At 34.0% G+C, this 57,671-nt stretch carries 56 protein-coding genes and 1 other annotated feature (1 of these 57 running past the window's edge); of the genes, 55 read left to right on the top strand and 1 reads right to left on the bottom strand.

Translation table 11 applies throughout. The features are described 5' to 3' along the window. The 39 genes from dxs to EXD82_RS05340 form a co-directional block, all read left to right on the top strand. Positions 1 to 220: the end of a 1-deoxy-D-xylulose-5-phosphate synthase gene (gene dxs / locus EXD82_RS05525; protein WP_142535922.1), read on the top strand. It extends 1,652 nt beyond the left edge of the window; only the last 220 of its 1,872 coding nucleotides appear in the window; its start codon lies off the left edge, out of view; its stop codon occupies positions 218 to 220. A 40-nt stretch (positions 221 to 260) separates the two neighbouring features. Further along, entirely contained in the window at positions 261 to 1,073 is an 813-nt protein-coding gene (locus EXD82_RS05520; protein WP_142535921.1) for a TlyA family RNA methyltransferase, read from the top strand. A gap of 22 nt (positions 1,074 to 1,095) precedes the next feature. Continuing rightward, positions 1,096 to 2,775 (top strand): DNA repair protein RecN, encoded by a 1,680-nt coding sequence (gene recN, locus EXD82_RS05515; RefSeq protein WP_281282228.1) that lies wholly within the window; start codon positions 1,096 to 1,098, stop codon positions 2,773 to 2,775. Between the two features lie 238 nt (positions 2,776 to 3,013). Further along, complete coding sequence (steA, locus tag EXD82_RS05510) at positions 3,014 to 4,135, top strand: putative cytokinetic ring protein SteA (RefSeq protein ID WP_142535920.1); 1,122 nt, start codon at positions 3,014 to 3,016, stop codon at positions 4,133 to 4,135. A gap of 17 nt (positions 4,136 to 4,152) precedes the next feature. Continuing rightward, complete coding sequence (locus tag EXD82_RS05505) at positions 4,153 to 5,028, top strand: copper transporter (RefSeq protein WP_142535919.1); 876 nt, start codon at positions 4,153 to 4,155, stop codon at positions 5,026 to 5,028. 9 nt (positions 5,029 to 5,037) lie between these two features. Next, on the top strand, positions 5,038 to 5,736 hold the full coding sequence (locus EXD82_RS05500; protein ID WP_142535918.1) for a glycosyltransferase family 2 protein: 699 nt from the start codon (positions 5,038 to 5,040) through the stop codon (positions 5,734 to 5,736). Next, positions 5,736 to 6,584, top strand: coding sequence for a hypothetical protein (locus EXD82_RS05495; RefSeq protein WP_330573716.1), 849 nt, complete (start codon positions 5,736 to 5,738; stop codon positions 6,582 to 6,584). The genes EXD82_RS05500 and EXD82_RS05495 overlap by 1 nt, the downstream gene beginning before the upstream one ends. 5 nt (positions 6,585 to 6,589) lie before the next feature. After that, positions 6,590 to 7,666, top strand: coding sequence for a DUF3866 family protein (locus EXD82_RS05490; RefSeq protein WP_142535917.1), 1,077 nt, complete (start codon positions 6,590 to 6,592; stop codon positions 7,664 to 7,666). 45 nt (positions 7,667 to 7,711) lie between these two features. After that, the gene (locus EXD82_RS05485; protein ID WP_142535916.1) at positions 7,712 to 8,587 is read left to right on the top strand and encodes a tyrosine-type recombinase/integrase; all 876 of its coding nucleotides are present in this window, start codon (positions 7,712 to 7,714) and stop codon (positions 8,585 to 8,587) included. Positions 8,588 to 8,804: 217 nt separating this feature from the next. Beyond that, positions 8,805 to 9,860 carry an endolytic transglycosylase MltG gene (gene mltG, locus EXD82_RS05480; protein ID WP_142535915.1) on the top strand — a complete coding sequence of 352 codons (1,056 nt, stop codon included), beginning with the start codon at positions 8,805 to 8,807 and terminating at the stop codon, positions 9,858 to 9,860. A gap of 53 nt (positions 9,861 to 9,913) precedes the next feature. After that, positions 9,914 to 10,579 (top strand): O-methyltransferase, encoded by a 666-nt coding sequence (locus tag EXD82_RS05475; RefSeq protein ID WP_142535914.1) that lies wholly within the window; start codon positions 9,914 to 9,916, stop codon positions 10,577 to 10,579. Further along, complete coding sequence (locus EXD82_RS05470; RefSeq protein ID WP_142535913.1) at positions 10,569 to 11,819, top strand: peptidase U32 family protein; 1,251 nt, start codon at positions 10,569 to 10,571, stop codon at positions 11,817 to 11,819. Before EXD82_RS05475 ends, EXD82_RS05470 begins: the two co-directional genes overlap by 11 nt. A 384-nt stretch (positions 11,820 to 12,203) precedes the next feature. After that, positions 12,204 to 13,496 (top strand): phosphopyruvate hydratase, encoded by a 1,293-nt coding sequence (gene eno / locus EXD82_RS05465; protein ID WP_142535912.1) that lies wholly within the window; start codon positions 12,204 to 12,206, stop codon positions 13,494 to 13,496. 22 nt (positions 13,497 to 13,518) lie between these two features. Continuing rightward, positions 13,519 to 14,082, top strand: a complete 564-nt coding sequence (gene ahpC, locus EXD82_RS05460) for an alkyl hydroperoxide reductase subunit C (RefSeq protein WP_142535911.1) — start codon at positions 13,519 to 13,521, stop codon at positions 14,080 to 14,082. Positions 14,083 to 14,135: 53 nt separating this feature from the next. Next, positions 14,136 to 15,752, top strand: a complete 1,617-nt coding sequence (locus EXD82_RS05455) for an FAD-dependent oxidoreductase (protein WP_142535910.1) — start codon at positions 14,136 to 14,138, stop codon at positions 15,750 to 15,752. A 121-nt stretch (positions 15,753 to 15,873) separates the two neighbouring features. Next, a complete protein-coding gene (aroE, locus tag EXD82_RS05450; protein WP_142535909.1) occupies positions 15,874 to 16,749 on the top strand; it encodes a shikimate dehydrogenase in 876 nt (291 codons plus the stop codon). A 64-nt stretch (positions 16,750 to 16,813) separates the two neighbouring features. Next, positions 16,814 to 17,122 (top strand): hypothetical protein, encoded by a 309-nt coding sequence (locus tag EXD82_RS05445; RefSeq protein ID WP_142535908.1) that lies wholly within the window; start codon positions 16,814 to 16,816, stop codon positions 17,120 to 17,122. Next, positions 17,103 to 17,747, top strand: a complete 645-nt coding sequence (locus tag EXD82_RS10305; RefSeq protein WP_174919171.1) for a hypothetical protein — start codon at positions 17,103 to 17,105, stop codon at positions 17,745 to 17,747. Before EXD82_RS05445 ends, EXD82_RS10305 begins: the two co-directional genes overlap by 20 nt. A 15-nt stretch (positions 17,748 to 17,762) precedes the next feature. Beyond that, positions 17,763 to 18,176 carry a hypothetical protein gene (locus EXD82_RS05440; protein WP_142535907.1) on the top strand — a complete coding sequence of 138 codons (414 nt, stop codon included), beginning with the start codon at positions 17,763 to 17,765 and terminating at the stop codon, positions 18,174 to 18,176. After that, entirely contained in the window at positions 18,176 to 18,709 is a 534-nt protein-coding gene (locus tag EXD82_RS05435; protein ID WP_142535906.1) for a hypothetical protein, read from the top strand. Before EXD82_RS05440 ends, EXD82_RS05435 begins: the two co-directional genes overlap by 1 nt. A 189-nt stretch (positions 18,710 to 18,898) precedes the next feature. Next, a complete protein-coding gene (efp, locus tag EXD82_RS05430) occupies positions 18,899 to 19,462 on the top strand; it encodes an elongation factor P (RefSeq protein ID WP_142535905.1) in 564 nt (187 codons plus the stop codon). Between the two features lie 70 nt (positions 19,463 to 19,532). Continuing rightward, positions 19,533 to 20,072: a CD1247 N-terminal domain-containing protein gene (locus EXD82_RS10300; protein WP_174919170.1), complete on the top strand. Its 540-nt coding sequence runs from the start codon at positions 19,533 to 19,535 to the stop codon at positions 20,070 to 20,072. A 124-nt stretch (positions 20,073 to 20,196) separates the two neighbouring features. After that, complete coding sequence (gene rnc / locus EXD82_RS05420; RefSeq protein WP_142535904.1) at positions 20,197 to 20,934, top strand: ribonuclease III; 738 nt, start codon at positions 20,197 to 20,199, stop codon at positions 20,932 to 20,934. Further along, positions 20,934 to 22,001, top strand: coding sequence for an elongator complex protein 3 (locus EXD82_RS05415; protein ID WP_142535903.1), 1,068 nt, complete (start codon positions 20,934 to 20,936; stop codon positions 21,999 to 22,001). The genes rnc and EXD82_RS05415 overlap by 1 nt, the downstream gene beginning before the upstream one ends. A gap of 23 nt (positions 22,002 to 22,024) precedes the next feature. After that, on the top strand, positions 22,025 to 25,576 hold the full coding sequence (smc, locus tag EXD82_RS05410) for a chromosome segregation protein SMC (protein WP_142535902.1): 3,552 nt from the start codon (positions 22,025 to 22,027) through the stop codon (positions 25,574 to 25,576). A gap of 11 nt (positions 25,577 to 25,587) precedes the next feature. Further along, positions 25,588 to 26,880: a signal recognition particle-docking protein FtsY gene (gene ftsY / locus EXD82_RS05405; protein WP_142535901.1), complete on the top strand. Its 1,293-nt coding sequence runs from the start codon at positions 25,588 to 25,590 to the stop codon at positions 26,878 to 26,880. Positions 26,881 to 27,000: 120 nt separating this feature from the next. Further along, on the top strand, positions 27,001 to 27,369 hold the full coding sequence (ylxM, locus tag EXD82_RS05400; protein ID WP_142535900.1) for a YlxM family DNA-binding protein: 369 nt from the start codon (positions 27,001 to 27,003) through the stop codon (positions 27,367 to 27,369). Then, a complete protein-coding gene (gene ffh / locus EXD82_RS05395) occupies positions 27,366 to 28,724 on the top strand; it encodes a signal recognition particle protein (RefSeq protein WP_142535899.1) in 1,359 nt (452 codons plus the stop codon). The genes ylxM and ffh overlap by 4 nt, the downstream gene beginning before the upstream one ends. 39 nt (positions 28,725 to 28,763) lie before the next feature. Beyond that, positions 28,764 to 29,015, top strand: a complete 252-nt coding sequence (rpsP, locus tag EXD82_RS05390; protein ID WP_142535898.1) for a 30S ribosomal protein S16 — start codon at positions 28,764 to 28,766, stop codon at positions 29,013 to 29,015. A gap of 18 nt (positions 29,016 to 29,033) precedes the next feature. After that, entirely contained in the window at positions 29,034 to 29,261 is a 228-nt protein-coding gene (locus EXD82_RS05385) for a KH domain-containing protein (protein ID WP_142535972.1), read from the top strand. 90 nt (positions 29,262 to 29,351) lie between these two features. After that, positions 29,352 to 29,867, top strand: coding sequence for a ribosome maturation factor RimM (rimM, locus tag EXD82_RS05380; protein WP_246082014.1), 516 nt, complete (start codon positions 29,352 to 29,354; stop codon positions 29,865 to 29,867). A gap of 8 nt (positions 29,868 to 29,875) precedes the next feature. Then, positions 29,876 to 30,568, top strand: coding sequence for a tRNA (guanosine(37)-N1)-methyltransferase TrmD (trmD, locus tag EXD82_RS05375; protein ID WP_142535896.1), 693 nt, complete (start codon positions 29,876 to 29,878; stop codon positions 30,566 to 30,568). A gap of 97 nt (positions 30,569 to 30,665) precedes the next feature. Continuing rightward, the gene (rplS, locus tag EXD82_RS05370; RefSeq protein ID WP_142535895.1) at positions 30,666 to 31,019 is read left to right on the top strand and encodes a 50S ribosomal protein L19; all 354 of its coding nucleotides are present in this window, start codon (positions 30,666 to 30,668) and stop codon (positions 31,017 to 31,019) included. Between the two features lie 168 nt (positions 31,020 to 31,187). Further along, positions 31,188 to 32,081: a ribosome biogenesis GTPase YlqF gene (gene ylqF / locus EXD82_RS05365; protein WP_142535894.1), complete on the top strand. Its 894-nt coding sequence runs from the start codon at positions 31,188 to 31,190 to the stop codon at positions 32,079 to 32,081. Between the two features lie 364 nt (positions 32,082 to 32,445). After that, the gene (brnQ, locus tag EXD82_RS05360; protein ID WP_142535893.1) at positions 32,446 to 33,744 is read left to right on the top strand and encodes a branched-chain amino acid transport system II carrier protein; all 1,299 of its coding nucleotides are present in this window, start codon (positions 32,446 to 32,448) and stop codon (positions 33,742 to 33,744) included. Positions 33,745 to 34,254: 510 nt separating this feature from the next. Next, positions 34,255 to 35,529, top strand: coding sequence for a branched-chain amino acid transport system II carrier protein (brnQ, locus tag EXD82_RS05355; protein ID WP_142535892.1), 1,275 nt, complete (start codon positions 34,255 to 34,257; stop codon positions 35,527 to 35,529). 214 nt (positions 35,530 to 35,743) lie between these two features. Beyond that, positions 35,744 to 37,027 carry a branched-chain amino acid transport system II carrier protein gene (gene brnQ, locus EXD82_RS05350; RefSeq protein ID WP_142535891.1) on the top strand — a complete coding sequence of 428 codons (1,284 nt, stop codon included), beginning with the start codon at positions 35,744 to 35,746 and terminating at the stop codon, positions 37,025 to 37,027. Between the two features lie 134 nt (positions 37,028 to 37,161). Continuing rightward, entirely contained in the window at positions 37,162 to 37,935 is a 774-nt protein-coding gene (locus EXD82_RS05345) for a ribonuclease HII (RefSeq protein ID WP_142535890.1), read from the top strand. A gap of 42 nt (positions 37,936 to 37,977) precedes the next feature. Next, positions 37,978 to 38,997: an alpha-hydroxy-acid oxidizing protein gene (locus EXD82_RS05340; protein WP_142535889.1), complete on the top strand. Its 1,020-nt coding sequence runs from the start codon at positions 37,978 to 37,980 to the stop codon at positions 38,995 to 38,997. Positions 38,998 to 39,053: 56 nt separating this feature from the next. On the opposite strand, the gene EXD82_RS05335 is transcribed toward EXD82_RS05340, so the two are convergent. After that, the gene (locus EXD82_RS05335; RefSeq protein ID WP_142535888.1) at positions 39,054 to 39,560 is read right to left on the bottom strand and encodes a flavin reductase; all 507 of its coding nucleotides are present in this window, start codon (positions 39,558 to 39,560) and stop codon (positions 39,054 to 39,056) included. 143 nt (positions 39,561 to 39,703) lie between these two features. Between EXD82_RS05335 and EXD82_RS05330 the strand changes: the two genes are divergently transcribed. The 16 genes from EXD82_RS05330 to EXD82_RS05255 all read left to right on the top strand — a co-directional run bounded on the left by EXD82_RS05330 (position 39,704) and on the right by EXD82_RS05255 (position 57,586). Beyond that, entirely contained in the window at positions 39,704 to 40,048 is a 345-nt protein-coding gene (locus EXD82_RS05330; protein WP_142535887.1) for a YraN family protein, read from the top strand. Positions 40,049 to 40,063: 15 nt separating this feature from the next. Next, positions 40,064 to 41,605, top strand: a complete 1,542-nt coding sequence (locus EXD82_RS05325) for a YifB family Mg chelatase-like AAA ATPase (protein WP_142535886.1) — start codon at positions 40,064 to 40,066, stop codon at positions 41,603 to 41,605. A gap of 104 nt (positions 41,606 to 41,709) precedes the next feature. Continuing rightward, positions 41,710 to 42,816 (top strand): DNA-processing protein DprA, encoded by a 1,107-nt coding sequence (dprA, locus tag EXD82_RS05320; protein WP_142535885.1) that lies wholly within the window; start codon positions 41,710 to 41,712, stop codon positions 42,814 to 42,816. A gap of 21 nt (positions 42,817 to 42,837) precedes the next feature. Beyond that, entirely contained in the window at positions 42,838 to 44,922 is a 2,085-nt protein-coding gene (gene topA / locus EXD82_RS05315; protein WP_142535884.1) for a type I DNA topoisomerase, read from the top strand. A gap of 202 nt (positions 44,923 to 45,124) precedes the next feature. After that, positions 45,125 to 45,910, top strand: a complete 786-nt coding sequence (codY, locus tag EXD82_RS05310; RefSeq protein ID WP_142535883.1) for a GTP-sensing pleiotropic transcriptional regulator CodY — start codon at positions 45,125 to 45,127, stop codon at positions 45,908 to 45,910. Positions 45,911 to 45,974: 64 nt separating this feature from the next. Continuing rightward, positions 45,975 to 47,258 carry a replication-associated recombination protein A gene (locus tag EXD82_RS05305; RefSeq protein ID WP_142535882.1) on the top strand — a complete coding sequence of 428 codons (1,284 nt, stop codon included), beginning with the start codon at positions 45,975 to 45,977 and terminating at the stop codon, positions 47,256 to 47,258. 209 nt (positions 47,259 to 47,467) lie between these two features. Further along, complete coding sequence (locus tag EXD82_RS05300; protein WP_142535881.1) at positions 47,468 to 47,884, top strand: RrF2 family transcriptional regulator; 417 nt, start codon at positions 47,468 to 47,470, stop codon at positions 47,882 to 47,884. Between the two features lie 32 nt (positions 47,885 to 47,916). After that, complete coding sequence (nifS, locus tag EXD82_RS05295) at positions 47,917 to 49,104, top strand: cysteine desulfurase NifS (protein ID WP_142535880.1); 1,188 nt, start codon at positions 47,917 to 47,919, stop codon at positions 49,102 to 49,104. A gap of 69 nt (positions 49,105 to 49,173) precedes the next feature. Beyond that, the gene (gene nifU / locus EXD82_RS05290; RefSeq protein ID WP_142535879.1) at positions 49,174 to 49,611 is read left to right on the top strand and encodes a Fe-S cluster assembly scaffold protein NifU; all 438 of its coding nucleotides are present in this window, start codon (positions 49,174 to 49,176) and stop codon (positions 49,609 to 49,611) included. A gap of 2 nt (positions 49,612 to 49,613) precedes the next feature. Then, positions 49,614 to 50,696, top strand: coding sequence for a tRNA 2-thiouridine(34) synthase MnmA (gene mnmA / locus EXD82_RS05285; RefSeq protein ID WP_142535878.1), 1,083 nt, complete (start codon positions 49,614 to 49,616; stop codon positions 50,694 to 50,696). Between the two features lie 67 nt (positions 50,697 to 50,763). Beyond that, positions 50,764 to 50,978 (top strand) — a binding site (T-box leader). Positions 50,979 to 51,043: 65 nt separating this feature from the next. Continuing rightward, positions 51,044 to 53,680 (top strand): alanine--tRNA ligase, encoded by a 2,637-nt coding sequence (gene alaS, locus EXD82_RS05280; RefSeq protein WP_142535877.1) that lies wholly within the window; start codon positions 51,044 to 51,046, stop codon positions 53,678 to 53,680. Between the two features lie 43 nt (positions 53,681 to 53,723). Continuing rightward, on the top strand, positions 53,724 to 53,969 hold the full coding sequence (locus EXD82_RS05275; RefSeq protein ID WP_142535971.1) for an IreB family regulatory phosphoprotein: 246 nt from the start codon (positions 53,724 to 53,726) through the stop codon (positions 53,967 to 53,969). A gap of 9 nt (positions 53,970 to 53,978) precedes the next feature. Then, positions 53,979 to 56,183 carry a hypothetical protein gene (locus tag EXD82_RS05270; protein WP_142535876.1) on the top strand — a complete coding sequence of 735 codons (2,205 nt, stop codon included), beginning with the start codon at positions 53,979 to 53,981 and terminating at the stop codon, positions 56,181 to 56,183. Beyond that, entirely contained in the window at positions 56,176 to 56,598 is a 423-nt protein-coding gene (ruvX, locus tag EXD82_RS05265) for a Holliday junction resolvase RuvX (RefSeq protein WP_142535875.1), read from the top strand. Before EXD82_RS05270 ends, ruvX begins: the two co-directional genes overlap by 8 nt. A 79-nt stretch (positions 56,599 to 56,677) precedes the next feature. Continuing rightward, positions 56,678 to 56,959, top strand: a complete 282-nt coding sequence (locus EXD82_RS05260; protein WP_142535874.1) for a DUF1292 domain-containing protein — start codon at positions 56,678 to 56,680, stop codon at positions 56,957 to 56,959. Positions 56,960 to 57,136: 177 nt separating this feature from the next. Beyond that, a complete protein-coding gene (locus tag EXD82_RS05255) occupies positions 57,137 to 57,586 on the top strand; it encodes a Fur family transcriptional regulator (protein ID WP_142535873.1) in 450 nt (149 codons plus the stop codon). The last annotated feature ends 85 nt before the right edge of the window (positions 57,587 to 57,671 follow it).

Raw genomic sequence — 57,671 nt, 5'->3', positions numbered from 1 at the left:
TACTGTTGTGACTGTAGAAAATAATATAGTATCCGGTGGATTTGGAAATAGAATACTTCAGTATGCGTCTGAAAAAGGAATACAGAAAAGAATAGTAAATATAGGACTTCCAGAAGTTTTTATACATCAGGGAAGCTGTGATATACTTCAGAAAGTAGCTGGGATATCTTCTGATAAAATTGCTGAAAAAATATTGAGCATATTAAAAAAAGATAGATAGTATAATTGAATAAAAATAAATTTTGTGGAAAGGAATATATATGAAAAAGAGAATAGATGTCCTTCTTGTTGAAGAGGGCTATTTTGAAAGTAGAGAAAGAGCGAAGAAAGCCATAATGGCTGGACTTGTGTTTGTTGATAATCAGAGATGTGACAAGCCGGGAACAGAAATTAAGGATGGAGCATCTATAGAAGTAAAAGGAAATCCAATACCATATGTGAGTAGAGGTGGATTAAAGCTTGAAAAGGCGATGAAAAAATTTGATTTATCTCTTGAGAATGCAGTGTGTATGGATATAGGAGCATCAACAGGTGGATTTACTGACTGTATGCTTCAGAATGGTGCAAAAAAAGTATTTTCAATAGATGTAGGTTACGGGCAGCTTGCATGGAAGCTTAGAAGTGATGATAGAGTTGTATGTATGGAAAGAACAAATATAAGAAATGTAAAGCCGGAAGATCTGGGAGAAGAACCGGATTTTGCATCAATAGATGTATCTTTTATATCTCTTAAACTGGTTCTTCCGGTTGCAAAAAATCTTCTGAAAAACGGAGGAAATATTGTTGCACTTATAAAACCTCAGTTTGAGGCGGGAAGAGAAAAAGTAGGTAAAAAAGGTGTTGTAAGAGAACTTTCAACTCACATAGAAGTAATAGAAATGATTTCTGATTTTGCACTTGAAAACGGATTTGCTATAAGAAATCTTGATTTCTCACCTATAAAAGGACCAGAGGGAAATATCGAGTATCTTATACATCTTAATACATCAAATGAAGGATTTGAAATAGACAGAGAAGCATACTCTGAAGAAATAAGAAAAATAGTGGAAGAGTCTCATAAAATGAGCGTATAGATTTTAAAAAGGGGGATTTCAGGTGATTCTCGAACTTTATATGAAAAACTGTGCTCTTATCGATGAACTGAGAATCTCTCTTGAAAAAGGTTTAAATATACTTACAGGGGAAACCGGATCCGGTAAATCCATAATAATAGATGCTTTAGGATTGTGCCTTGGTAACAAGTATGATAAATCCTTTTTAAGGAGAGGAACTGAAAAAGGTGTTGTAGAGGCAGTGTTTTATTCAGAGGGAGACAGGCTGAAGTCTGTCCTTGATGAAAATGAAATAGAATATGATGATGGAAACATAGTAATAACAAGAATAATATATCGGGACGGAAAAAGTACAGCCAGAGTAAATGGAAGAACAATAAGACTCTCGCTTCTCAAAGAAATAGCATCTCTTCTTGTGGATGTACATGGACAGCACAGCAATCAGGCTATTTTCCGACCGGAAACACATCTGAGATTTGTAGATATGTCGGGTGATGTTGAAAAAGAGAAATCCGAGTATACCGATGTGTATAAAAAATATACCGAGGTCAGAAGAGAACTTCTGAAACTTGATGACAATAAAGATGAAATGGAGATACAGAGAGAGATAGATCTTCTGAAATTCCAGATAAATGAAATAGAAGCCGCATCACTTAAAGAAGGAGAGTATGACGAACTTGTAGCTAAGCGAGATATATTCAGAAACAGTGAAAAGATATATAACAGTCTTAGTGCGGCATACGGTGTACTTCATGAGGGTGATATAAATACAATAGATCTTGCAGGAAGAGCTGTAGCAGAAATATCTTCTGTAAGTCAGTACAGTGAAAAAATATCATCCATATATGAAAGAGCAGAAAGAATAATGTACGAACTTCAGGATATTTCCTCTGAAATAAGAAACTGCAGAGAAGAAACTGAATTTGAACCATATGAACTGGAACAGCTTGAAACAAGAGTAGATGAGATAAATAATCTAAGAAGAAAATATGGAAATACAGAAAAAGATATATTTTTGTATTATGATAGAATTTCTGAAAGATTGTCTGAAATTCTTAACAGAGATGAAAAAAGGGAAGAACTTAAGGGAAAACTTCAGGAAATAGAATCTGTTCTTGAAAAAAAAGCTGAGGCTCTTACTGAAAAAAGAAAGACTGCTGCAGAAAATCTTGAAAATGAACTTATAAAAGAGCTTAATTCATTGGATATGAAAAATGTCACAATGAAAACAGTGTTTGAAAGAAAGCAGTATTCAAATGATGGTGCAGATAATGTGGAGTTTATGATTTCATTTAACCTGGGTGAAGAACTGAAACCTATATCAAAAGTGGCATCAGGCGGAGAAATTTCAAGATTTATGCTTGCATTCAAATCTATAATTGCTGATGCAGACGATATAGAGACTCTTGTATTTGATGAAATAGATACCGGCATAAGTGGTATTGCTGCACAGAATGTAGGTGAAAAACTTTCTGATATAGCAGACAAAAAACAGATTATATGTATAACTCATCTTCCTCAGATTGCAGCAAATGCAGATAGTCATTATCTGATTGAAAAAAGAAATGATGAGCAGAGAACATATACAACGATAGAAAAACTTGATGAACCGGATAGAATAAATGAAATTGCAAGGCTTATATCAGGTAAAAATATAACAGATACCACAATTATACATGCAAGGGAAATTATTCAGCTTACTTCAAATAGAAGAGAGTGTTAGAAATTAAAAATACACGCACAGAGATATGTTTTTATGTGCGTGTTTTATTATGTGAAATATATTTGGTATCTGAACAAATATATTATTTATTTGTATTGTATTTGAATTTGTATGGATAATTATAGTAAAATATATTATTTTATATAGTAGTAGTATACACATATAATCATAAAATATTTATTTTAGGTTGAAGTAATGGTATAATAGTAGTGATTTTAAAAAATTTGGAGGGTTATATATGAATATTAAGGCACCTATAAGGGTAGACCGAAAAACTAAAAAGCTTGCCAAGAGAATAAATGCCGGCGAAATAGCTGTAATAAATCATGTAGATATAGATGAGGTTGCGGCAAACTCTCTTGTAGAAGCAAAAGTAAAACTGGTTATAAATGCGGCGCCTTCAATAAGTGGGAGATATCCAAATAAAGGTCCAGGGATTCTGACTGAAAACAATATTCTTATAATAGATAGAATCGGAGAGGATGCTTTTGAAACCTTTAAAGAGGGAGAAACTGTAACCGTCGAGGATGGAAAAGTATACAGAGATGGAGAACTTATTGCACAGGGAGATATACTCACAAAAGAAAAGGTTGCACAGCAGATAAAGGCTGCTTATGAAAATCTGGGAGAAGAACTTGACAGATTTATAGACAATACAATAGAATATGCCAAAAAAGAAAAGGGATTTATACTTGGAGAAGTTGAGATTCCAAAGGTAAAAACAGATTACAAAGATAGACATGTACTTATAGTAGTAAGAGGACAGGACTTCAAGGAAGACCTTGCAGCGATGACTTCATATATAGAAGAAATGAAGCCGGTTCTGGTTGGAGTTGACGGTGGAGCAGATGCTCTTATGGAATTCGGATACAAGCCGGATGTTGTAGTTGGTGATATGGACAGTGTAACTGATGAGGCTCTTAAGGCTGCAAAGGAAATAGTTGTACATGCTTACACAGATGGAAGAGCTCCGGGGCTTAAAAGAGTAAATGATCTTGGACTAGATGCTGTGGTATTTCCAGCTCCGGGAACAAGCGAGGATATAGCTATGCTTATAGCATATGAGTATAAAGCCGAGATAATAGTGGCGCTTGGAACACACTCAAATATCATAGACTTCCTTGAAAAAGGAAGAAAAGGTATGGCAAGTACTTTCCTTGTAAGAATGAAAATAGGATCAAAGCTTATAGATGCAAAAGGAGTAAACGTACTTTACAGAAGTAAGCTTAAAATAAAATACATATGGGCGCTTATAGCAACAGCTCTTTTCCCGGTACTTATACTTGCATCACTTTCACCGGGAATGAAACAGTTTATGCAGATTATGCAGATAAAGCTTAGATTTATGCTTAATATGTAGAATTATGGAGGAAAAATATGAACATAAATATGAAATACTATGTAGTAACAATAGGTGCTATATTTCTTGCACTTGGAGTTGGTATAATAGTAGGATTTAACCTTAACAATAATGAAGAACTCAGCAAACAGCAGGCAGAAATAATAAGTGAGCTTGATAAAGAGTTTGGAAGTATAAAGGAAGAAAAAGAAGGTGTAGAGAAAACTCTTTCTGAAACAGAGAGAAAATACAGTGAACTTATAAATTTTGTAAATGAAAGTGATATGCAGCTGGGAGAAGTATCTCTATCAGGAAAAAATATAGGAGTTATATCTACATATGGAAAAACTTCAAATATGGACAACATAAAAAATATAATAATGAACTATGATGGAAATGTTGCGTTTGAGCTTGTATTCAACAAAGAAGCTACAGATAAGAATATAATAGCAAAAGCAGCAAAAGAGACAGGTGAAAATCTGAAAACAGCTGAAGATGTATCTTCATATGTATTTGATTGTATAAAAAGAGGAGATGCAGAAGAAAAACTTGAGCCACTTAAAAATCTTAAAATGATAGAGTTTACTACAGGTTCAGAAAATTATTCTTCATATACTTCAACAGTAATACTTACTGATTCTGAAGCTGAAAATTCAAAGACACAGTTTGAAGCTCTTGATAAGTATATAGTATCAAAACTTAAATCTCAGAATAAATATGTTGTAGAAGCTGAGTCATCATCTTCAAAAACTTCATATGTATCTGAATATGCATCATCAAAAGTTGCAACAGTAGATAATACCAATGAAAAAACAGGTATATATTCACTTGTATCACTTCTTTCAGAAGAAAATATAGTAGGAAATTTCGGAAGAAGAGATACAGCTGCATCAATAATGCCTTTTGATGAATAGGAGGTTTTTATGAATAATTATACTAGTATCATAGTACCTGCATACAATGAAGGTGAAAGAATAAAAAACACACTGAATGGTATAATAGGTATAGATGAGATAGACGAGATAATAGTTGTAGATGATGGATCTTCTGATAATACAGAATCAGAGGCCAAATCTGTAAAAAGTGAAAAAGTAAAAGTTTTCAGATTGGATAGAAACAGAGGAAAGGGATATGCTCTTAACTTTGGAATAAAGGAAGCATTAAAAAATGCCGACATAATAGGATTTCTTGATGCAGATCTTGGTTCATGTTCTTCTGAAGTAATAAAACTTATAAAACCTGTTTTAGATGATGAAGCAGATGTTACGATCGCACAGTTCCCTAGAGCAAAGAAAAAAGGCGGTATGGGATTTGTAAAAGGTCTTGCCAAAAATTCAGTACTTGAAATGACAGGTGTGGAACTTAATGCAAGTATATCAGGACAGAGAATATTCAAAAGAGAAGTAATAGAAAGATTTGATGAAATTCCTTATGGATATGGCGTTGAAGTAGGAATGAGTATAGATATCCTAAAGTGGGGATATAGAATAAAAGAAGTTCTTGTGCAGATGACACACAATGAAACTGGAAGAGATTTAAAAGGATTTATCCATAGAGGAAAGCAGTATTACCACATTAAAAAAGTAGTAAAACAGAAGAAAAAGGAATGGGGTGCTAAATAATGGAATATATGGCACTTTATGCAATAGACGGAAATGCTGTTATGGCAGTACTTTTCGTATTGGGATTTCTTCTTACATTTCTGATGATACCTCTTTTTAAGGGGATGCTTACAGAAGGAGATATAGTAAGACCAAACTACAAAGGAGATATGATACCAGTGAGTATGGGGATAGTTTTTATACCGATGCTTACAATAAATGCTATACTTCTTGCATCTGTTGTAAGAAGCATAGAAAATGCGGCGTATATATTTATATTTGTATCAGCTGTTTTTTCTATGGCATTTGCAGGTATAATGGACGATATAATAGGAAACAGAAATGTAAGTGGTCTGAAAGGACATTTTAAAAGTCTTTTCAAAGGAAAACTTACAACAGGTGGATTCAAGGCTCTTTTCGGTGGATTCATAGGAATACTTGTATCAGTATTCTTTTCTGAAAATCTTCTTGAACTATGTCTGAACACACTTGTTATAGCACTTTCAACAAATCTTATGAACCTTATGGATCTTAGACCTGGAAGAGCTATAAAGGTATATCTTGTAATAATGATACCTATGATAATAACTCTTACCGGATTTGTAAAAGTTCTACCATTCCTTCTTGTACCAAATGTTCTTGCATATTTTAATGAAGATCTTAAGGCGAGATGTATGATGGGAGACGCAGGTTCAAATGTACTTGGAATATCTATAGGAATACTTATGGTTATGGGTTACACAAATGATGTAAAGATAGCGTGGCTTATATTCCTTGTACTGATACATATATTGACGGAAAAATATTCTCTTACAAAAATAATTGAAAACAATAAGGTCTTAAACTTTATAGACAGATTGGGAAGGTAAATCATATGATGAGCAGAAAGATAGGAAGAGTAGTAGAAGTAAGAAGAAAAAATGAAAATCTTGATGATATAAGAGTTGATGTAAATGGAGATATACAAAGAGCATATAACTATCCTAAAATGACAGGAAAAGTATCTGAAGGAGATCAGGTTGTACTGAATACTACAGCGGTTGAACTTTCGCTGGGAACAGGTGGATATCATTATGTAATTGTCAATCTGGATAATATTGAATCAGATCTTGAACAGGATGGACATATAATGAAACTTAGATATACACCTATGCAGGTAAATGTCGATTCAGTTGAAGACCATGAAAGCAGATACCATGATGTATTTGAGGAGTTTGAAAGTCTTGATGGAATGTATGTTGCAGTGGGTACTCTTCATAGTATGCTTGCACCTTTTGCAGCTTCATACAAAAGGAACAATCCTGACAAAAAACTTGTTTATATTATGACAGATGGTGCTGCACTTCCTATTTATTTCAGCCTTAATGTAGCGACATTAAAGGATAAGGGACTTATAGATAGTACAATAACAATAGGCAATGCATTTGGCGGAGATTATGAATGTATAAATATATATACAGCGCTTATAACAGCAAAGGAAATAGTCAAAGCTGATGCAGTGTTTGTTGGCATGGGACCTGGAATTGCCGGAACAGGAACAAAATACGGATTTACAGGAATAGAACAGGGGCATATAATCGACGCGGTTGCAAAACTTGGTGGAAATGCAGTGGCAATACCTAGAATAAGTTTTGCTGATATGAGAGAAAGACATAGAGGAATATCACATCACAGTATTACAGTTTTTTCAGAAATAGCAAATGAGAAAGCTGATATAGTATTTACTGTATACGGGGGAGAAAAAGAAGAAACTATAAGAAAACAGATAGAAAAAAGCGGTATAGACAAAAAACACAACATTGTCTTTATGGAAAACAGCAATGCTGAAGATGATATAGGACATTATGGACTTAAAGTTAAAAGTATGGGGCGAGGATATGCTGAAGACAAGGAATTTTTTGATTCTGCAAGCACTGCAGCATATTATATAACTGAGAGAACGAATAGATAGCCGGCTTGATTATTTGTTGATTACAACTGAATAAAGGAGTATTAAATGGAAGCTATTAACGAATATTTAGAGTATATAAAAAATACAAGAAAGCTATCGGCAAATACAGTATCATCTTATGGTACAGATCTTAGAAAATATTCGGATTATCTGGAAAGAAACAAAATAGCACTGGAGGATGTAACAGAAGCAGATATACTTAATTATCTTGTAGAATTGGAGAAAGAAAATATATCTGCTTCTACAGCAGCCAGAATGACATCTTCGATAAAATCTTTGCATGATTATCTATTTTTTATGAAAAAAAGCGGCACAGATCCTTCGAGAAATATAAAAAAACCAAAAGTTAAAAAAGAGAAGATGGAAATTCTTACAGAAAAAGAAGTTGAGCAGCTTTTATCGTTTGATGATATGAATTCAGAACTTGGAATAAGGGACAAGGCGATATTTGAGATTCTTTATGGAACAGGAATGAAAGTATCTGAGCTTGTAGAACTTAATTTATCTGATGTTTCAGATGAACTTGATCATATAATATGTAAAACACCTAAGCACAGTAGAGTTATACCAATAATAGATACTACAAGAATATATCTAAGCAGATATATTGAAATTTCGAGACCGAAACTTGCAGACAATGAAGAAAACGCTTTGTTTGTAAGCTCTTTGGGAAAAAGATTTACAAGACAGGGACTGTGGAAAATAATTAAAAAATATTCACAGAAGGCCAATATAAATAAAAATATAAATCCAACTATGCTTAGACATTCATTTGCTATACATATGATAAATCATGGGGCCAATATAGCTACAGTAAACAGAATTCTTGGAAACAGCAATCTTGCTAGTATACAGTCTTATATAAACTGTATAGATGCAAATATAAGAAAAGAAATGAGTACAAAACATCCAAGAAAATAGCAATAATAAAACAATTTATAAATATTTATAACATTCCCGATCTTGTCAGGTCGGGTTTTTATTTTGCAAAGAGATATTTTAGAAAATAAAAAATATTTGGTAAAAATATAAATTAACTATATATAACACAAAATGATTTGAAATTTATCATAAGCAGCCGTATAATATATAAGATAAGCAAACTATAAAAAGTTAAACTTATACAGGAGAGATTAATATGAATAATTCAAAATCAGGAAAAAAAGGAAAATTACGGATAGTTTCTGTAGTAGTATTATTGGTAGTTATAGCAGCTGGATATTTCACATATTCAAATCTGTCTGGACCGTATGATGTGAATGCAGAAAAAAAAGTGATTATAGAAATACCAAAAGGAGCCAGTTTAAATCAGATGGCAGAAATACTGAAAGATGCAAAACTTATAAAAAATGAAACAGTATTCAAATTAAACGTGAAAAGAAGTGGTAGAGGAGCTGAACTTAAAGCGGGAGAATATCTTTTTACACAGGCATATACAAATGAAGAGATAATAAATGATATAGCCGACGGTAAAAACTATCATTCGGGTCCTAAAGTAACAGTGAAGGAAGGAGAAACTTCCCGGGAAATAATAGATACTCTTGTAGGTCTTGGACTTGGTCAGGAAAGTGTATATAAAGAACTGATATCATCACCTTCAAAATTCAGGGATAAGTTTTCATTCCTTGACGACGAAAAAATAACAAGTCTTGAGGGATTCCTTTATCCAAGTACTTATTACTGCAATGAAGACGATACAGAGCAGGAAATAATAGAAAAAATGCTTGCCAAGTTCGATTCAGAGTACAGCGAGAAATACAGAAAAATACAGGAAGATAAAAAACTGGATTTCTATGATGTTATAAAAATGGCATCTATAGTTGAAAAAGAGGCAGTACTTGATGAAGATAGACCTCTTATAGCTAGTGTATTTTACAATAGATTAAAGATAGATATGGCACTTCAGTCTGATGCTACAATACAGTACGCACTTGGAGAGAGAAAACAGGTTGTAAGCTATGACGACCTTAAAATAGAATCTCCATACAATTCATATAAATACAAAGGACTTCCACCTACTCCTATAGCGAATCCGTCTATAGAATCGATAGAGGCAGCTCTTGAGCCGGCGGATACAGATTATCTGTATTTTGTAGCAAAAACAGATGGCGGTGGAAACAACTATGCAAAAACATATAAAGAACATCTAAAAAATGAGAAACGGTACAAAGAACAAAGAGAAAAAAATAAATAAGTCTTATAAAAATAACAGCGAAATTCAGTTGCTGTAAAAGAAAGGGAGATATAATGAGCAATATAGTCAATGATCTTGTAGAAGAGTATATAAGAGAAACTCTTCAGGAAAAGGATGGACTTTTGAGAGAGCTTGAGATATATGCCGAGGAAAATAGTGTTCCAATAATTCACAAAGAGGTTTCCGACCTTCTTAAGGTTATGCTCAAGCTGACAAAACCAAAGAGAATTCTTGAGGTAGGATGCGCTATAGGTTATTCATCTATATTCTTTGCGAGTATAGCAGGGCCTGACGTGGAGATAATAACTACTGAAAGAAACGAAAAAATGATAGAAAAGGCAAAGGAAAATATAAAAAGAGCCGGACTTGAAAATAACATCACAATACTTGAAGGCGATGCAGAGGAAACATTAAAGTCAGTGGATGGAGAATTTGATATGGTATTTATAGATGCTGCAAAAGGACAGTATCAGTTGTTCTTCGATCTTGTAATAGACAAGGTAAAAACAGGAGGACTTGTTGTTTCTGACAATATTTTATACAAAGGAATGGTTGCGCACGACGATTTTGTGGTAAGAAGAAAGAAGACGATAGTAAAAAGAATGAGAAACTATCTGGATTATATATGTAGTTGCGACTATCTTAGTACATCGCTTATACCAATAGGAGATGGGGTAGCGCTTAGTTATAAGGAGGGAGAAAGAAAAGATGATAAATAAACAGCAGAGAGCAGAACTTCTTGCACCTGCAGGAGATTTAGAGAAATTAAAAACAGCCATAATATACGGAGCAGATGCAGTATATATAGGTGGAGAGGTATTCGGAATGAGATCTGCTGCCAAAAACTTCAGCATAGAAGATATGGCAGAGGGTGTAAAATTTGCACACGAAAGAGATAGAAAAGTATATGTTACGGTAAATATAATACCTCACAACGAGGACTTCAAAGAACTTGACGCGTATCTTCTTGAACTTCAGAGAATAGGAGTAGATGCGATAATAGTATCTGACCCGGGAGTTATAAGTGTTGCAAAAAGAGTAGTACCTGATATGGAACTTCATCTGAGTACACAGGCGAATACAACAAACTATGAAAGTGCAAACTTCTGGTACAATCAGGGTATAAAAAGAGTCGTAGTTGCCAGAGAAATGTCTTTTGATGAGATAAAAGAAATAAGAGAAAAAACTCCAGCAGATATGGATATAGAGGCATTTATGCATGGAGCAATGTGTATTTCATACTCAGGAAGATGTCTTATAAGTAACTATATGACAGGAAGAGAAGCAAACAAGGGATCATGCGCTCAGTCATGCAGATGGCAGTATTATCTAATGGAAGAAAAAAGACCAGGTGAATATTTCCCTGTATACGAGGATGAAAGAGGAACTTTCTTCTTCAACTCAAAAGACCTTTGTATGATAGAACATATTCCTGAACTTATAGAATCTGGAATAATGAGTCTTAAAATAGAAGGAAGAATGAAGACCGCATATTATGTAGCTACAGTTGTAAGAGCATACAGAATGGCAATAGATGCATACTATGAAGATCCTGAAAACTGGAAATTCAACCCAATGTGGATGGAAGAACTTAAAAAAGGAAGTCATAGACATTTCACAACAGGATTCTATCTTAAAAAACCGGATACAGAGGACCAGAACTATCAGTCAGCTTCTTATGTAAGAAACTACGATTTTATAGGTGTAGTAAGAGGGCATGACGAGGAAACTGGACTTGCAATAGTTGAGCAGAGAAACAAAATGTCTGTAGGTGAAGATATAGAGATAATGGCTCCATATAAAGAGACTATGTACGCAAAAATACTTGAGATGTACAATGAAGATGGAGAGCCGATAGAATCAGCTCCTCATCCAAGACAGATAGTTAAGATGAAACTTGATGTGGACGTCGATGTAGATTGGATGCTTAGAAAATCTATAGAAGAAAAAAGTGAATAGAGATAAATAATAAATAGAAAATAGCCTTTTATGAAAATAAGGGGCTATTTTTTTATTGGAGTGAATATAAAAACCTATATCAATAGTATATATATGAAACTTTATAAGATAATTATATATTTTTAAAATCTATACAAAAGCATCTGTACCCTTATTATAAAAATTTAATCATTTTACTCTTCTGAAAATTTATCACAATATAATAGAAAATGATAATTAATATCATTGACAGTGCTTTTTAAAAATGCTATTTTAAGTATAGGTCGATAAACTTCGACGAGCTGGATAAATCATAAGGATCCTCCGTATAGATTTTTTCTCAGTTGTCATCTATACGGAAATCCTTATATACACTATTCTTAATTGAATTAGGAGGAACTAAAAATGGAAAAACTTAAAATAATAAATATATCAGGAAGAGAAATATTAGATTCAAGGGGAAATCCTACAGTAGAGGCTGAAGTTACACTTGCGGATGGAACAAAGGCCAGAGGGGCTGCACCGAGTGGAGCATCTACAGGAGAATTTGAAGCACTTGAACTTAGAGATAAGGACGGAAAAAGATACCTTGGAAAAGGAGTTTTAAAAGCTGTTGAAAATATAAATACGACTATAAATGATGTACTGGTTGGAATGGATGCATCAGATATATATGCAATAGATAAGGCCATGATAGATGCAGATGGAACAAAGGATAAGTCAAATCTCGGAGCAAATGCAATACTTGCAGTATCTATAGCATCTGCAAGAGCAGCATCAGAGTCTCTTGGGATACCACTGTATAGATTTATAGGAGGAATAAATGCAAACAGACTTCCTGTACCTATGATGAATATATTAAACGGTGGAGCACATGCACCTAATACTGTGGATGTACAGGAGTTTATGATAATGCCAGTAGGTGCAGAGAGTTTTTCAGAAGCTCTTAGATGGTGTGCTGAGGTATTCCATTCTCTACGGGCAATACTTAAATCAGAGGGACTTGCGACATCTGTAGGAGATGAAGGTGGATTTGCACCTGACCTTGAAAGCGATGAAGAGGCAATAGAATATATATTAAAAGCAATAGAAAAAGCAGGATACAAACCTGGAGAAGATTTTGTACTTGCCATGGATGCTGCAGCGAGTGAATGGAAGGGTGAAAACAAAGGAGAATATATACTTCCAAAATGCAAGAAAAAATTCACATCAGAAGAACTTGTTCAGCACTGGAAAGAGCTTTGCGATAAATATCCGATATATTCAATAGAAGACGGTCTTGATGAGGAAGACTGGGATGGATGGAAGTATATGACAGAAGTTCTGGGAGATAGAATACAGCTTGTAGGAGATGACTTATTTGTAACTAATACAGAGAGACTTGAAAAAGGAATAAACGACTCATCTGCCAACTCAATACTTATAAAACTTAACCAGATAGGAACAGTTTCAGAAACACTTGAAGCTATAAAAATGGCCCACAAGGCGGGATATACTGCAGTAACATCTCACAGATCAGGTGAAACTGAGGATACAACAATAGCTGACCTGGCAGTTGCACTTAATACATGCCAGATAAAAACAGGAGCACCTAGCAGAAGTGAGAGAGTTGCAAAATACAATCAGCTTCTTAGAATAGAGGAAGAACTTGGAAATGCGGCTGTATATCCGGGAATAAAAGCCTTTAATATAAAATAATAAAATCAAAAGGAGGAATACTATGTCATTAATAGGAAAAAAAGTAAGTGATTTTAAGGTTCAGGCCTATGTAAACGGTGAATTCAAAGAGGTTACACTTGAGGATATAAAAGGAAGATGGAGTTTATTCTTCTTCTATCCAGCGGACTTCACGTTTGTTTGCCCAACAGAGCTTGAAGACCTTGCAGATAAATACGAGGATTTCCAGTCTATAGGCTGTGATATATATTCAGTATCATGCGATACACATTTTGTACACAAAGCATGGCACGATGCTTCAGATAGAATAAAGAAAATACAGTACGCAATGCTTGCAGATCCTACAGGAAAACTTGCAAGAGATTTCGATGTAATGATAGAAGATCAGGGAATAGCTGAAAGAGGAGACTTTATAGTAAACCCTGAGGGAGAAATAGTTGCATACGAGGTTATAGCAGGAAATATAGGAAGAAATGCAGAGGAAATATTCAGAAGAGTACAGGCATCTCAGTTTGTTGCAGAGCATGGAGATGAAGTTTGCCCTGCAAAATGGAAGCCAGGTGCTGAAACATTAAAACCAAGTCTTGATCTTGTAGGACTTTTATAAAAAAGAGTGGGGTGGCATCATCAGGTGCCGCCCTTAAATATAGGAGGGATTTTATGGTAAAATACGATGCTGTAGTAATCGGTGGAGGTGCGGCAGGTTTTGCAGCTGCCATATACCTTGCAAGAGCTCAGTACACTGTACTTGTAATAGAAAAAGAAAAATTTGGAGGACAGATAACTATAACTTCTGAGGTTGTAAACTATCCGGGGATTATAAGTACAGATGGTAAAAAGCTTACTGAAGGGATGAGAATACAGGCGGAAAACTTCGGAGCGGAGTTTATGCTTGCACAGGTCGAAAAAATAGATTTCAGCGGGGAAGTCAAAAAAATATATACTGATAAAGGCGAAATAGAAACATACGGTATAGTACTTGCAACGGGAGCATCGCCTAGAAGAGCTGGATTTAAGGGCGAAGAAGAATTCAGAGGAAGAGGAGTTGCCTACTGTGCAACGTGCGACGGTGAGTTTTTCACCGGCAAGGAAGTATTTGTAGTAGGTGGTGGATTTGCAGCTGCCGAAGAAGCGATATTTCTTACAAAATACGCCAGAAAGGTAACTATTCTTGTAAGAGGTGAAAGTTTTACTTGTGCCGAGTCTATTGTAGAAGAAGTTCTTAAAAATGATCTGATAGAAGTAAGGTACAATACAGAAGTAAAAGAAGTAGGTGGAGAGTCATCTCTTCAGTACGCTGTATTTGAAGACAAAAAAGAAGGGAAAATATACAGATATGATTCTCAAAACGGAGAGAATTTTGGAATGTTTGTATTTGCCGGATATGAACCAGCAAATAAATTATTCAAAGATGTACTTGAAACAGACGAAAGGGGATATCTTGTAACAGACAGAAATCAGAAAACTTCTGAGGACGCAGTATATGGAGCCGGAGATATATGTATAAAAAATCTTAGACAGGTTGTAACTGCTGTTTCAGATGGAGCAATTGCAGCCACATCTCTTGAAAAAGACATATACGCTGTTCACAGAAAATACGGCATAAAAAGAGAACCTATGAAAAAATCAAAGCCAGAAGTAAACAAAGAAACTTCTGAGAACATATCTTCAGACTCATTTATAGACGACAATATAAAGGAATCTCTAAAACCTGTATTTGAGAAGTTTGAAAATAATATAACTGTAAAAGTAAATCTGAATAACACAGCATTTTCAAATGAGTTGAAAGGTTTTTCTGAGGAGTTTTCAAAACTGTGTGGCAAGATAAAATTTGTATATGAGGAAATTTCTGATGATGAGCCATCATCAATGATGATATACAATGGAAATGGAGAATATACGGGTATAAGATACTGTGCAGTTCCAGGAGGTCATGAGTTCAATTCATTTATAATAGCACTGTACAATGCAGCAGGCCCTGGACAGCCGATAGATTCAAAAATTAAAGAGAAGATTGAATCTATTGACAAGAATATAGATATAAAAATAGCTATATCACTTTCGTGCACAATGTGCCCTGAACTTGTAATGGCAGTTCAGAGGGCAGCATCATTAAACAAAAATATAAATGTAAGTATATACGATATAATGCATTTTGAAGAACTTAAAAACAGATACAGTATAATGAGTGTACCATGCATGATAATAAACGATGAACAGGTAATGTTTGGAAAGAAAAATATAACAGAAATATCAGAGATACTGGCTAGTATATAAGTATAATAAATATAAAGATAAGGATCACATTAATACAATGTGGTCCTTATTTTGTATGATATACTTTATTTATGAATAAAAATAAAAAAACGGTCGATAATAGATATGAAAGGAGAACAATATGAATATAAATGCGGATACTAGACTTTACTGCCTGATAGGAGATCCTGTTTCTAACAGTTTATCTCCAGATATACACAATTATCTTTTTGATAGAGAAAATATAAATGGTGTATATATGTGCAATAGAATAGAAAAGGAAAATCTAAAAAGATTCATCGATGCTGTGAAACTTATGGATATAGGGGGATTCAATGTTACAATACCTCACAAAATTGATATTATGGAATTTCTCGATGAGATAGATGAAAATGCAAAGATAATAGGAGCAGTAAATACTGTCAAAAATATAGGTGGTATTCTAAAAGGATACAATACAGATGGAACTGGATTTGTAAAGGCGATAAAGGACAGGGGCTACGAAATAAAAGGGAAAAAAATAATTATACTTGGAGCAGGTGGTGCGTGCAGAAGTATAGCAGTTGAATTGGCATCAGAGGGAGCGGGACATATAGAGCTGAGAAACAGAAGTATAGAAAAGGCACAGATAATAAAGGATATATTGGATGTAAATTTTGAAATATCTGTGTCTATATCATCAGAATCAGTATCAAAAGAAGATATAGAAAATGCTGATTTTCTGATAAATACAACATCAGTGGGTATGGAAAGTGATGATTGTCCAGTAGATGCTGGTATATCTGTATCATCAGATACTGTTGTATATGACATAGTCTACAAACCACACCGTACTGAATTTATAAAATGGGCTGAAAAAAATTCACTTGATACAATTTATGGAATAGAGATGCTTATAAATCAGGGAATAACAGCATTTGAAATATGGAATGAGTGTATTATAGACAAGGATACAGCAAAAGAATTGAGGGAGATGATTGTAAATAAAAGCCGGAATAAATATAAAAACAATATCTAAAAATCTAATACTGAAAAATAGAAGAAATGGTTTTGTAGTAATTGACTCACTGGCGGCGCTATCAGTGATGATATTGATAGTATATATGTTATCTGTATCGGTATATGATTTATCAGACTCGACATCAGACAGCATAGAAAAAAATGATTATGTATATGTAGCTGAAAGAGAACTGAATATTATGCTTGAGGATATAGAAAATGGAATAAATACAAATCCAGGTGTATACATACTGAACACAGAAGAGGGATATAAGGCTATATGCAGGATATTATGTATCGATGAAAAAAGGGATATATACAAAGCGGAAGTTGTCATAGATGATGGATATTATAGAATAGAGGTGGAAGGATATGAAAAAATATCCGCATAAAAGAAAAGGAAGTGTATGTATAGCATCTCTTGTAGTTTTGACACTTATAACAGTGATGTGTATCTCTGTGCATGAAAGGATAAAAAGTCGGTATATATCAAGGAATATGGTAGTAGAGTCTGAAAATATCCTGAGAAGAGCAGAAGGAGTTTCTATAGTAGTCAAAGCAAGGGTAATAGAAATTACACAATCATTTTATGACAGATGTTCAAAAAGAGGTCAGTTTAAAAGTCTTATAGAAAGCACAGCTGGAAGAAATGAATATATCGAATATATAGAAAATAGTGAAATCATACCGATAGAAGGAGCAAAGATAAAAGTACAGAATGGAGAAATAATACAAAATGGTTCCGGACGGTACAAATTTATAATTATATGCAGCTGTACAAATAAAGATGTAAAAAAGGATATTCAGGTAAATGTAGATTTATACAATCTGTTTAAAGAAGAGGAAGAAAAAGAACCGGAAGAAGAAAATCAAAAGAATAATAATGAAGAAAGTGCGACCGGGGTAAATAATGAAGAAAAAACGGATGAAGAAATAGATCGGATTGAAGATGCAGAAACAGTAGAGCATTATAATGCAGAGGATGCAATTGTATTCCGAATAGATAGGGAGTACTGATGAGGGGTGAGTTTTTTGAATCTTACAGAACTTATAATCGGATATGTACTGGCGGTTATGCTTTTAAGTACAGCTGTAGTATTTTCAGACAATAGTGATGCAATAAACAGAGGTCGGGCAGGTATGTTATGTTCTGATATAAGGTATGTTAAAAATTGTGCAGTATCTGGTAGAAGTGGATATAAACTCAGATTTTTTAATGATAAGGATGGATATGGATACAAGATAAGGGATTTTAATAGTACGAAAAAGACAGTATATTTTCCAAAAGGTATAAAATCGAGATACAGAAAGAGTGAAATAGAGTTCAGAGAATCCGGAAGTTGTCCTGATGCAGGAACTGTATATATAGAAGGTCCTGGAGATATAAACAGGACAATAACCATCACTCCTCCAACAGGGAGAATTCTTTTAAAGGAGGAGAAATAATGAATAAAAAGTATATAAAGAAAAGAAAGGGATATATTTTTGTAGAAGCTGCGATTTCGATATGTATATCCCTTTGTGTTATGCTTTCTGTGGCATCAGCTATGGAAAATTCAACAAAAATTATAGAAAAAGATGATTGTTATGTGGAATTGTACGAACAGGCAAATGAGATTGAACGATTTATAAAAAGAGAGATGAGAAATTCGGAGTCGATAAAATTTTACAAGGGAAATACAATAATATCAGCTGATGAGGAGTTTAGAAACATAGATAGAATAGAGTTATCTCAGTATCTAAAAAATGAATCGGGAACAATATATAATGAAAAATTATCTATAAGGATTTCTTCCTCAAATAATAAAATATCTGTTCATAAGGGAGGAAGTGTATACGAAATAGGTACATATATAGATACTCTACAGGTAAGACAGTATAAAGTAGGAAAAACAGTAGAACTAAAGCTTGTAATGAAACTGGATGATAGTTTATACGAAAAATTTATATCGATTAGAATGAGAAATGTTAGAAATTAAAGATACGTAATATGCTAAATATGAAATTAATTCGGAAGTACTTAAAATAAATACCTAAAGCATTAAAATACTTGTTAATAACGTGCCATATATGATATTATGATATTAGAAGTATTATGAATTCTTATAAAAAGGCATAATATAGTTTAACCGATGCGGTTTTAATATTTAATTATATGGAGGGACAATATGGTAACAGCAAGTGAATTTAGAAAAGGTGTAACTTTTGAAAAAGACGGACAGCCATGTCTAGTTGTTGATTTCCAGCACGTTAAACCTGGAAAAGGTGCAGCTTTCGTAAGAACAAAATATAAAAACCTTATAACAGGAGCTATAAGAGAGGAAGCTTTCAACCCAAGTGATAAATTCCCTAAAGCTCAGATAGAAACTAAGCAGATGCAGTATCTATACAATGACGGTGAATTATACTACTTCATGGATGAAGAAACTTATGATCAGATACCTCTAGATTATGAGCGGGTTGAAGATGCTATAAAATTCATGAAAGAAAATGAAATAGCTACAATAAGATTCTTCCAGGGAAGCCCATTCCAGGTAGAAGGACCAAACTTTGTTGAGCTTGAAGTAACTGAAACTGAGCCAGGAATAAAAGGAGATACTGCAAGTAACGTAACTAAATCAGCTACAGTTGAAACTGGTGCAGTAGTACAGGTTCCTTTATTCATAAACGAAGGAGACAAGATAAAAATAGACACAAGAACAGGTGAATATCTATCAAGAGTAAACAACTAATTAATTTATAATTGAAGAGTCTTTGTATATGACTCTCTGATTAAATAAAAATGAAGGCGAGGGGTATTACATGAAACATTTAAAAGAAGACGTTGCGTATCTAAAAGGATTAGCTGAGGGAATGGAAATAGCTGCAGACGGCAACACTGGAAAGGTGATGACAAAAGTTATAGAAACTCTTGGACATTTCGCTGATGCAATGGATAGACTTCAGGCTGAAAATAGAGATCTTCGTGAATATGTTGAAGAAATGGATTCAGATCTTGCTGATTTATTTGATGAGTTTGAGGAGCTTGCAGAAGACTTTGACGACCTTACAGAAGATTTTGATGATCTTGTTGAAGAAGTTGAAGATATGGAAGATGAGCTTGACGACTTATATGATGATCTTGATGAAGAGTTTGAAGATGACGACGAAGACTACAGCTATATAGAAATGGAATGCCCATATTGCGGTGAATTAGTGGAAATTGATGAAGATGAACTTTACGATGACGATGTAGATATAATATGTCCTTATTGTGATGAAGTAATTCTTTCTGCAGAAGATTTCGATGATGAAGATGAAGACGAGTGTTCATCATGTGACTGCTGCTGTGAAGAAGAATAGTCTAATTTATGTGCAATTGAAAAATGCCTATGAGATTTTCTGTTTCATAGGCATTTTTTTATGATACAATTGATGATAATAAATGATACAGATAAATATATTATTAATAGAGGGAGGTTTGTGTATGAGTGGAAATGATATTTCATTCAGAGAGATAAAGGAAAATATAGACAGCCTTGAAGATGTCATAGGATATAGATTTAAAAATAGAGATTATGTACTTGAAGCACTTACTCACAGTTCATATTCCAATGAAAATAAAAATTTCAGATACAATGAAAGAATGGAGTTTTTAGGAGACTCTGTACTTGGAATTGTAATAAGTGATTATATATTCAAAAAAGAAACATCTGTTCCGGAGGGGGAACTTACAAAACTTAGAGCAAATATAGTATGTGAAGAGTCGTTAAGCAGAGCTGCCAGAAAAATAGATCTTGGAAGTCACCTTCTTCTTGGAAAGGGAGAGGAAATCACAGGTGGAAGAGAGAGAAAATCTATTCTTGCAGATGCATTTGAGGCGCTTATTGCATCTATTTATCTTGATGGAGGAATGGAGCCTGCATCAAAGTTTATACTTTCAAATCTTAGAAATATAATAAAAGATTCTATTGATGGAAAAATGTACAAGGATTACAAGACTCAGCTTCAGGAGGAACTTCAGAAAAATGGAGCAAGTAATATATGGTATAGACTTATAGAAGAGATTGGTCCTGACCACAACAAGACTTTTGTAATGATGGCCGGAGTAAATGAAAAAAGTCTTGGAAGTGGAAGTGGAAAAAGTAAAAAAGAAGCTGAACAGGATGCAGCAAGAGCAGCACTTGAGAATATTTTTGGAAAAAGTTTTGTGGAGGAAGAATAATGAAAAAGAGAATAATACCTATTTTTGTTCCACATCAGGGTTGTCCGCACGACTGTATATTCTGTAATCAGCAGAAAATAACAGGTGTATGTACTACAGTTACTCCTGATGATGTAAGAGATATAATAGAAAAATGTCTTCCTACAATAGATCCTGATGCTTCAGTTGAAATAGCATTTTTTGGTGGAAGTTTTACGGCTATTGATCCGGAAATACAGAAATCACTTCTTGCCGTAGCCAAAGAATATGTAGATAAAGGTGTGGTTCAGGATATAAGAATGTCTACAAGACCGGACTGCATAGATGATGAAATTCTTGAAATGGTAAAATCATATGGAACTACAATAATAGAGTTAGGGGTACAGTCTCTTGATGAGAATGTTCTTGTCGATAGTGTAAGAGGTCATAGTGCCCGGGTGGTATATAAAAGTGCCGAACTTATAAAGAAGCATGAAATAAATCTCGGTCTTCAGATGATGGTTGGACTTCCATCAGATACTGAAGAAAAATGTATTTATACAGCAAAGGAATTTATAAAAATGAATCCATTCTGTGTAAGAATATATCCGACACTTGTTATAAAGGAGACAGGTCTTGAAAGATTGCTTGAAAGTGGAGAATATAAACCGCTTGACCTTGAAAAGAGTATATCTATAGTAAAAAAACTTCTTGTTCTTTATAATATGCACAATATAAATGTTATAAGAGTTGGGCTTCAGGCGACAGATGATATACAGGAAGGAAAAGATGTAGTGGCTGGACCATATCATCCTGCATTTAGAGAACTTGTAGAATCTGAAATGATAAAAGACTATATAGATAGTATTATTTCGGGTACGGATGTATCTGAAATAAAAATAGGTGTTTCCAGAAAAAATATATCAAAGGTAATAGGAAACAAAAAATCAAATGTGCAGTATATCAGAAATAAATATAATGCATCTATGAAAGCTGTTGAAATGGATATATCGGATGATATGATGCTTATATATGCTGATGGAAATCTTGTAAAGAAAATCGATATTGATTCAATATACAGAGAACTTTATAAGATATACGAATTATAAATTATCAGAAAGGGGACAGGTGAATGCACTTAAAAAGGATTGAGCTTAGAGGGTTCAAATCATTCCCGGAGAAAACAGAAATTGTATTCAACAAAGGTATAACAGCTGTAGTTGGACCAAATGGAAGTGGAAAAAGTAATATTTCTGATGCTGTAAGATGGGTTCTTGGAGAACAGAGTATGAAAAGTCTTCGTGGTGATAAAGTTGAAGACGTTATTTTTGCAGGTTCAGATAAGAAAAAAGCGATGAATTACTGTGAAGCTGCTCTTACAATAGACAACAGTGATGGAGAAATAGATCTTGAATTTACTGAAATAACAGTAAAAAGAAGAGCCTACAGGAGTGGAGAAAGTGAGTTTTTCATAAATGGAAAACAGTGCAGAATGAAGGATATAAAAGAACTTTTTCTTGATACTGGAGTAGGAAAAGACAGTTATTCTATAATTGAGCAGGGAAAAATAGATGATATATTGAATACAACAGGTTCTTCAAGAAGAAAAGTATTTGATGAAGCCTGTGGTATATCAAAATACAGATATAGAAAGCTTGAGGCTGAAAAAAATCTTAAAAATACATCTGAAAACCTCGAGAGAATAAACGATATATATTTTGAACTTGAAAAACAGATTGGCCCTATGAAAATTCAAAAGGAAAAAGCCGAGCAGTTTGTGGAGTTAGACAAAAATCTAAAGGTTCTAGAAGTAAATAGCTTCCTTAGAGAGATAGATAGGATAGAAAAAGAAGTAAAGGAAACTGAAAAACAGCTAAAAGAAAAAGACGAGAAAATTTCAGAATACATCAGGAAAGTAAAATTAGAAGAAGAAAATCTTGTAGATATTGATGAAGATATGAGAATAGCTGATTCAGATATAGAAAAAGACGGAGAATATGTATCATCTCTGAGAGAAGTTGTAAACAAGAAAGATGCTGAGTTAAATCTTATAGAGGAAAGAAGAAACAACAAAAGAAATGAAATAGAGAGAAAAAATAGAGAGATACAGGATCGAAAAAATAATATAGATATCAATACAGCCAAAATAAAGGAAAAAGAAGTTGAGAAAACTCAAAAAATTTCTGATATGACTCTATCTGAAGAAAAAATTGAAAAAAGTGGAACTTCTAATAAAGTAAATAAAGAGCAGATTGAAAGTATAGAAAAAAATATAGAAGAGATAAAAGATAGAGTGATACAGGCAATGAACACAAGTCAGGAAATATCCAACAGATTATCTGTTCTTGAAACAAACCGAGAAAATATGGAGAACAGATGGCAGGATATAGATAATGAAACAGAACAGATTGAACTTGATAAAAAGTCCTATAAAAAAGCAGAAAAGATATCAGAAGAAAGAATTCAGAATTTAAATAAAGAAAAAACTGATATAAAAAATAAAATAGAAAAAAATACGTCTGATATAGAAAGTGTGACATCAGATATAAGCTCTATAAATGATAGGATAACCAAGCTGCAGTTTGAGAGAAATGACAATCAGTCAAAACTTGATATATATGTAGATATGGAAAATCAGTACGAGGGATTCAAAAAAGGTGTAAAAAAAGTACTGAAGAATAATCATTTGAGAGGCATAGATGGTGCTGTTGCACAGGTTGTAAAAGTATCCGAAAAATACGAAAAAGCTATAGAATCAGCACTTGGTGCAGCTATGCAGAATATTATAACAGAAGACGAGCAGAGTGCAAAAGAAGCGATAGAATATCTGAAGAAAGTAGAAGGTGGGAGAGTAACGTTCCTTCCTGTAAATATAATAAAACCTCTTAGAATTGACATGGATAGAGTAAAATCAGATATATCGGTAGAAATCGCATCTGATATTGTAATCTGTGATGAAAAATACAGAAACATAGTTGAAAATCTGCTTGGAAAAACTCTTGTAGCAAAAGATATGGATGATGCTATACAATTTGCGAAAGATACAGACTACAAGTTTAAAATAGCCACACTGGATGGTGAAATATTCAATCCTGGGGGAGCTATGACAGGTGGTAGTATAAAAGGATCTACAAGTATACTTTCAAGAGGAAGACTTATAGATGAATACAAAGATAAAATAGAAAAAATAAAAACTATTATAGCAGATGAGAAAATCAGCAGGTATAAACTTGAATCTGATTATAAAAATCTCAACACTGAAAAAGAAAGACTTTCAGAAAATATATTGCATACTGAAAGAGAGATAACTTCAGGAGAAGCTGAACTTTCAAATATAAGAAATGATATAAAAAGATGTAATGAATCTATAGAAAAGCTGGAAAGAGAAAGAGAGAGTATAAGCTCTAATATGAATTATACTGTTTCTAAAATAAAAGAAATAAAATTGGAAGCAGATAAAGTTGATAATCAGATTGAAAATGATAGAAAAGAGGATGAAAAACTTTCTAAACAGCTTATAGAACTTAGAAAAAAATATGATTCTCAAAGAGAAGAGTTTGAAGCTATGAACAGAGAGCTTATCTCTGTTAAAAAAGAGATAGAATCAATGGATTCTGAAATAGAGAGACTCGATGGAGAGAACAAAGAAACAGAAAATAATATAAGCAGACTTTTAGATGAAATAAAAGCAGACGAAGAAAGTATAAAAATTCTGGATGAACAAAAGAATAATGAAACAAAGGAAAAAGAAAAAGTTTCATCAATGCTTTCAGAGGCCATTTCATTACTTGAAAACAAAAAATTATCCAGAGATGAAATGAAATCAAAATATGATAAATCATCTGTAACCCTTAAAAACATGGAAAGAGAACTTCTTGACTTGAGGGAAGAAAGGTTTAAGGTTGAATCGAGACTTGAGAGATTTAAATCAGGTAAGGATAATTATCTCAACAGACTATTTGAACAGTATGAAATGACATTTGTTCAGGCCTGTGATATGAGAGACGATACGATATCTATTACAAAGAAAGAAATTGAATCTCTGAAAAGAAAAATAAAAGGTCTTGGAAACATCAATCTGGATGCAATAGAAGAATATACTTCTATAAAAGAAAGATTTGATCTTTACAGTGAACAGAAATCAGACCTTGAAGATTCAATAGGCTCAATAAAATCTCTAATAGATGAACTTGAGACAAATATGAAATCTGAGTTTAAGATAAAATTTGAGGAAATATCAAAGAATTTTTCGGAAGTATATTCTAAACTTTTCGGAGGTGGAAAGGGACATCTTTCTATTGAAGATAAAGAAAACATACTTGAAAGTGATATAATTATAACAGCTCAGCCTCCGGGAAAGAAAATGAAAAATATAAACCTTCTTTCAGGTGGAGAAAAGGCACTTACTGCTATAAGCATACTTTTTGCGATAATACTTTCAAGACCGACTCCTTTCTGTATACTTGACGAGATAGAGGCTCCTCTTGACGATATAAATGTATATAGATTCGGAAAATTCCTGAATGAACTTTCAGAAAGAACACAGTTTATAGCTGTTACTCACAGAAGAGGAACTATGCAGGCTGCTGAATACATATATGGTGTAACTATGCAGGAAAAAGGTGTATCAAAAATAATAAGTGTAAAACTTGATGAAGCCGAAAAAATGACAGACTTAAGATAGTGGAGGTATTTATGTTTAAAAAACTGTTTGGATTTGGCAAAAGTAAAAAAGAAGAAGAAAAAATAGAGGAGATATCAGTAAACGAGGAAACTGAATCCTCTGAAGTGGAAACAGAGGAAATAATAAATGATGAGACTGTTTCTATAGAGGAAGAAAATAAGGTAGAGGAAGAAGTGGCAGACTCTGAAGCTGAAAAAACAGAAGATATAAAAGAAGAAACTGATAATACTGAATCAGATGAGATTTCTGAAACGGAATACAACACTGTTGAAGAAACTGAACTTGAAGTATCTGAGAAAACTATTTCTGTAGAGGAAGTTACTGAAGATGTTTCTGTAAAAGAAAGTACAGTTGAGCTTAATGAAGGAAGAGAAAAACCTACAGAAAAAAAAGAAGGTCTTTTTGCAAGACTTAAAAAAGGACTTGAAAAGGCAAAACAGGGTATAACAGACAGAATAGACGAGGTTTTAAAATCATACACAAGCGTTGATGAAGAACTTTTTGAAGACCTTGAAGAAGTACTTATAACAGCAGATGTAGGTGTAAACACTACAATGGAAATAATAGAACAGCTTGAAGACAGAGTAAGAAGAAAGAAAATAACTGATCCTATGCTGGTAAGAGATGAACTTAAATCAATAGTTAGAGAAATACTTAGCAATGGAGAATGTAAACTTGACGTAGAACCATCTCCATGCATAATAGTTATGGTTGGAGTAAATGGTGTCGGTAAAACTACAACTATAGGAAAACTTGCCTCAAGATATAAATCAGAGGGGAAAAAGGTTATGCTTGCAGCAGCTGATACATTCAGAGCAGCAGCGACAGAGCAGCTTGATATATGGGCAAAAAGAACAGGTACTGATATAGTTAAGCATCAGGAGGGAGCTGATCCAGGTGCTGTTGTATTTGACGCTATAAAAGCTGCAAAAGCAAGACATGTGGATGTACTTATCTGTGATACAGCAGGAAGACTTCATAATAAAGCAAATCTTATGAATGAGCTTGGAAAAATATTCAAAATAATAAACAGAGAATTCCCGGAAGCAAAAAGAGAGGTGCTTCTTGTAGTTGATGCTACAACAGGACAGAATGCGGTTGTGCAGGCGAAAACATTCAAAGAGGTGGCAGATATAACGGGAATAGCTCTTACAAAACTTGATGGAACTGCAAAAGGTGGTGTAGTTCTTGCTGTTAAATCAGAAGTTGACGTACCTGTAAAACTTATAGGTGTAGGTGAAAGAGTTGAAGATCTTCAGGATTTTGATGCTGATTCATTTACAGACGCTCTTTTTGGAAACTAGTCTGTTACACAAAAAAGTTATTTTTTCAATAAAAATCGTTGACAAGACAGGGTGAATAATATAAAATATCATAGTGTAAAGTAATTAACCTTTACACTATTTACTTTAGGAAGTGAAGATATGAATCTTGATAAGATGATAGAGGTTGGACAGCTGTTTGAGCAGTATAAGGATTTACTTACTGAAAAACAGAGAGAAATAGTTTCTCTTTATTATGAGGAGGACTATTCATTGGGTGAAATAAGTGAAAATCTGAACGTATCAAGACAGGGTGTGTACGATACGCTCAAAAGATCTGAAAAGACAATGAAGGAATATGAACAAAAACTTCATCTTGTATCTAAGCTTCAGAAACAGGAAGAGACAATAAATCTTATAAAAGATAGAATTGTTGACATTAGATGTACTCTTTCTGAAAGAAAAGAGTGCATGGATTTAATCCCTGAACTGGAAAAAATAGAAGAAATATGCAGGGGGATAATAGAATGATATTTGAAGGATTATCTGATAAACTTCAGAACGCTTTCGGCAAACTTAAATCAAAGGGAAAGCTTTCTGAAAAGGATGTAAAAGATGCAATGAGAGAAGTTAAGCTGGCTCTTTTAGAGGCAGACGTAAACTTCAAAGTTGTAAAGGAATTTATAAAGAAGGTACAGGAAAGATGTGTTGGTCAGGAGGTTATGCAGAGCTTAACACCAGGTCAGCATGTTATAAAGATAGTCAATGAAGAGCTTACTGCACTTATGGGTGATGTTCAGAGTAAGATAATGATATCATCGAAGCCACCTACAGTAATAATGATGGTTGGTCTTCAGGGGGCAGGTAAGACAACTACTTCTGGAAAACTTGGTGGATACCTGAAAAAACAGGGTAAAAAGCCGCTTCTTGTTGCGTGTGACGTATACAGACCGGCAGCCATAAAACAGCTTCAGGTAGTTGGTGAAAAACTGGATATTCCGGTTTTCTCTATGGGAGACAAGGAAAATCCTGTAAATATAGCAAAGGCCGGATTTGAACACGCAAAAGCGAATTCAAACGATATAGTAATAATAGATACTGCCGGTAGACTTCATGTTGACGAACTTCTTATGGATGAGCTTAAAAATATCAAAGCTGAGGTTAAACCTCATGAGATACTTCTTACTGTCGATGCAATGACAGGACAGGATGCCGTAAATGTTGCAGAAAGCTTCAATGAAGCTCTTGGAATAGACGGTGTTGTTCTTACAAAGCTTGATGGTGATACAAGAGGTGGTGCAGCGCTATCTATAAGAGCTGTAACAAACAAACCTATAAAATTCATAGGTATGGGTGAAAAACTTGACGATATAGAACCTTTCCATCCGGACAGAATGGCTTCAAGAATTCTTGGCATGGGTGATGTTCTGAGTCTTATAGAAAAAGCCCAGGAAACAGTCGATCTTGAAGAAGCAAAAAAACTTGAGCAGAAACTGAGAAAACAGGAATTTGATTTTGAGGATTTGCTTTCACAGTTTGAGCAGATTCAGAAAATGGGATCGATGGAAAAAATACTTGGTATGATGCCTGGTATGGGTCAGTTAAAGGACCAGCTTGGAAATGTAGACCTTAATGGAAAAGAAATGAAAAGAACAAAGGCTATAATCCAGTCAATGACAATAGAAGAGAGAAGAAATCCTTCTATACTGAATGCTTCCAGAAAGAAAAGAATAGCGAAAGGAAGCGGAACATCGGTACAGGACGTAAACAGACTTATAAAACAGCTTAATGAAATGAAAAAAATGATGAAGATGTTTACAGGAATGACTGGTGGCAAAGGTAAGAAGAAAAGGGGCGGTTTTGCCGGATTACCTTTTTTTAAATAATAAAACAAAAATATAGAAAAATTTTCGGAGGTGGCTGTAATGGCAGTTAAAATAAGATTAAAAAGAATGGGAGCTAACAAAAAACCTTTCTACAGAATAGTAGTAGCTGATTCAAGAGCTCCAAGAGATGGTAAATTCATAGAGGAAATAGGATACTACAACCCAGTAGTAGAGCCAAAAGTAGTTAAAATAAACACTGAAAGTGCTGAAAAATGGTTAGCTACAGGAGCTCAGCCAACAGATACAGTTAAAAAATTATTAGAGCAGAACGGTGTTAAAACTTCTAAATAATAGGAGATGTTGGATATGATGAAAGAGCTAGTTGTAGATATAGCTAAGGCTCTGGTTGATAACCCCGATGAAGTAGTTGTTGTGGAAACAGAAGAAAATGGTGAAATAATCCTTAAACTTACTGTTGCACCTGACGATATGGGTAAGGTTATCGGAAAGCAGGGAAGAATAGCAAAAGCTATCAGAACTGTTGTCAGATCTGTTGCAAACAAAGAGAAGATAAAAGTTTCTCTTGAAATAGTATAACCAGGATTAGGTCTTTCTGACCTAATCCTTTTTTACAATATAGTAGAAAGTTAAATATATACCAATTAATATATAAGGTGGATAATTATTATGGAAAAAGTAACTCATTTTAAAGTTGGGAAGATAGTAAAGACTCAGGGTCTTAAAGGTGATGTCAGAGTTCTTCCTTCAACAGATGATATATACAGATTTGATTTTCTTGAAGTTTTCTATCTTGGAAATGACAGAGATACGGAATGGGAAATGGAAAACGTCAGATACAAAGGAAATCTTGTAATAATGAAAATAAAAGGTATAGATAGAGTAGAAGATGCTGAGAGGCTTGTTGGAAAAAATATCTACGTATCAAGAGATGAATCATTTGAGCTTGAAGAAGGAGAATTCTTCATAGCGGATATGATAGGAATAGAAGTATTCACAGTATCTGGTGAAAGAGTGGGAGTCTTAAAGGATGTGCTTCAGTATGCAGCAAATGATGTATATGTAATAAAAAATGATGAAGGTAAGGAATTCCTTATCCCTGCAGTTATGAAATTTGTACCTGAGATAGATATAGAAGAAGGAAAAATGATAATAGACCCTATAAAGGGAATGCTTGAGGACTAGGTGATAGTATGAGATTTCACGTTATGACGCTCTTTCCTGAAATGATTAATTCATATATGAATGAGAGTATCATGAAAAGAGCAATAGAAAAAGGGATTATAGAATTTAATGTATATAATATAAGAGATTTCTCTGAAAATAAACATAAAAAAGTAGATGACTATCCGTTTGGCGGCGGTGCTGGAATGGTAATGACACCTCAGCCTATAGTTGATACATACAGACATATTATAAAAACTAATAATATCGAAAATCCAAGGGTTATATACCTTACACCAAAAGGAAAGGTATATAATCAGGAGATAGCCAAGGAAATGTCTCTTGAGGACGATGTGATACTTCTATGCGGCCATTATGAGGGGATCGATCAGAGAGTAATCGATATGATTGTTACAGATGAAATTTCCATAGGAGATTATGTGCTTACAGGAGGAGAACTTCCGGCACTTATAATAATCGATTCTATATCAAGACTTATACCAGGGGTTCTCGGTCAGAATGAATCATTTGAAGACGAGTCATTTGAGAATAATCTTCTTGAATACCCACATTATACAAGACCGAGAGAGTTTGAAGGAATGAAAGTACCGGATGTACTTCTTTCCGGAAACCATGCAAATATTGAAAAATGGAGAAGAGATGAGTCTATAAGAATAACCAGAGAAAGAAGACCGGATTTATTAAAAAAGTCTTGCAGATAGGTTAAGCTTGTAGTATAATATAACTTGTCGAAAATACGGGCGTTCCTCTGTGCACCGGTCAAGCAGCAATGAACGTCTATGAACTTTAGGAGGAAAAATGAACGAAATAATAAGAGCAATCGAAAACGAACAGTTAAAATCAGAAGTTCCTAATTTTGGACCTGGGGACACAGTAAAAGTACACGTTAGAATCGTGGAAGGTAAAAGAGAAAGAATACAGGTATTCGAAGGTGTAGTATTAAAAAGACAGGGTGGAGGAGCTAGAGAAACTTTCACTGTTAGAAAAATGTCTTTCAACTGCGGTGTAGAAAGAACTTTCCCAGTACACTCACCAAAAGTAGAAAAAATAGAAGTAACTAGAAGAGGTAAAGTAAGAAGAGCTAAACTTGGTTACTTAAGAAACAGAGTAGGTAAAGCTGCTAAAGTTAAAGAAGCAAAAGGATACAAATAAGATCCGATTTAATATGAGAAAAAAGGGACTGATTAAATTTTATCAGTCCTTTTTCTATAATAGATGAGATATAAAAATTACAATTATATAATACTGATTTATATAAATCTTTAAAACTATTTTTTAACAAGTTGATGTGCGGATAAAAAATAACATAGGAGGATAAACATGAAAAGAGACGAATACGAATATCTTAGAGATGATAACCTGAATATAAACTGGTATCCGGGTCATATGAAAAAGACAAAAGACCTTATGAGAGACAATCTGAAGCTTGTAGATGTTGTTGTGGAGCTTCTGGATTCAAGAATACCATACAGCAGCAAAAATCCCGATATAGACAAGCTTACTGCTGGAAAGCCTAGAGTTGTAGTACTTAACAAAAGTGATATATCAGATAGAGCAAAATTAAACAGATGGATAAACTACTACAAGGAACAGGGAATAAAAGCTATTCCTATAGATGCCATGAAAGGTACCGGCGTAAATAAGATAATAGACGAGTGTAGAAATGCCGTAAGTGAAAAAATGGCACAGCTTAAAGAAAAAGGAAGAAAAGAAAGAGCTATAAGAATAATGATTGTTGGTGTTCCAAATGTTGGAAAATCATCTCTTATAAATAAACTTACAGGAAGAAAAAGTACTCAGACTGGAGATAGACCAGGTGTTACAAAGGGAAAACAGTGGGTAAAACTAAGAGGAAATCTTGAACTTCTTGATACTCCAGGTATACTGTGGCCTAAGTTTGAGGATCAGGATGTTGCACTTAACCTTGCATTCACAAGAGCTATAAAAGACGAAATCCTTGACATAGAAACACTTGCGCTAAGACTTATAGAGAAACTTATGGATATAGAGCCTGAAAAGCTTAGAGAAAGATATAAGCTTGAATCTCTTGGAGAAAGCGGTATAGAAACCATGGATATGATTGCAAGAAAAAGAGGTTTCATAACAGGAAGAAAAGAAATTGATTACACAAGAACAGCAACAACTGTGCTAAATGAATTTAGAACAGGTAAAATAGGTAATATAACACTGGAGGTTCCGGAAGATATAAAATAAATATATTTTTATAAAGTAAAGAGCTGATACATATAACGATATGTTATTGTATAAGCTCTTTTATTTTTTGTTAAAATACAGATTAATTGATTTATTTGCAGTATAAATTTTATAATACTGCAAAATTTAATGTGAAACAGATAAAATAATATTTAAAAGTAGGTTATTATTTGTTTTATATAACAGGATTGAAATAAAAGAATGACAAAAAGAAAACGATATTTTCAATTGTTTCAAATATAACTAAGAATATTCTGAAAATCTATTGACATCAATTATTCAGAAATATATAATAAATTTGAAAAATCAAAAAACAGAAAATGTTTTTATAAAGGAATAATTATTTTTATAGGAGGGTACAACAATGGGAACTCAGAATAACAGTTTTAAAGACATTATAGTATTTGGTTTTGCATTATTTGCAATGTTCTTCGGAGCAGGTAACCTTATATTCCCGCCATATCTTGGAATTATAACAGGGCCTCAGTGGCTTGTAGGTTTTGGTGGATTTACATTTGCCGATGCTGGTCTTGCACTTCTTGCAGTCATGGCAACAGCAAAATACGATGGAAACGTAATAGCATTATTTAAAAGAGCAGGATATAAATTAGCAGTAGTGCTTGCGTGTGCAGATATCCTATGTATAGGACCATTCCTGGCAATACCAAGAACAGGTGCAACAACATATGAAATGGGTGTAATGCCTCTTCTTGGAACAACTATACCGATAGCGGTATTTGCGGTTATATTCTTTGTAATAACATATGTGCTTACAATAAAACCTTCAAAGGTTGTTGATATAGTAGGTCAGTTCCTTACACCAGCACTTTTAATAGCTCTTGCAGTTATAATAATAAAAGGTGTAATACAGCCATTAGGACCAATAGTTGAAGAACCAATGATCGATGGTGTTGTAGCGGAAGGTATAGCACAGGGATATCAGACAATGGACGCATTTGCAGCAATAGCTCTTGCATCAGTTCTTATAGTATCTCTTAATGAAAAAGGATATTCAACAGTAGGCGATAAACTTAAAGTTATATTAAAAGCAGGAGCACTTGCATGTGTAGGTCTTGCACTTGTATACGGTGGTCTTTGCTTCCTAGGTGCTACAGTTTCTACTATGTATGGTGTTGATGCTCAGCAGTCTCAGGTTCTTGTAAATATAACTGAAGGTCTTTTAGGATATGCCGGAAAAGCAGTTCTTGCAGTGTGTGTTGCCCTAGCTTGTCTTACAACTTCAATAGGACTTACTTCAGCAACAGGACAGTTCTTTGAAAAACTTTCAAACGGAAAACTTTCTTATGGAAAAGTTGTACTTGCTGTATGTGTATTCTCAGCATGTATGGCATCTATAGGAGTTGGTGGAATAGTTGCAGTAGCAGCTCCAGTACTTAGTGTAGTATATCCTCCTACAATAGTTCTTGTAGTACTTGCATTCTTCACAGAAAAGATAAACAATGACAATGTATATAAATTTGCTGTATATACAGCATTAGTAATAAGCGTACTTACAGTTCTTACTGGATATGGAATAAATATACCTCTTGTAAATTCTCTACCTCTTGCAGGATTAGGATTTAACTGGGTAGTACCAACTATAATAGCAGGTATAATAGGACATTTTGTACCAGGTAAAAATTCAGAAAAAGAATTAGCTTAATACAACATAATAACACCCAATAATATTTATATAAAGGGTACTCTGATATTTATCAGAGTATCCTTTATTTGTGTGTATACATTAAGAATAAAGCATATAATTTATATAAAAAGCTGAAAAAATAAGAGGTTTATTTTTTAACAGTTGGGTGTTTGAAAATAGTATAAGTAAAGGTTATAAATAAGTATTAATTTAACAATAATACAAAATTATCTGAAAATGACAAAAAATATTGCAGTACATGCATGAATTATAAATTTATATATGCATTGAAATGTAGGGGATTATAATACAAAAATTTTAGATAAAATATATCAAATCAAAATTAAGAATAAATAACAAAGCGACATATAATATATACGATAATAAATGATAAATAAGATACAAAAAACTATGTTTGAAAATTCCTAAAAGTTTAATAATTTTAAAGATTATTGACTCGTAAAAAACTGAAATATATAATAAACAGGAAAATGTTATCACAGTTTATAAATTATATGGGGGTTAAAAATGGTACAGAAAAGTAAAAAAGATATACTTGTATTTGGTTTTGCATTATTTGCTATGTTCTTTGGTGCAGGAAATCTTATATTCCCACCTTATCTTGGGATTATAACGGGTCCTCAGTGGCTTGTGTCGTTTATAGGATTTACTCTTGCTGATGCAGGCCTTGCACTTCTTGCAGTAATGGCAGCGACAAAATTTGATGGAGATATAAACAGAATGTTTTCCAGAGCTGGAACAAAGCTTGGGATTGCTATCGGATGTGCAGATATTTTATGTATAGGGCCACTTCTGGCAATACCAAGAACAGGTGCCACAACATATGAAATGGGTATAATGCCTTTATTTGGTGATAAAATACCTGTGGCTATATTCTGTGCAGTATTTTTTATAATAACATATGTGCTTACAATAAAGCCTTCTAAGGTAATAGATATAGTAGGTCAGTTCCTTACACCGGCGCTTTTAATAGCTCTTGCTGTAATAATAGTAAAAGGAGTTATAAATCCTCTTGGTCCAATAATAGAGGAACCGATGATCGATGGTGTTGTGGCAGAAGGTATAGCGCAGGGATATCAGACAATGGATGCATTTGCAGCAATCGCACTGGCATCTGTTCTGATTGTATCAATGAATGAAAAAGGATATTCTACTACAAAGGAAAAACTTACAGCTATACTTAAATCAGGAGCTGTTGCATGTGTAGGTCTTGCTCTTGTGTATGGAGGTCTTTGTTATCTTGGAGCCACTGTATCTACTTTCAACGATGTAAATGCGGTTCAGACTCAGGTTATAGTGAATATAACTCAGGGACTTCTTGGAAATATAGGTAAATCAGTTCTTGCAGTTGCGGTTGCACTTGCATGTCTTACAACATCTATAGGACTTACATCAGCTACAGGGCAGTATTTTACAAATCTTACTAAAGGAAAAATATCATATACAACAGTTGTAACAATCGTATGTGTATTTTCAGCATGCATGGCATCTATAGGAGTTGGAGCAATAATAAAATTCGCATCTCCGATACTTAGTATAGTATACCCTCCGACAATAGTAATGATAGTGCTTGCATTCTTTACTGAAAAAATAAAAAATGATAATGTATTTAAGTTCTCAGTGTATATGTCAATACTGATAAGTGTACTTACAGTTGCAGGAAGTTATGGAATATCAGTTCCAATAGTTAATTCTTTACCGTTTGCATCGTTAGGATTCAACTGGATTGTACCTGTTGTCATAGCTGGAATCATAGGGAACTTTATAAAAACAGGTAAATAGATAGATATTCATTATTATACCCCGGACTATTATATCCGGGGTATTTTATATGCTAATAATAGTAAAGTGTGATGAATTTTGTGAAAATTTTATAAATTGAAAAAATCTATTGACACTACTCTCTGTAAAATGTATAATTAAGACGGAAATAGAAATTATAGAAATTTTATGAATTATTTAAAAATTTAACTTTTCAAAGAGAAGGGGTGTTATTATGGGTAAACAAATAAAGTTAAAGGACTTAGTAGTAGTTGGTTTTGCGCTGTTTGCAATGTTCTTTGGAGCAGGTAACCTTATATTCCCGCCTTATCTTGGTGTTCAGTCAGGATCAAGCTGGTTTACAGGATTTATAGCTTTCCTATTTGCAGATGGTGGTATCGCATTACTTGCAGTTATAGCAGCTACAAGATTCAATGGGGATACATCAAAGATGTTCGACAGAGCAGGTAAAAAACTTGCAGTTGTACTTGGATCAGCAATCGTTATATGTATCGGGCCACTTCTAGCAATACCTAGAACAGCAGCTACAACATATGAAATGGGTATACTTCCAACAATAGGACCAGGATTCAACAGTATACTTTTCTCAGTAATATTCTTTGCACTTACATTAATACTAACAATAAGACCTTCAAAAGTTGTTGATATAGTAGGACAGTTCCTTACACCTGCATTATTAATAGCTCTTGCAGTACTTATAGTAAAAGGAATAATATCTCCACTTGGAGAAATAAGACCAGATGCATTAATACCATCAGTGTTTGCAGAAGGTATATATCAGGGATATCAGACAATGGATACATTAGCAGCTACTGTATTCTCTACAATAGTAATTGTATCTATAACAGAAAAAGGTTATGAAGATGAAGCTTCAAAAGTTAAGGCTACAATAGGTGCTGGTGTAATAGCAGTTGTAGGTCTTGGACTTGTATACGGTGGTCTTTGCTACTTAGGAGCAACAGTTTCTACTCAGTATGGATTAGAAGTTGAACAGACTGCACTTATAGTTGCAATAACTGAAGCATTACTTGGACAGACTGGTAAAGTTCTTCTAGCTATAATAGTTGCACTTGCATGTTTAACAACAGCTATAGGATTATCTTCAGCAGCAGGAAGATATTTCTCAGGAATAACTAACGGAAAATTAAAATATGAACATATAGTAATAGCAGTATGTGTATTCTCAGCGATAATATCAAACTTCGGTGTTAGCACAATAATAAAATTCTCAGCACCAATACTAAGTATAGTTTATCCTGCAACAATAACATTAATCATACTTTCACTATTCGGAAAGAATATCAAAAATGACAATGTGTTTGTATGTGCTACATATATGGCATTACTTGTAAGTGTACTTACAGTTCTTACTGGATATGGAGTTAATATACCATATATAAACAATTTACCACTTGCAAACCTAGGATTTAACTGGGCAGTTCCAGTAATAATAGCAGCTATAATAGGAAACTTTATACCATCTAAAAAAGCTGCATAGCACAAAATGGTGAATATTTAGGTCGCTCTAAAAGGGCGACCTTTTTATTGTATATCCAGCTATATCTATGTATACGAAAATATGCAGAATTGTTGTATAATTATATGTATGAATATATAGAATGGAGAAAAGTTATGATAGAAAAAAGTGTAAAGGAAATAAAAGAAATAGCGGATTCTCTTGAAGAAAGTGAATATCTTCAGTTTATAGAAGATATAAAAGGAGATGAAAGAAAATCTGTACAGAAAATAGCCATAAGTATGGCTAAGAAACTGGATAAAATAAGAGCCGAAGAAGAGAGATTGAAAAAAATAAATATATATGAGAACGAAGGATATGAAAAAGGTTATGTATATATAGCAGGCGTAGATGAAGCTGGAAGAGGTCCTCTTGCAGGTCCTGTAGTGGCAGCAGTGGCTGTTATGAAGAAAGACTGCAGAATAAAGGGCATAAATGATTCCAAAAAGCTAAGTGAAGAAAAAAGAAATGAACTTTTTGATATTATAAAACAAGAAGCTGTTGATTTTGGTATAGGTATAGTTGGAAATGAAGAAATAGACGAATATAATATACTGAATGCAACATATATGGCTATGAAAAAGGCTATAAACTGTTTAAAAAAATCACCGGATTATATACTTGCAGATGCGGTTACAATACCAGGGATAGATATGGATCAGAAAGCAATAATAAAAGGAGATTCAAAATCTGTATCAATAGCAGCAGCAAGTATTCTTGCAAAGGTTACGAGGGATTCAATAATGTATCAATATGATGAGATATATCCGGAATACGGATTTGCAAAACATAAAGGGTATGGAACTTCAGAACATTACAAGGCAATTGAGGAATACGGTATAACACCTATTCACAGAAAGAGTTTTCTGAAGAATATAATAGAAGATTAAAGAGGGAGTTTCCCTTTAATATTATTTGTAGAGGTGGATAAAATGGATTACAATGAAATGCTAAAGACAGCAAGAGAAAATCTTAATGGAAGCTGCAAAGTTTGCAGAGTGTGCAATGGAGTGGCATGTGCAGGAGAGGTCCCAGGAATGGGAGGAAAAGGAAGTGGATCTTCATTTATAGAAAATGTAAAATCTCTTGAGAGAGTAAAACTTAATATGAGAGTTATACATAATGCAGCAAAACCGGATACATCAGTGGAATTATTTGGAAGAAAAATGGATGCACCTATATTTGCTGCTCCTATAACAGGCACTACTCTTAATATGGGAGGAAAACTTACAGAAAGAGAATATATAGAACCTGTAGTTGAGGGATGTATAAATTCAGGAATATATGCAATGGTTGGTGATACCGCTGTAGATGCTTTCCTTATAGAAAATCTTGATGTACTTAAATGTCATGGAGGAAATGGAATAGTATTTATAAAACCATGGGATAATGAAAATATAATCAAAAAGATAAAATTAGCTGAAGAGGCAGGTGCTTTTGCAGTTGGTGTCGATATAGATGCATGTGGTCTTGTAACACTTTCTCTTCATGGAAAGCCGGTACTACCTAAAAATGTAGAGCAGTTAAAAGAGTTAAAGGCCGCTACAAAGCTTCCATTTATATTAAAGGGTATTATGACAGTGGAGGATGCTCTTATGGCGGTAGAAGCTGGAGCAGACGCTATAGTGGTATCTAATCACGGAGGAAGAGTTCTTGATTTCACTCCGGGAGCAGCAGATGTACTTCCTGAAATAGCAGAGGCTGTAAAAGGTAAGATAACAATACTTGCAGATGGTGGAGTAAGAACAGGAGTAGATGTTGTAAAAATGATAGCTCTTGGAGCAGATGCAGTACTTGTGGGAAGACCTTTTGTAACAGCATCTTTTGGAGGAGCAACTGATGGTGTTGAAACATATATATCAAGACTTAAATCAGAACTTGAAGGTGCAATGATTCTTACAGGTTGTCAGACTATAAACGATATAGACGAAAAGGTTGTATACAAAAGATAATAACATTTAAAATCTATCAAAAAAGGAACTGTTTAGAAGAACAGTTCCTTTTTATTTTATTCAGATATATAGCAGGCAGTTATTTCACCTATATACATAGTATGGAAATCATCTGCATCAGGATAACAGGCATCAAATACACTTTCATCTACAAACTGCTCTTTAAGAAGATCATTTTTGAAAAGTTTTCTGCAGACAAATACAAGTTTTGCCTCTTCATAAGTTATACCGTTTTCAACTTCTATAGGAGTAAGACCACTATCGTTCATCTTGTCTATATCTCTACCTGATTTAGTACCTAAAAGAGTAAGTTCCTTTTTATGTCCATCCTTTAAGAATGTAAGAGTGTAGTATTCGTTATTGTCCATAAATTCCTTTGTATATCTTGACTGTCTGACATATACAGTTGTAACAGGATTTTTCCAAAGTATACCTACACCACCCCAGCTTACAGTCATAGAGTTGAATTTATCTTTGTCACCTGCTCCCAGAAGGGCCCAGTCATCACCTATAAGAGTAAACGGATTTTCATGAAGTTCCTTTACATCGATTTTTTTTAGCATAAAAACACCTCACTAAATATAATTTATATCAATAATATACATCTAAAATAAAACTATGTAAATATTAATGGAAAATACAGAAAAATTTTAATGTATATAAAATAAATCATAGGAAAAAATAAATCTAAGGGAGGTGTTATATTATGGATAACAAAGAAAAAGGAAAAAGAGGAGAAGATATAGCTGTAGAATATATCGAATCAAGAAATGGAGAAGTAATAGAAAGAAATTACTGGTCGAAATATGGTGAGATAGACATAATAGCAGAAATAGACGATGAAATAGTATTTATAGAAGTCAAAAGCAGAAATAATATAAATTTTGGATACCCGGCAGAAGCGGTAAACATAGAAAAGCAGAGAAGAATAATAAACACAGCGAAATGTTATCTTGCAGAAAGAAACATAACAGAAAAAGATATAAGATTTGATGTAATTGAAGTATATATGTCGGATAGAAAACTGAGACATATTGTAAATGCATTCTAAAAGAGGTGAGATATATTGATAAGTATAATTATATCAAGCAATATTTTTGGAGTGGACAGTTTTGATGTATCAGTTGAAACTGATATAACAAAAGGGATACCTTCATTCAGTATAGTTGGACTTCCGGGAACGGAGATAAAGGAAGCAAGAGAACGAGTCAAGTCTGCAATAATAAATAGTGGATATAGATTTCCTAACTCAAGAATAGTTGTAAATCTATCTCCGGCAGATGTAAAAAAGCAGGGGTCTTTTCTGGATTTTCCAATAGCTCTTGGAATAATGAGAGGTAATATAAGAAAAAGCGTAGAGTATATAAATGAAAGTATATTTGTCGGCGAATTATCTCTTGACGGAAATCTAAAGAGAATAAGAGGAATACTGCCTATTGTCATAGGAAGTATGGAAAGAGGATTTAAAAGAATTTTTATACCGGAGGATAATTATTCAGAGTGTATGTTTGTTGAGGGTATAGATATAATTCCCATAAAAACATTGAAGGAAAGTATGGATTTTTTGAACGGAATAATAAAATATGAGCATATTGAGGAAAGAAGAGGTAAAATATACCGTATTTCAAAAGAAAAACAGAGTTATGAAAGTCTGGATTTTTCGGATATAAAAGGAAATACTTTTCTGAAAAGGTGTGCGGAGGTAGCAGCTGCAGGGGGACACAATATGCTTATGATAGGACCGCCTGGCTCAGGAAAGTCATTTATGGCAAAAAGAATACCAGGTATAATGCCATCTATGGATGAATCTGAGATGATTGAAGTAAGCAAAATATATAGTGTATACGGAAGTGGAAACGGACTTATAAAAAGAAGACCTTTCAGATCGCCTCATCATACATCTACTGAAATAGCAATTATAGGTGGTGGAGCTGATGCAAGAGCGGGGGAAATAACAATGGCACACCTGGGTGTTTTGTTTCTTGATGAAGTTGCAGAGTTTGATAGAAAAACACTGGAAGCTCTCAGACAGCCTATAGAGGATAGAAAAGTCGATATATCAAGGTCGAGATATAGTATAAGTTACCCAAGCGATTTTATGCTTGTTGCAGCGATGAATCCATGTCCATGCGGATACTCTGGTTCAGACAGAGAGTGCAGGTGCAGAACGTATGAGATTGAAAGATATAGAGGAAAATTATCAGGGCCTCTTCTTGATAGAATAGATATCTTTGTAGAAGTGAATTCCATTACATTTGAGGAAATGAATAACTTAAGTGAGGGTGAAACTTCAGAAGATATAAGAAAAAGAGTGGAGTCAGCCAGAAAAATACAGAAAAAAAGATTTGGAAATAATAAAATAACAAACAGAAGTATGTCAGGGAGAGATATAGATAAATACTGCAGGATGGATAAAAATGCACAGGCTGCTATGAAACTGATATTTGATAAATATAGATTGAGCAATAGAGCTTATACGAGAATAATGGCTCTTGCAAGAACCATATCAGATATAGAAAATAGAGAAGTTATTTCAGAAAGTGATATTCTGGAGGCATTTTCTATGAGAAGAGTGTATTATAAATATTTTGAAAAAAATTATATATAAAAATTATGATTATATATTTTGAAAATAGAAAAGATTATAAAAGTAAGTATTAAAAAAGGATAGATGGCTAAAATCTATCCTTTGTAACGCTTTGGGAGGATAAAATGGAAATAAGAGATGTTTATTTATGGCTTTATGGAGTTGTGGGATGCAGTGGAAAAACAATAGAAAAAATAGAAAATCAGTGTAATAATCTAAAAGATATATTTGATTTTTCTGTAAAAACAATATATAATCTTGAAGGAGTAAACGAAAAAACTAAAAACAGAATATTGGATCTGAAAAACAGAGCCTATCTTGATGATTATAAAGAAAAACTGTACAGAAAAAAAGTTTTATATACAGTGCAGGGTGACAGTGATTATCCAGGAAGGCTTTTTGATATATATGATTCACCAAAAGTTATTTTTTACAAAGGGAATATAGAAAGACTTAATAAAAATTTTTCTATAGGTATGGTAGGTTCAAGAAAACCTACTGTTTATGGTAAAGAATGCGCAAAGAAAATATCTTCAGAACTTTCCGGATATGGAATCGATATAATAAGTGGACTTGCTATTGGAATAGATGCAATATCTCAGAAAAGCTGTATTGATTCTGGTGGAATTACATTCGGAGTTCTCGGCTCGGGAATAGACAATCCACTTCCAAAGACGAATATAGGTCTTATGAATAGGATTGTGGAATGTGGAGGAGCTGTAATATCAGAACATGGAATAGAAAAGGATGTAAAACCGTATTATTTTGCAAATAGAAACAGAATTATAAGCGGTTTAAGTGATGGAGTGGTTGTTGTAGAGGCTGCAGAAAAAAGCGGTGCTTTGATAACAGCTGAATTTGCAGCAGAGCATGGGAAAAATGTGTTTGCTGTTCCCGGAAGTATTTTTTCTGATATGAGCAGAGGATGCCATAATCTTATAAAAGATGGGGCAAAACCTGTATCCGGGATAATTGATATTCTTGAATCATATGAGTTTATGAATATATCAGCTGCCTCTAAAAAAGATAAACAAAGCTCTGTACAGCAAATAATTGATGATGAATCAGATATAATAGTATCTGTTATAAAAAAACATGGAGAAATCGGTATAGACAGTATATGTGAGTTTACCGGTATGAATATAAATAAGGTAAATCCAGCAATAGAAAAACTCAAGCTGTACGATATTATAATTGAAACATCGGCGGGAAAATACAGCCTGAGAATTTAACGTTATGTGGGGGTGTGTATTTTGGCAAAAATACTTGTTATTGTGGAATCACCTGCAAAGGCAAAAACTATAGAAAGATATCTGGGGAAAAGCCATTACACAGTTAAGGCTTCTGTAGGTCATATAAGAGACCTTCCCAAGAGTAAGCTAGGTATAGATATAGAAAACAATTTTGAACCGGGATATATAAATATAAGAGGAAAGGGAGATCTTATAAAAGATCTTAAAAAGACAGCGAAGAAGGCAAGTAAAGTCTATCTTGCTACCGACCCCGATAGAGAAGGTGAGGCTATATCATGGCATCTTGAGTATATTCTGGGGATAGATGAAAATGAGCCGTGTAGAATAGAATTTCACGAAATAACAAAGGATGCCATAAAAAAGGCTATAAAAAATCCTAGAAAAATAAATATAGATCTTGTAGATGCTCAGCAGGCCAGAAGAGTAATAGACAGACTTCTTGGCTATCAGATAAGTCCTGTACTGTGGCAGAAGGTAAGGAAAGGTCTTAGTGCAGGTAGAGTTCAGTCTGTTACAACAAAACTTATATGTGACAGAGAAAAAGAAATAGACGCATTTGAACCAAAGGAATACTGGACTTTGGATATAGAAACATCTACAAAAGATAATGAAATAATAGTTTTCAGACTTCACAGTAAAGATAACGAAAAAATAGAAATAAACAGTGAAGATGAAATGAAAAAAATAACAGATATAATAGAAGGTAAAACAGTTTCAGCGGATAGAATTGACTCAAGAAAGAGAAGAAAGAGTCCTCCAAAACCGTTTACGACAAGTGTCCTTCAGCAGGAAGGTGTAAACAGACTTGGATTTTCTACCAAAAAGACAATGAAAATAGCACAGGAACTTTATGAAGGGGTAGAAATAAAAGGCGAAGGTATAACAGGTCTTGTTTCATACATAAGAACTGACTCAAATAGACTTTCTGATGAAGCAAAGGAAAAAGCAAAGGCGTACATACTAGAAAATCTTGGACCGGATTATTATGGAGAAGAAAAAAAACAGACAAAACAGAGTGGTAAAAAAGTTCAGGACGCTCACGAGGCTATAAGACCTACATCAGCAGAAAGAACTCCTGAAAGTATAAAAGACTCTCTGTCAAAGGATCAGTATAAACTTTATAATCTTATATGGAGAAGATTTATCGCAAGTCAGATGCGGGATTCTGTATTTGAGCAGATGACAATAGAGTCTGATATAGATGGATATACTTTCAGAGCTACAGGATCAAAAATGATCTTTGATGGGTATACAAAAGTATATAATTTTGTAGGTAGAGAAGACAGAATACTTCCTGAAATTTCTCAGGGAGATGTGCTTAGTGTAGATGAGATAATGCCGGAGCAGCATTTTACTCAGCCACCGGCAAGATATACAGAGGCAAGTCTCGTAAAAACTCTTGAGGAACTTGGAATAGGAAGACCTAGTACATATGCTCCTACAATTGCAACTATACTTAATAGAGAATATGTAGAAAAAAACGGAACAAGTCTTGTTCCTACCGAACTTGGAAAACTTGTAACAGATATACTTGAGGTTAATTTCTCTCAGCTTATGGATGTGGATTTTACAGCGGATCTTGAGAATAAACTCGATACAATTGAAATGGGAGAGGCTGACTGGAAGGTTGTTGTAAAAGAATCCTATGAGCCTTTTGCAGATGCTATAAAGGATGCACTTGAAAATCTTGAAAAAATTAATATGGATATTGAAACCGATGAAATATGTGAAAACTGTGGTGAACACATGGTAATAAAATACGGTAGATTCGGTAAGTTTATGGCATGTAAAAATTATCCGGAATGTAAAACAACAAGACCTATAGTCAACAAAATAGGTGTAAAATGTCCTAAGTGCGGAGAGGGAGATATAATACTTAGAAAGTCTAAAAAAGGAAGAGCATTCTATGGATGCAGCAGATACCCTGAGTGTGATTTTGTAGAGTGGAACAAACCGGTAGAGGAAAAATGTCCTGAATGCGGTTCATATATGACAGAAAAAGTATCAAAGAAAGAAACAAAGCATATATGCTCAAATAAAGAATGCGGATATGAAATTTCCGTTGAATCTAAAGAAAACGAATAAAGTATATTCTATATTAGATTTAAAATTATAGGATGAATAGAATGTATTAAGCGAAAATATTGAAAATTTAAAAAAGTATAAAAATTATGTTGAAAATAATCTCAAAGTATGATAACCTTTCATTAGAATAGGAATAAAAGTGTACTTAAATAAAAAATATTAGACTATAAAATAATGCATAGGCATACAAGGAGATGATTTTATGGTAAGCGAATTATTACAGAAAACCAGAAAAATAAACAAGACACTTCAGACAAGCGGTGGAAGCAGTGTTTCTTTCAATGTTCTTGCAGGTGTTCTTGGAGAGGTACTGACTTCTAATACTTATATTGTCAGTGCAAAAGGTAAGGTTTTAGGACTTCATCTTCATGATGAAGAAGACAGCTCAGTTATAGAAGACGAGCTTACAAAGCAGAAGAGATTCCCTGAAGAATATACAAAAAATCTTTTAAAGATAAATGATACAAAAGAAAACATAACAGGGGAAGAAATGCTGAAAATATTCCCGTTTGAACATGACAGACTTGACAAAAAAACTGTTGTAGTTCCTATACACGGAAGTGGAGAAAGACTTGGAACTCTTATAATAACAAGATACAATGATGAGTATACAGATGAAGATCTTGTAGTAGCTGAATACTCTGCTACAGTTGTTGGCCTTGAAATACTAAGAGCTGTAAGTGAGGAACTTGAAGAGGAAATGAGAAAGAAAGCTGTTGTTCAGATGGCTATAGGAACTCTTTCATATTCAGAGCTTGAGGCAGTTGAGCATATATTTGCCGAGCTTGATGGTAAAGAGGGGCTTCTTGTTGCAAGTAAGATAGCAGACAGAGTTGGTATAACAAGATCAGTAATAGTAAACGCACTTAGAAAATTTGAAAGTGCTGGTGTGATAGAATCAAGATCTCTTGGAATGAAGGGAACTCATATAAGAATACTTAACGACAAGCTTCTTGAAGAACTTGCGAAAACAAAAGAAAACAGATAAAAATAAAATATAATTCAAAGGACATCGCAAGGTGTCCTTTTTAATACGTAAAGGAGCTGATAATATGCAGCCACTTGCAGATAGAATGAGACCTGAAAAAATAGATGATATGGTAGGTCAGTCTCACATAATCGGAAAAGGGAAGGTAATGAACAAACTTCTTGAAAGTGGAAATATACCTAACATGATATTTTATGGGCCTCCAGGAACCGGAAAAACTACACTTGCAAATATAATAGCAAATGCAACAGGGAAAAAATATGTAAAACTTAATGCGGTAAACTGTGGGGTAAAAGAAATTAAAGAAGTAATTGATTCTGCACAGGGGGATCTTTTTTCATATAATGGTATACTTCTTATGCTTGATGAAATACAGGCACTGAACAGAAAACAACAGCAGTCTCTGCTGGAAGTTATAGAAAATGGCTCTGTAACACTTATAGCAAGTACAGCTGATAATCCCTATTTTGTTATATACAAGGCTATATTGAGTAGAAGTACTGTATTTGAATTCAGAAAAATAGATAGAAAAGATATAATATCAGGGCTTGAAAAAAGTATAGATAAATTAAAAAAACAGAAAATATATAATGATATATATACGGAACCGAGAGTTCTTGAATATATAGCAGATACCAGTGATGGAGACATGAGAAATGCACTCAACAGACTTGAGCTTCTGATAAGCATGGGAACTGATATCTCGGAAAATAAAGTAAGTATAACCATAGAAAATGCTGAAAAAGGACTTTCTGAAAGGCCGCTTGGATATGATAGAGGCGGGGACGATGGATATTCCATATTATCAGCATTTCATAAATCGTTGAGAGGTTCTGATCCGGACGCTTCAATACACTATCTGGCAAGGCTTGTAAAAGCCGGAGATATCCAGAATATCTGCAGAAGGCTTTTATGTGTTGCATCAGAGGATGTAGGGCTTGCGGTACCGAATGCAGTATCTATAACGTATTCGTGTGTTGCATCTGCTCTTCAGCTTGGATTTCCGGAAGCGAGAATTCCGCTTGCACAGGCTACAATATATCTGGCGCAGTGTCCAAAGTCCAATTCGGCTATTATGGCAATAGATAGTGCTCTGTCAGACCTTGATAAAATAGATACGGGGGATATACCGGATCACTTAAAAGATGCTCATTACAGTGGAGCAGCTTGTCTTGGAAGAGGAGTTGATTATAAATATCCTCACAACTATGAAAACAGCTGGGTGAAACAGGAATATATGCCTTCTGGATTAAAAGGAAAGAAATATTACAATCCGGGAATAAATAAAAATGAAAATGCGTATAATAATTATTGGATGGCAGTAAAAGGAAAAAATAAAAATAAATAACAGTTTAAACGGATACTTGTGTGTCCGTTTTTTTATATCTTAAAGAAAAAATCAAACAGTATTAAAATATTAAAAAGATAACTATAAACTAAGTCATATATATAGAAAAAATAATATGGACATAAGTTCAAATTAATGTTGACAAAAATAGTAGGATATAATATCATTAAACCATAGTAAAAAGGTAGGAATTAAAAGAGGGTGTAAAAATGAAGCTTTCTACAAAAGGACGATACGGTCTTAAAGCAATGCTGGAGCTTGCACTCAATTATGATAATGGACCTGTATCCATAAAACATATATCTGAAAGACAGAATATATCTGAGCGGTACCTTGAACAGATATTTTCAAAACTGAAAAAATCTGGTCTTGTAAAAAGTATAAGAGGTGCTCAGGGAGGGTATGTTTTAGCAAAACATCCGGAGGAAATATCTGTAGGAGATATACTCAGAGTTCTTGAGGGGCCTATAACAATTTCTGAGTGTCTTTCTGATAGTGGAAAATGTGATAACACTTCAAAATGCGCCACACGATTTGTGTGGAAAAGAATGAAGTCTGCCATAGATGAGGTAATAGATACTACATATCTTCAGGATATGGTGGATGACTGGAAGGAAATAAACTAAATTAATATAAACGATAATCGGAGGTAAAACCTATGGAAAAGAAAAGAATATATATGGATTATTCGGCAACTACTCCAGTAAAAAAAGAGGTAGTAGATGAGATGCTTCCTTATTTCAGTGAAGGATTTGGAAATGCATCTAGCTTTTATGATTATGGTCATGAAGCAAAGGCTGCTCTTGAAAAGGCTAGAGAAAGGGTTGCATCACTTATAAATGCAGAACCTGCAGAGGTATTTTTCACAGCAGGTGGTTCTGAAAGTGACAACTGGGCTATAAAAGGAGCTGCTTTTGAGCTTCAGAGAAAAGGTAAAGGAAATCATATAATAACATCAAAAATAGAACATCACGCGGTACTTCATACATGTGAATATCTTGAGAAAAATTTCGGATTTGAAGTTACATACCTTGATGTAGACGAGGATGGAAAAGTAAATCCAGAAGACGTAAGAAAAGCCATAAAAGACAATACAATACTTATAACAATAATGTTTGCAAATAATGAAATAGGAACAATAGAACCTATTGAAGAAATAGCAAAAGTTGCAAAAGAAAACAAGATACTATTCCACACAGATGCTGTACAGGCTGCAGGGAATATACCTATAGATGTAAAAGCGATGGGAATAGATATGATGAGTATGTCTTCTCACAAAATATACGGGCCTAAGGGTATAGGAGCACTTTATATAAGAAAAGGTGTAAAAATAGATAATCTTGTACACGGTGGAGCTCAGGAAAAAAGAAGAAGAGCCGGTACTGAAAATATACCTGCAATAGTGGGATATGGTAAGGCCGCTGAACTTGCAAAAGAGAACCTTGAAAATCATATATCAGAGCTTACAAGAAAGAGAAACAGACTGATAGAGGGAATACTTGAAAAAGTACCTTATACAAAAATAAATGGAAGTCTTGAAGACAGATTACCTGGAAATGTAAACTTCTCATTTGAATTTATAGAGGGAGAGGGAATACTTCTGCTTCTTAACCACTTTGGAATATCAGCATCAAGTGGATCAGCCTGTACATCAGGATCTCTTGATCCATCACATGTACTTCTTTCGATAGGTCTTCCTCATGAGATAGCTCATGGATCACTTAGACTTACAGTAGGGGATTTTACTACAGATGAGGATATAGAGTATATAATAGAAACTCTTCCAGGAATAATAGAAAGACTTAGAAGTATGTCTCCGCTATACGAGGCGGCAATGAATAAATAATTATTTAATATAAAAGCAAGGATAATTTCAGAAAAATATATAACAGTTAAAGATACGGAGGTAAATATTATGGAATACAGCGATAAAGTAATGGAGCATTTTATGAATCCAAGAAATATGGGATCAATAGAAAATGCCAGTGGAGTAGGAGAAGTAGGAAACGCAAAATGTGGAGATATAATGAAAATATATCTTGATATAGAAGACGATATAATAAAAGACGTAAAATTCAAGACTTTCGGTTGTGGAAGTGCAATAGCAAGTTCTTCTATGGCTACAGAAATGATAAAAGGAAAAAGCATACACGAAGCACTTCAGCTTACAAACAAAGCGGTTGCAGAGGCACTTGACGGTCTTCCACCGGTAAAAATGCACTGTTCTGTACTTGCTGAGCAGGCAGTAAAGGCAGCTCTTATAGATTATGCTGAAAAACACAACATACACATACCTGAACTTGATGGATATGAAATAGACGATGCTCACGACCATGGGCATGAGGAAGAATAAAAATGACATTGAATAACAGAGTAATGATAGGCATGAGCGGCGGAGTGGATAGTTCCGTCGCAGCTTATCTTTTAAAGAAAAAAGGATATGACGTTGTAGGGGTTACAATGAGACTTTCCTCTGATGAAACCCCTGAAGAAAAGGAAATAACAGAAAACTCTATAAGAGATGCGAGAAATGTAGCTGAAAAACTGGGAATTCCTTTCCATGTAATAGATCTTCAGAAAGAGTTCAAAGAAAGAGTAATAAATAACTTTATATCTGAGTATATGAAGGGTAGAACTCCAAATCCATGTGTTGTGTGTAATAAATATATAAAATTCGGTATGTTTTTTGATAAGGCAAAAGAATTTGGATGTGATTATGTAGCTACAGGTCACTATGCAAAAATAGAAAAAGATGAAAATACAGGAAGATATCTCCTTAGAAAAGGAGATTCTGATAAAAAAGATCAGACTTATAATCTATATAATATAAAACAGGAACAGCTGTCGAGAATACTTCTTCCTATAGGTGAATATGAAAAAGAAGATGTAAGAGCTATAGCAAAGGAAATCGGACTTGATGTCCACAATAAAAAGGACAGTCAGGAAATATGTTTCATAAAAGACGATGATTATATAGGATATCTTACAAGACATTCGAGAAAGAAAATAAAACAGGGTGATTTCAAGGATGCAGAAGGTAAGGTTATAGGTCATCACAAAGGTATAATAAATTACACTATAGGGCAGAGAAAAGGTCTGGGTGTAACTTTTGGAAAACCTATGTTTGTAATAGATATAAATGCAAAGGACAATAGTATAATTCTTGGGGATAATAGCGATCTTTTCAGAAGCGAGCTTATAGCTGATGATGTAAACTTTATACCATTTGATTTTGCAGATATGAAAGAGCCGATAAGAGTAATGGCAAAAATAAGATATGCAGCAAAACCTTCAGAGGCTACAGTATATAAAATAGACGATAATAGTATAAGAGTTGTATTTGACGAGCCGCAAAGAGCAATAACAAAAGGACAGTCTCTTGTAATGTACGACGGAAGAACACTTGTAGGCGGAGGTATAATACAGGAGATTCTGTAGAAATAGAGCATAATATAAAATAATCTTGAAAATACATACAAAATCTAGTATTATAGGTAATATAAAGTAAAATGCAGCGAAGAGAAGGAGTAGGCTTTTCGATTTCTCAAAGAGAGAGGGTGTTGCTGTGAATCCCTTAGAATAGGAAGCTGAAGCAGTCTTGGAGCAGAAACTCTGAAACCAAGTAGGAGTTTACGGTAGCTACGTTATAGCTAAGGTTTACCGGAGATGCAGCATATGCTGTAAATTAGGGTGGTACCGCGAATAATACTCGCCCCTATATTTATATAGGGAGCGGGTTTTTTTATTTTACTGAAGTATAAGAAATAATTATGGAGGATACGATTATGCAGAAAATGGGATTAAACGAAATAAGAAGTAAATTTCTTGAATTCTTCAAAACTAAGGAACACTATGTTGTAGGAAGTTATTCACTTGTTCCTCACAACGACAAGAGTCTTCTGCTTATAAATGCAGGTATGGCTCCTCTTAAAAACTATTTTTCAGGTGTAGAAGTTCCACCTAGTACAAGAATGGCTACTTGCCAGAAATGTATAAGAACAGGTGATATAGAGAATGTAGGTATAACAGCAAGACACGCTACTTTCTTTGAAATGCTTGGAAACTTCTCATTTGGAGATTATTTCAAAAGAGAGTCACTTGCTTGGGGATGGGAATTTGCTACAGAGTGGCTTCACATACCAGCAGATAAAATATGGGTTACAGTATATGAAAATGACGATGAAGCATATGATATATGGTCAAAAGAAATGGGATTCCCTGAAGAAAGAATAGTAAGACTTGGAAAAGATGACAACTTCTGGGAAATAGGTCTTGGACCATGCGGACCTTGTTCAGAGATATATTTTGACAGAGGAGAGGAATACGGATGCGGAAGTCCTGACTGTAAACCAGGATGTGATTGTGATAGATTCCTTGAGTTCTGGAACCACGTATTCACTCAGTTCTCAAAAGAGGAAGATGGAAGCTATACAGAGCTTGAAAATAAAAATATAGATACAGGAATGGGTCTTGAAAGAATAGCATGTATAATGCAGGGTGTTGACAATATATTCGAAATAGACACTATACACTCAGTTCTTGAAAAAGTTACAGAAGCAACTGGTTCTGAATATGGAAAAGACAAAGCAGCAGATAAATCTATAAGAATAATAACAGACCACATAAGAGCCGTATCATTTATGATAGCAGATGGTGTTATACCTTCAAATGAAGGAAGAGGATATGTACTTAGAAGACTTCTTAGAAGAGCTGCAAGACATGGAAAACTTCTTGGAGTAAAAGACACTTTCCTTTACAATCTTGTAGATGAAGTAGTAAGAGTAAGTGGAGAGGCTTATCCTGAGCTTGTTGAAAAACAGGATTACATAAAGAAAGTTATAAGAATAGAAGAAGAAAAATTCAACGAAACAATAGATCAGGGAATGGACATGCTTTCTTCTTATGTAGAAGAGCTTAAAAAAGAAGGTAAGAAACAGCTTTCTGGAGATGTTGCATTCAAACTTTACGATACATATGGATTCCCATTTGACCTTACTGTAGAAATACTTTCTGAAGAAGGTCTTTCTGTAGATGAAAATGAGTTTGAAAATGAAATGGAACAGCAGAAAGAAAGAGCAAGAGCTGCAAGAGGAAACATGGACGGTGAAAGCTGGAAAGAAGACCCTCTTACAAAAGAGGAAGGAATAGAAACAGAGTTTATAGGATATACAAACCTTTCAGTTGAAGCTGAGATCAAGGCTATATCTTCAGGAAGCGAAATAATGGAAAAAGCTTGCGAAGGAGACGAAATTGTAGTAGTATTAGACAAAACGACATTCTATCCTGAGGGTGGAGGACAGTCTGGAGACTGTGGTCTTCTTAAAGGAGAAAACTTTGAAATATCAGTATCAGATACAAAGAAAGGTCCTAACAACTCTATAAAACATATATGTAAAGTTGAAAAAGGTGAAGTTAAACCTGGAGATAAAGTATATGCAGAAGTTGACAAAGAGAAGAGAATGGCATGTTCAAGAAACCATACAGCTACTCATCTTCTTCACAGAGCGCTTAAAAATGTGCTTGGAGAGCATGTAAATCAGGCTGGATCACTTGTAACTTCTGAAAGATTAAGATTTGACTTTACTCATTTTGAAGCTGTTACAAAAGATGAACTTAAAAAGATAGAGGAAATGGTAAACAACGCTATATTTGCAGCAGCAGATATAACTGCGGAAACAATGAATATAGAAGAAGCAAAAGCAAAAGGAGCAGCTGCATTATTCGGTGAAAAATACGGAAATGAAGTAAGAGTTGTAACAATGGGAGAATTCTCTATGGAACTTTGTGGAGGAGCTCATCTTTCAAATACTGCACAGGCAGGAATGTTCAAGATAATATCTGAAGGTGGAGTTGCATCTGGAGTAAGAAGAATAGAAGCCATAACAGGAAAAGCTGTATATGAATATCTTAACAATAGAGATAACACAATAGATAAAGTATGTGCTACAATAAAAGCAAAAGAAGATAATCTAATGCAGAGAATAGAGAATGTACTTGAAGAAAACAAAACTCTTGAAAAAGAGCTGCATGAATTAAAAACTCAGATGAGCCTTCAGGCTGCAGACTCAATACTTGATTCAAAAGTTGATGTAAATGGGGTTAGCCTGATAACTGGAAAATACGAAAATACTGATATGAATACACTTAGAGAAACAGCAGATACTTTAAGAGATAAAATGGGTTCTGGTGTGGTTGTCCTTGCAAATGTTGCAGATGGAAAGATAAACTTTGTTGCTACAGCTACAGATGATGTAATCAAAAAAGGTGTTCATGCAGGTAACATCGTAAGAGAAGTTGCTCAGATTGCCGGCGGAAAAGGTGGAGGAAGACCTAATATGGCACAGGCAGGAGCTCCTGATGTTTCAAAGGCTGATGAGGCATTAAATCATGCTGGAGAGGTTATAGCATCTCAGGTGAAGTAATCTCTTAAATTAAAAGGAGGTCTTTGAATTGAGAAAAGATAATATGGATTATACTATGAAATTTGAAGGTGTCCAACAGGACAGAATGACAGTTGAAGAAGCGATAATGATAGTTTATGAATCACTTAAAAAGAAAGGATATAACCCTGTAAATCAGATTATAGGTTATCTCCTTTCTGGAGATTCAAGTTATATAACAAGTTATAACAATGCAAGGGAAATAATAAGACAGTTTGAAAGAGATGAGATCCTTGAAGAAGTTATAACAGAATATCTTGAAAGAAGGTAGGTAGAATAAATGCTCAAAAGGATAGTATCACTGCTTGCGGCGATAATGATATTTTCTGTATCGGCATTTGGACCTGTATCAGCAGATGAAAAAGGTAAGGTAATTTTTATCAACATGAGCAGTACAGGGCTTGAAAATATGCTTTCAATAAATGCTATTGAAGACAGAATACAGAAAGAAGGATATATTGGTCTTATGAATATAAAAGGAGACCAGGGAAATGATGCAGAACGAGGACTTGCCAGTATGGGAGCTACAGGAAGAGCTACTGTAGGAGAAGTTGATGAAAAAATAAGTGCATCATTTGTGAATCCTGATGACAGAGAAAAGAAAATATTCGAATCTGCAACAGGTAAAAAAGCCGAAGCGATTATAAACACAGAGATAAATGTTTCTGTGAATGAGAACATTGAAAAGGGAGAATTTGAATCAACTCTGGGTATGCTTGGACAGGTTATGAATGAAAATAATCTGACTACTGCAGTTCTTGGAAATGCGGATCTTTATTCTGAAGATGGCGAAATCAGTCTAAAAAATAGAGCTATAGGATTTCTTGCAATGGATAATTACGGTAGGGTAGATGCAGGAAATGTAGATGATATAAATAAAGAAGATCTTTCTATGCCTTATGGTGTATCTACAGATTATGCAAAGCTTAAAAAAGAAACAGACAAGCTTTATAAGGAAAATGATGCTCTTTTCGTAGATCTTGGGGATACATACAGATTAGATGAATATAAGCCTAATCTTAATGAAGATAGTTATGCGAAGATGAGAGCAAAGGTATACAGCAGAATAAATGGATACCTTGAACATGTATTTAATATGGCTGGTGAAAATGACACTATCTATATAGTGAGTGCATTTCCAAGCAATCTTGATTACATAAACAAAAAAAGATTATCTCCGGTAATAAAATTCGGTGGAGAGGGAACTTCAAAAGGAGTTCTTACATCTGCAACTACAAGAAGAGATGGTATAGTTGCGAATATAGATATAGGTGTCGATATACTGAATGAATTCGGGCTATCAAATGAAATGATGCTTGGAAGAAGTCTTTCAGAGGTAAATATGGACAATAATGTCGAATACCTTACATCTGAATACTCTAAAATAACATCAGCAGCTCTGATAAGAGCAGGCGTTGTAAACGGATTTGTAGGGGTAGTATCAGCCTCTTGGGTAATAGGGCTTATAGCAGTTCTTATGTCTAAGAGAATACCTGAAAAATACAGAGACGGTCTTTTCAAACTTTTAAAAGAGCTTATAAAACTGGGCATAATAATGCCGCTTTCATTCCTTCTGGCACCGCTGCTGGGACTTAACACTCCTGTTGGAATGTCTATTGGAGTAATAGCAGTTGCTCTTGTTATATATGCTATTTCAAGATTTGCATTTAAAGACGATGATATTGCACAAATGGGTGCAGTAGCAGCCGTAACAATAGCAGTTATTGCAATAGACTCTGTATTTGGAACATATCTTATGAAAAACAATATCATGAGTTATGATGCAATGGTAGGTGCGAGATACTACGGTATAGGAAATGAATATGAAGGAGTTACAATAGGAAGTGCTGTATTTGCATTTGCCGCACTTTTAAACTACAAGCGAATACCTAAGTGGGCAGTTGCAGTTCTTTCACTTGTAATCCTTATAACCAGTGCACACCCTGCAATGGGGGCAAATGTTGGAGGAGCTATATCAGAATCAATAGCGTATCTTCTGTTCGTAATGCTTATATTCAACATAAGAATAGACTGGAAAAAAGTTATAGTTCTAGGTGTAGCAGCAGCTGCTGTGGTTTGTGTATTTGCATATTTTGACCTTTCATCAGGAAGTCCGTCACATCTTGGACTTTTTGTACAGCAGATAATGCTTAATGGACCTAGTGAAATAGTACTTACATTTACAAGAAAAATACAGATGAACGTTCAGCTTGCTCAGACAAGTGTGTGGGTGAATATACTTCTTGTGGGTATAGCTATAATAGCAGCGCTTATATTCAAACCAACAAAACACTTTAAGATAATAGCTCATAAATATCCGTTTATCTTTAAAGGATTTGTAGCATCTATGGTTGGATGTATAGTAACTCTTTTTGTAAATGACTCAGGAATAGTTGCAGCCTCTACTGCATCGATATACATACTTATACCAATAATGGTTATAACTATAAATATGTTGTTTGAAAAGGAGAGCAAAAATGCTTAAAGGTAGAATAATGGGGCTTGATATAGGAGATAAAACCATAGGAGTTGCAGTAAGTGATCTTATGGGAATGACAGCTCAGGGTGTAAAGACAATAAAAAGAACAAGCAAAAAAAATGATATAGAGGAAATAAAGAATATCATAACGGAAAAACAGGTAGATAAAATTGTCTCAGGGCTGCCTAAAAATATGAATGGAACTATAGGACCTCAGGGAGAAAGAGTTCAGAAATTCTGTGAGCTTATAAAAGAAGAAACAGGACTTGAAATAGAGTTCTGGGATGAGAGACTTACAACTGTAGCTGCTGAAAGATCTCTTCTTGAAGCTGATGTGAGCAGACAGAAGCGAAAAAAGGTTATAGATATGCTTGCAGCTGTTATAATTCTTCAGGGATATCTTGATTTTAAAATAAAGTAAAAAATATTGTATAAGAAGTTTGGCTATTATATAATATAGCTAACAAATATATAATAAAAATACAACAAGGAGTGATATTATGGAGAATAATATAAACACTGTAGATGAGAATATAGTAAAACTTATCGATGAAAATGGAAATGAAATAGAGTTTGAGATAATACTTACATTAGAAGCTGAAGGTAAAGAATATGCGATATTAATGCCTGTAGAGGACAATGATGAAGAAGAGGCATATATATACAGAATAGAAGAGGATGCTCAGGGAGAAATGCTTGTACCTCTTGAAGATGACGATGAATATGAAACAGTTGTAGCTGTATATGAAGCTATAATGGAAGAAGAAGGTCTTAACTATTAATAATTTCTAGAAAGTATAGAGATGGGAATCATTATCAGATGACCATCTCTTATTTTTTATCAGGAAAATGAAAAATAAAATTATCTATTGAAACTCGATATCTATTGACATTGAGAAGATTATGATATAATATTTTATTATATACTAAATTTTCAATTGAAAAAGGTTGGGGTAATAATGGATAAAAAAATGGATATATTAAAAGAAAAACTTAAACGGACAGGATTTAAAATAACACCTCAGAGAAGAGCAATAATAGAGGTACTTCTTGAAAATAACCACTATCATCTTAGCAGTGAAGAAATATATGATAAAGTAAGAGAGTCTTGTCCTGAAATAGGGCTTGCTACAGTATACAGAACAGTGCGGATTCTGGATGAGGTAGATGCAATATCTAAACTTAATCTTGACGACGGATGTATAAGATATGAACTAAAACTTGATGATGAAACAGGTCATAATCACCATCATCTTATATGCAAAAAATGTGGAAAGATATTAGAGGTAAAGGACGATCTTCTTGATAATATAGAAAAAGAAATAGAAGAGGAATACGGATTTAGAATAAAAGATCACGATCTTAAATTCTACGGATACTGCAGTGAATGCGATAAAACTGAAAAATAAAAAAGAAAGGTGCTGTCGCATTAACGTTTTTTATAACGTTTTGCGACAGCATTTTTTCTTGTTATCAGTAAATAGTGGTTGTAAA

The organism is Peptacetobacter hominis (assembly GCF_006861675.1).
Lineage (GTDB): Bacteria > Bacillota > Clostridia > Peptostreptococcales > Peptostreptococcaceae > Peptacetobacter > Peptacetobacter hominis.
The sequence above is the reverse complement of the archived record's forward strand: the minus strand, read 5'-3'. Positions and strand labels throughout refer to the sequence as shown.

Coding starts and splice junctions, on each gene's coding strand:
- EXD82_RS05520 (WP_142535921.1), top strand. CDS start 261: ATGAAAAAGAGAATAGATGTCCTTCTTGTTGAAGAGGGCTATTTTGAA.
- steA (WP_142535920.1), top strand. CDS start 3,014: ATGAATATTAAGGCACCTATAAGGGTAGACCGAAAAACTAAAAAGCTT.
- EXD82_RS05505 (WP_142535919.1), top strand. CDS start 4,153: ATGAACATAAATATGAAATACTATGTAGTAACAATAGGTGCTATATTT.
- EXD82_RS05500 (WP_142535918.1), top strand. CDS start 5,038: ATGAATAATTATACTAGTATCATAGTACCTGCATACAATGAAGGTGAA.
- EXD82_RS05495 (WP_330573716.1), top strand. CDS start 5,736: ATGGAATATATGGCACTTTATGCAATAGACGGAAATGCTGTTATGGCA.
- EXD82_RS05490 (WP_142535917.1), top strand. CDS start 6,590: ATGATGAGCAGAAAGATAGGAAGAGTAGTAGAAGTAAGAAGAAAAAAT.
- EXD82_RS05485 (WP_142535916.1), top strand. CDS start 7,712: ATGGAAGCTATTAACGAATATTTAGAGTATATAAAAAATACAAGAAAG.
- mltG (WP_142535915.1), top strand. CDS start 8,805: ATGAATAATTCAAAATCAGGAAAAAAAGGAAAATTACGGATAGTTTCT.
- EXD82_RS05475 (WP_142535914.1), top strand. CDS start 9,914: ATGAGCAATATAGTCAATGATCTTGTAGAAGAGTATATAAGAGAAACT.
- EXD82_RS05470 (WP_142535913.1), top strand. CDS start 10,569: ATGATAAATAAACAGCAGAGAGCAGAACTTCTTGCACCTGCAGGAGAT.
- eno (WP_142535912.1), top strand. CDS start 12,204: ATGGAAAAACTTAAAATAATAAATATATCAGGAAGAGAAATATTAGAT.
- ahpC (WP_142535911.1), top strand. CDS start 13,519: ATGTCATTAATAGGAAAAAAAGTAAGTGATTTTAAGGTTCAGGCCTAT.
- EXD82_RS05455 (WP_142535910.1), top strand. CDS start 14,136: ATGGTAAAATACGATGCTGTAGTAATCGGTGGAGGTGCGGCAGGTTTT.
- aroE (WP_142535909.1), top strand. CDS start 15,874: ATGAATATAAATGCGGATACTAGACTTTACTGCCTGATAGGAGATCCT.
- EXD82_RS10305 (WP_174919171.1), top strand. CDS start 17,103: ATGAAAAAATATCCGCATAAAAGAAAAGGAAGTGTATGTATAGCATCT.
- EXD82_RS05435 (WP_142535906.1), top strand. CDS start 18,176: ATGAATAAAAAGTATATAAAGAAAAGAAAGGGATATATTTTTGTAGAA.
- efp (WP_142535905.1), top strand. CDS start 18,899: ATGGTAACAGCAAGTGAATTTAGAAAAGGTGTAACTTTTGAAAAAGAC.
- EXD82_RS10300 (WP_174919170.1), top strand. CDS start 19,533: ATGAAACATTTAAAAGAAGACGTTGCGTATCTAAAAGGATTAGCTGAG.
- rnc (WP_142535904.1), top strand. CDS start 20,197: ATGAGTGGAAATGATATTTCATTCAGAGAGATAAAGGAAAATATAGAC.
- EXD82_RS05415 (WP_142535903.1), top strand. CDS start 20,934: ATGAAAAAGAGAATAATACCTATTTTTGTTCCACATCAGGGTTGTCCG.
- smc (WP_142535902.1), top strand. CDS start 22,025: ATGCACTTAAAAAGGATTGAGCTTAGAGGGTTCAAATCATTCCCGGAG.
- ftsY (WP_142535901.1), top strand. CDS start 25,588: ATGTTTAAAAAACTGTTTGGATTTGGCAAAAGTAAAAAAGAAGAAGAA.
- ylxM (WP_142535900.1), top strand. CDS start 27,001: ATGAATCTTGATAAGATGATAGAGGTTGGACAGCTGTTTGAGCAGTAT.
- ffh (WP_142535899.1), top strand. CDS start 27,366: ATGATATTTGAAGGATTATCTGATAAACTTCAGAACGCTTTCGGCAAA.
- rpsP (WP_142535898.1), top strand. CDS start 28,764: ATGGCAGTTAAAATAAGATTAAAAAGAATGGGAGCTAACAAAAAACCT.
- EXD82_RS05385 (WP_142535972.1), top strand. CDS start 29,034: ATGAAAGAGCTAGTTGTAGATATAGCTAAGGCTCTGGTTGATAACCCC.
- rimM (WP_246082014.1), top strand. CDS start 29,352: ATGGAAAAAGTAACTCATTTTAAAGTTGGGAAGATAGTAAAGACTCAG.
- trmD (WP_142535896.1), top strand. CDS start 29,876: ATGAGATTTCACGTTATGACGCTCTTTCCTGAAATGATTAATTCATAT.
- rplS (WP_142535895.1), top strand. CDS start 30,666: ATGAACGAAATAATAAGAGCAATCGAAAACGAACAGTTAAAATCAGAA.
- ylqF (WP_142535894.1), top strand. CDS start 31,188: ATGAAAAGAGACGAATACGAATATCTTAGAGATGATAACCTGAATATA.
- brnQ (WP_142535893.1), top strand. CDS start 32,446: ATGGGAACTCAGAATAACAGTTTTAAAGACATTATAGTATTTGGTTTT.
- brnQ (WP_142535892.1), top strand. CDS start 34,255: ATGGTACAGAAAAGTAAAAAAGATATACTTGTATTTGGTTTTGCATTA.
- brnQ (WP_142535891.1), top strand. CDS start 35,744: ATGGGTAAACAAATAAAGTTAAAGGACTTAGTAGTAGTTGGTTTTGCG.
- EXD82_RS05345 (WP_142535890.1), top strand. CDS start 37,162: ATGATAGAAAAAAGTGTAAAGGAAATAAAAGAAATAGCGGATTCTCTT.
- EXD82_RS05340 (WP_142535889.1), top strand. CDS start 37,978: ATGGATTACAATGAAATGCTAAAGACAGCAAGAGAAAATCTTAATGGA.
- EXD82_RS05335 (WP_142535888.1), bottom strand. CDS start 39,560: ATGCTAAAAAAAATCGATGTAAAGGAACTTCATGAAAATCCGTTTACT.
- EXD82_RS05330 (WP_142535887.1), top strand. CDS start 39,704: ATGGATAACAAAGAAAAAGGAAAAAGAGGAGAAGATATAGCTGTAGAA.
- dprA (WP_142535885.1), top strand. CDS start 41,710: ATGGAAATAAGAGATGTTTATTTATGGCTTTATGGAGTTGTGGGATGC.
- codY (WP_142535883.1), top strand. CDS start 45,125: ATGGTAAGCGAATTATTACAGAAAACCAGAAAAATAAACAAGACACTT.
- EXD82_RS05305 (WP_142535882.1), top strand. CDS start 45,975: ATGCAGCCACTTGCAGATAGAATGAGACCTGAAAAAATAGATGATATG.
- EXD82_RS05300 (WP_142535881.1), top strand. CDS start 47,468: ATGAAGCTTTCTACAAAAGGACGATACGGTCTTAAAGCAATGCTGGAG.
- nifS (WP_142535880.1), top strand. CDS start 47,917: ATGGAAAAGAAAAGAATATATATGGATTATTCGGCAACTACTCCAGTA.
- nifU (WP_142535879.1), top strand. CDS start 49,174: ATGGAATACAGCGATAAAGTAATGGAGCATTTTATGAATCCAAGAAAT.
- mnmA (WP_142535878.1), top strand. CDS start 49,614: ATGACATTGAATAACAGAGTAATGATAGGCATGAGCGGCGGAGTGGAT.
- alaS (WP_142535877.1), top strand. CDS start 51,044: ATGCAGAAAATGGGATTAAACGAAATAAGAAGTAAATTTCTTGAATTC.
- EXD82_RS05275 (WP_142535971.1), top strand. CDS start 53,724: ATGGATTATACTATGAAATTTGAAGGTGTCCAACAGGACAGAATGACA.
- EXD82_RS05270 (WP_142535876.1), top strand. CDS start 53,979: ATGCTCAAAAGGATAGTATCACTGCTTGCGGCGATAATGATATTTTCT.
- ruvX (WP_142535875.1), top strand. CDS start 56,176: ATGCTTAAAGGTAGAATAATGGGGCTTGATATAGGAGATAAAACCATA.
- EXD82_RS05260 (WP_142535874.1), top strand. CDS start 56,678: ATGGAGAATAATATAAACACTGTAGATGAGAATATAGTAAAACTTATC.
- EXD82_RS05255 (WP_142535873.1), top strand. CDS start 57,137: ATGGATAAAAAAATGGATATATTAAAAGAAAAACTTAAACGGACAGGA.